Raw genomic sequence first — 56,602 nt, forward strand, 5'->3', positions numbered from 1 at the left:
GGCGACCGGGACGGGCGCGGCACGGAGCCGGAGCCCGGCCACACGGACGACACGAGCGGCAAGGCCGAGGACGCCTCCGAACGGACGGCCGACGCCGGGGACCGGAAGGACACCCCCGAGACCGGTGCGACCGTGAGCGCCACCGGCGACCGGGACGGGCGCGGCACGGAGCCGGAGCCCGGCCACACGGACGACACGAGCGGCAAGGCCGAGGACGCCTCCGAACGGACGGCCGACGCCACGGAGTCGAAGAGTGGGGCCGCGGACGCGGCGGACGTCTCCCACGACCAGGACGGGCCCGAGGCGCCCCGCGCCGAGGACGAGCCCGAGAACGCCACGCACGCCACCGCCGGGGCCGGCACGGGCGCGGACGCGCCCGAGCCCACGGCCGACGCCTCCCGCGACCAGGACGACTCCGGGAGCGCCGGGACGGACGCCGGCGCGCCCCGCGCCGAGGAGGAGCCCGAGGACGTCGGGACGAACACGGACGCTCCCGAGGCCGCCGCCTCCGCGGGCGACGAGGACGAGTCCGAGGGCGCCGGGAAGGGCGCGGGTGACGCGTCCCGCGGTCAGGACGGGTCCGGGGAGACCGCGCAGGACGGGCCGGGTGCCGGTACGGCGGAGGCCGCCGCCCTCGCGGGCTCGGACGAGGGGGACTCCGAGGCGGGTTCGTCCGGGGGTGGTGACGAGAAGCCGGTCGCCGGGGCCCCGGAGGCGGTCGACGACGCCTCCGCCGAGGACGGCGAGGACGACCGGCACGGCGAGGACGAGCCCGGGGACGGGTCTGCGGCGGCCGACGCCGCCGGGACCGGGGCCGCAGGCGGGGACGGACGGCCGAAGGCCACGGGCCCCGTCGATCAGCCCACCGCCGTGTTCCGGACCGGGCGGCCCTCCGCGCCCGCCGTCGATCAGCCCACCACCATGCTCAAGCTGGGCGACGTGGGCCGCGAGGCCGCTGCCGAGTCCGAGCGGACCAGCAAGTTCGTCGCGCTCAAGCGGGACGACGACCTCGGCGGACGCAAGCCGCCCGCCGCGCCCGCCGCCCCCGCCGCCCCCGCCGGGGTCACCTCCTCCCTCCCGCAGGTCGGCCCCGAGCGGACCACCCAGCAACCGCTGCCGCCCAGACCGCCGCTGGACCTGCTGGCCGAGCTGACCAACACCCCGCCGCCCCCGCAGACCCCGCTGCGGACGGCCGTGCGGCGGGTCAAGATCTGGACGCCGCTGGTCCTGCTGCTGGTGATCGTCTTCGCGGTCGTGCAGAACATGCGCCCGCTCCCGGCGCCCACCCTGGAGCTCACCGCCGAGGACGGCTACACCTTCGAGGGTGCCAAGCCCGAGATCCCGTGGCCGGCCGACGGGCAGGCCGCGCTGGACGTGGACGGCATCGGCACCTTCGGTTCCTCCGGTGAGCAGAAGCCCGTACCGATCGCCAGTGTCGCCAAGGTCATGACCGCGTACCTGGTCCTGCGCGACCACCCGCTCAAGAGCGGCGCCGAGGGCCCGATGATCAAGATCGACGACCTCGCGGAGAAGCAGTCCGACGCCGGGCAGGAGTCGACCGTCGACGTCACCGCGGGCGACGAGATCTCCCAGCGGGAGGCGGTCGAGGCCATCCTGATCGCGTCCGCGAACAACGTGGCGCGGCTCCTCGCCCGCTGGGACGCCGGTTCGGAGGAGGCGTTCGTCGAGAAGATGAACGCCGCCGCGAAGGACCTCGGCATGACCGACACGACGTACACGGACCCCTCGGGTCTGAACGACACCACCGTGAGCACCGCCGTGGACCAGGTGAAGCTCGCCAGGGCCGCGATGGAGCAGCCCGCGTTCCGCGAGGTCGCCGCGATGATGTCGTACGACGACTACAAGGGCGTCAACCACCCCAACTGGAACCAGCTGGTCGGCCACAACGACGTCGTCGGCATCAAGACCGGCACCACCACCTCCGCGCTCGGCAACCTCGTGTTCGCCGCGAAGAAGGACGTCGACGGTGAGACCCACCGGATCATCGGCGCGGTGGTGCGCCAGCCCGCGGGCGGCAAGGACAACACCATCCTGTCCGCCGCCCTCACCTCGGGCGACGAGCTGATCCGGGCCGCGCAGGACGTGCTGGAGTCGGCGACGATCCTGAAGAAGGGCGAGGTCGTCGGATATGTGGACGACGGTCTCGGCGGCCGTACGCCCGTCGCCGTCACCGAGGACGTCAAGGCCGTCGGCTGGGCGGGGCTGTCGGTGAAGCTGACGTTCGCCGCGGACGAGCTGCCGCACACGGCGAAGGCCGGCACGAAGGTGGGCGCGCTCACCGTCGGCGACGGCACGAGCGGCGCCGTCGAGGTGCCGGTCGCCCTGCGGGAGGACCTCGTGGAGCCCGGCTTCACGGACAAGCTGACGCGTCTCTCCTGACCCGGGGACGTACGAGCCAGGCGGCCGGCGCCCACCCGGGCGACGGCCGCCTGGCTGCGTGCTAGCGTCACGAAACGGGCAGGGAACGGGCAGGGAACGGGACACGGGGAGTGCCTTCAGGTGGCCACAGCGGAGCCGACACGCGCCGACGACGCCGATCCGGACCCGGGATCCGGCCCGCGAATACCGCCGACCGGGACACAGCAGCCGTCCGAGGGCACTGACGACACCCCCGGCACCCCCGGTGCCCCCGGCTCGCTCATGACCGCCGTCCTCGCCGTGCGCGCCCGCATGCTGCGGCACCCGGTGCTCTCCGTCACCGCGCTCGCCGGCCTGCTGCACATCGTCTGGTTCTTCACGTCCGCCAACAGCGGCGGCGATCTCGCCGCGCAGGACGCGTGGGCCGAGTTCGTCGGCCGGCACCCGGACTCCGCGTACAACCTCGCCTGGTACGGCGGTATGCACCCGGTGTCGTACAGCGTGGTGTCGCCGTACCTGATGTCGGTCCTCGGGGTGCGGACCACGATGATGATCGCGGGCACGGTGTCGGCGGGGCTGCTGACGCTCGTGCTGATGCGCAGCCGGGCGGTGCGCAACCCCTTGTGGGCCGCGCTCGCGGGTGTGTTCGCGCTGCTGTGCAACGCGGCCTCGGGACGGGTGACGTACGGGCTCGGCACGATGTTCGCGCTCGGCGCGGTCGCCGTCGTCTTCTGCTGGCCCCACCGGTGGCGCTACAAGCGCTGGGCGAAGGCCCTGTGCGCGGCCCCGCTGGCGGCGCTGGCGACGATGGCCTCGCCGGTCGCGGGACTGTTCGTGGGTCTGGTGGCGGTGGCGCTGTTCCTGCAGAAGCGCCGGCCGGGGGCGTGGGCGCTGGGTCTCGCGCCCGCCGCGGTGGTGGCGGTGTCGGCGTGGCTGTTCCCGTTCTCGGGGACCCAGCCGATGGGCATCGGCTCGGTGATCCTGCCGCTGCTGTACTCGGTCCTGGTGTACGTCCTGGTCCCCGTGGAGTGGAGGACCGTACGGATCACGTCCGCGGTGTACGGGCTGGGGATCGTGCTGGTCTGGCTGATCAGTTCGCAGATCGGGTCGAACATGACCCGGCTGGCGATGCTGTTCGGCGGGGTGGCGCTGGTGGCGGCGCTGCCGTTCGCGGTGCCGAAGTCCCTGAAGTGGTACGCGATCGTCGTCGCCTTCGTCGGCTTCACCGGCTGGATCGGCTTCAAGTCGGTCGACGACGTCGTGCACACCACGCCGCGGGCGTCCTGGGCGCGCGAGCTGGCGCCGCTGGTGAACGAGCTCCAGGAGGTCGGGGCCTGGCGGGGCCGGGTGGAGGTCGTCCCGGCCCGCTCGCACCGTGAGGCGTCCGCCCTCGCCCCGTACGTCAATCTGGCCCGGGGCTGGAACCGGCAGGCCGACATGGAGCGCAACCCGCTCTTCTACGACGACACCCTCAACTCGGCGAACTACCGCGAGTGGCTGAAGCGCTGGGGCGTGCGCTTCGTGGTGCTGCCGAAGGACGAGCCGGACGGTGACGGCGGTCAGCGGGAGCGGGAGCTGGTGCAGCGCGGGCTGCCGTATCTGAAGCAGGTCTGGGGCGACGCGAACTGGCAGCTGTTCGCGGTGGACGAGCCGACGCCGCTGGCGGAGCCGAACACGGTCGTGGAGCGGGCCGAGCAGGGTGAGTGGACGCTGCGGGTGGAGCAGGCGGGCCGGGTCCTGATCCGTGTCCCGTACTCGCCGTGGCTGGGCCTCGTCGACTCCGGGGGCAAGGCGCTGGACCCCCCGCAGGAGACGGAGGAGTCCGAGGACCGCCCGGAGGGCGAGCCGAAGACGTACGAGAACGTCCACGGCTGTCTGATGGAGACGGAGGAGGACGAGAACGGCGACAGGTGGACGACGCTGCTCGCGCCCCGGCCGGGGACGTACCGCCTGGCGGCTCCGTACAAGTGGGGGGAGCGGGGCACGCCCTGCCCGGACGAGCTGCGCTGATCCCGGAGGTCCCGCCCCTCCGGCCTCGTTCACGGTGATGAACACAGGTCAGCTAGTCGAACATTTTTACTTGCTCTTGACCTGACGGTTTCTTGTCGTGCCCGCGCCACCCCGCCCACGATGAGCGGGCACTTCGCGGCCTTCCTCGTCCCTACCCCGCTCAGGCGAAGTGCCAACCAGCTGAGTGGAGTTCACAAGGCGGACCCTGGAAGGGGGGACATGAACAGTCTCGACTGGGCGGTGCTCATCGGCTACTTCGCCGTGATGGTCGGCATCGGCGTCTGGTCCCACAAGCGCGTGGACAACGTCAGCGACTTCTTCACGGCCGGCGGCAAGATGCCCTGGTGGCTCTCCGGCATCTCCCACCACATGTCCGGATACAGCGCGGTGATGTTCACCGGCTACGCCGGCATCGCCTACACCTACGGCGTGACGTCCTTCGTCACCTGGTCGTTCCCCATCGCCTTCGGCATCGCCATCGGGTCGAAGCTGTTCGCCCCGCGGATCAACCGGCTGCGCTCCCGGCTCCACGTGGCCTCACCGCTGGAGTACCTGAAGAACCGCTACGACCTGAAGACGCAGCAGGCGCTGGCCTGGTCCGGCATGCTGCTGAAGATCGTGGACGTGGGCGCGAAGTGGGCGGCCATCGCCACCCTGCTGTCGGTGTTCACCGGTGTCTCGCTCAACCAGGGCATCCTCATCACCGGCGTCGTCACGGCGATCTACTGCACCATCGGCGGCCTGTGGGCGGACGCGCTGACCGAACTCGGCCAGTTCGTCATCCAGCTCCTCGCCGGCATCGCGATGTTCGTCGCGGTGGTGGCCGAACTCGGCGACCACGGCGGCTTCTTCGGGGCGTGGGACGAGCCGGAGCTCCAGGGCCACGGGGAGCCGCTGGTCGGACCGTACGGCACGATCTTCCTGCTGGCGTTCCTGTTCATCAAGCTGTTCGAGTACAACGGCGGCATGCTCAACCAGGCCCAGCGCTACATGGCCACCCCCAACGCCCGCGAGGCGGAGCGCTCGGCGCGGCTGTCGGCGGTGCTGTGGCTGGTCTGGCCGGTGATCCTGTTCTTCCCGATGTGGATGTCGCCGCTGCTGGTGGAGTCCCAGAAGGCGGACGGCTCCGACTCCTACGCCCTGATGACCGAGCAGCTGCTGCCGCACGGCCTGCTGGGCCTGGTCATCGTCGGCTTCTTCTCCCACACGATGGCCATGTGCTCCTCGGACGCCAACGCCATCGCGGCCGTCTTCACCCGTGACGTGGCGCCGGTGCTGTCGGAGCGGGCGCGGCTGTGGGGCGACCGGTCGGGTCTGATCGCGGCCCGCGTCACGACGGTGGTCTTCCTCGGCCTGTCCATGGCGGTCGCGACGCAGGTCAACTCGCCGGCCTTCAAGGACATCATCACGGTCGTCATCAAGTGGGTGGCCGGACTGATGGGCCCGATCGCCATCCCGATGATGCTGGGCCTGCTGCGGCCGTTCCGCCGCTCCGGACCGACGGCGGCGCTCGCCAGCTGGGCCCTGGGCCTGCTGGCCTTCTGGCTGGTGAACTACCCGATCCACTGGGCCGTCGACGGCGGGGTGCCGCTGGAGTACCAGGTCTCCATCCCGCTGGCGGTCTCGCTGGTGCTGTACGTCCTGATCGGCTTCGTGAAGCCGGAGGACACCCCGGAGCGGATGGCGATCATCGAGCGCGTCAACACCGACGGTGACGACGACTCGGCCGCGGCGGCCGCGGTGCCTTCGCCGGCGCCGGTGCGGGATCAGGCGTAGTTTTTCCGCCCCCGCCGCCCCGTCCCGTCCCGTCCCATCCCTGGGGGCTTCGCCCCCAGACCCCCGTGCGCGGTTCCCCGCGCCCCTGCAGGGGCGCGGGGAACCGCGCGAGCGACCACCCACCCACCCGCACGTCGGGGAAGGGGCGGCGGGGGCGAGATCCCCCGAGCTCAGGCCCCCCGCGGGTACCGCGCCAGCCAGGCCGCCGAAGCCCCCGCGGGGCCGTGCAGCGCGGGTCCCTGGGTCATCTCCATCGCGAAGTCGTCGGCGAGTTCCAGGATCGTGGGACGGCCCTCCAGCTCGGCCAGCCAGGCCGGCGGGAGGGCCGTCTCGCCGTGCAGCGCCCCGAGCAGCCCACCGGTCAGCGCCCCGGCGGCGGCGCTGGGCCCGTCGTGGTTCACGGCCAGGCACAGCCCCTGCCGTACGTCCTCCCCCACCAGCGCGCAGTACACGGCGGCGGCCAGCAGCCCCTCGGCGGTGGCGTTCCCGACCAGCTCCGTGACCCGCTGCGGGGTGGGCATCCCCTGCCGTACGGCGCCCAGCGCTTGCTGGAGCGCGTCCGACACCGGCTGATGGCCCGGCCGTGCGGCCAGCAGCGCGAGCGCCCGCTGCACCGCCGTGTCCAGGCTCTCGCCGCGGGCCAGCGCGTGCACGATCGCGGCGTACGCGCCCGCCGCGAGGCAGGCGACCGGGTGGCCGTGGGTCTGTGCCGCGCACTCCACGGCGAGCTGCGCGACGAGCTGCGGATCCCAGCCGACGAGCAGCCCGAACGGCGCGGACCGGGCCGCCGCCTCGGGCCCCGCCTCGCCTGGGTTCTTGGGCGCCGCCGGCGTCCCCATGGTCTCGTCCCCGAGCCCGAGCAGCAGCGTACGGACCGGCTCCCGGCGGGCGTACAGCCACTCCTCGCGCGCCAGCCAGCCGTCGTCCTTGCGCCGCTCGTCCGGGCCCCAGTCCCGCTGGGTGGTGGCCCAGCGCAGATACGCCCGGTGCAGATCGGTCGGCGGGTGCCAGGCGCCGGTGTCGCGCCGTACCTGGGCGCGGATCAGGCCGTCCACGGAGAAGAGGGTGAGCTGGGTGTGGTGGGTGACGGCACCGCGCCGGCCGTGGGCGGGGGCGAGCTCGGTGAGGCCCTCCGCGCCGTGCGCCTGCCGTATCCCGTCGGCCGTCATTCCGTCCACGGGCGCGCCCAGCGCGTCCCCCAGGGCGACCCCGAGCAGCGTCCCGCGCACCCGGCTGCGGAAGTCCTGCTGCTCGCGCCGCCCCCACACGGGCCCGGCAGTACCGCCCACCCCGACCTCCCGGGACCTCGTCCGTATGTGCGGTGCCAGCACTGTAATCGAACGGGGACGGTCGGTTCAGGGGTCGGATCGGTACGCGGGGTGTGAGGCGTGTGAAGTGAGTGATCGGAAGTGGTCGGACAGGGGGATTTCAGCCGTCGCGGTGTCGTACGACCGCGTCGCGCTGGGCGCGCGCCCATGCGTAGGAGGGGTCGAGCTCCAGGGCGCGGTCCAGATCGGCCAGGGCCTCCGTGCGGCGGCCGAGGTTGAAGCGGCTCACGCCCCGGCTCGCGTACGCCGACGCGTACCCGGGGTCGAGGGCCAGGGCGAGGTCGTACGCGGTGAGGGCCTCCTCGTCGCGGCCGGCGCTCCGCAGCGCGTCCCCGCGTTCGCAGTGGGCCCACGGGGAGTCGGGCTGCAGGACGACGGCCCGGTCGAGGTCGGCGAGCCGGCGTCCGGCCTCACCCAGTTCCCGCCAGACGCGGGCGCGGCGGATCAGCGCCCAGCCGTAGTCGGGGTCGAGTTCGAGGGCGCGGTCGAGGGCGATGAGCGCGGCGGCCGGGGCGCCCAGGGCGAGGCGGGTGGCGCCGAGGGAGGCCCAGGCGTAGGCGTGCCCGGGGTCCAGGGCGAGGGCCGCGCGCAGATCCCGTACCGCCGCCGAGTGCAGCCCGAGGACACGGCGGTACTCGCCCTTCAGGGCGAGGAGGACGGCGTTCCGGGGGGTGAGGCGGACCGCCTGCCGCAGGTGGGTGACGGCGGCGGGGTAGTCACCGCGGGCGGCGGCGAGGACGCCTCGGTCCCGGTGCAGCCGGGCCGCGAGGGAGGCGGAGAGCACGGCGCCGAGGCCGACCTCGCCGCCCGCGCCCGGGACCGCCGCTTCGTCGTGGGCGGCGCGCTCGTCCGCCCTCGGCCGTTCAAACACCGATTCGTCATGGGCGGGGCGCTGGAGCATCCCGGTCGGGTAGGCGCCCTGGTCCACGCCCGTGCCGGGATCCGGCCACGGGCTGCCCAGCAGATCGGCGTCGTCGTGGCTCACCGGCCGCGGCGCGGGACGCCCCCGGGGAACGAAGACGCCAGGTGGCCGGTGGTCGGCGGGCGGCACGGGCACCTGGCTCAGCATCCGGTCCAGTACGGCTCCGGGGCCGCCCTCCGCGAGCGCCTCGGACAGCTCCCGCCACCAGCCTGTCAGCATCGCCAGGTCCGCGTCCCGGCCCGCGTCCCCCAGCAGCCGCACCCACCGCCCGGCCACCGGCCCGCCCTGCTCGCAGGCCTCGACCAGATCGCCGATCACCCCGCGGGGCGCCCGCGGGTCCCGGGCGCACAGCCGGTGGTACGACTCCGCCAGCCGCAGTTCCCGCCACTCCTCGTCCGCCCACAGCTCACCGGCGGCCCGCCCGGCCCCGCTCTCCTCACGCCGGCGGCGGAACGTCTCCGCCAGCCGCAGGTGGCGTTCCGCCCAGTCGCGCGGGGAGCGGGTGCGCTGCCAGCGCAGCATGGGGGCGCGTACGACATCGTGGTAGCGCAGCCGGGCCGCGCGGGCGTCGGTGAACGCGAGGCCGGCCAGCCAGTCGTACAGTTCGTCGCGCTGTTCCTCCGGGCAGTCTGCGGCGGTTCGGAACACGTCCGCGTCCAGCCAGCGCGGCAGCGCGCCCCAGACGGCGGCGGCCCGGCGGGCGGGGTCCCGCTCCCACTTCAGGAACCGGTCCAGCGCCGTCGCGCTCGGGTCGGGGATGTCGTCGGGTGCGGTGGGGCGGGCGCCGGCGAGGGTGGAGAGCAGGACGGGCAGGCCGCCGGTGAGCCGTAGCACCTCGGTGACGACCGGCTCGGCGGTGACGCCCCGGTCGGCGAGCAGGCCGCGCGCCTCCGCGTCGGTGAAGGGGGCGAGCGGCAGGACGGTCACGAGGTCGGTTAGGCCGCCCCACAGCTCGGCGTCGACGGGGTGCTGGCCGGCGGTCACGACCACCACGGTGGCGGGCAGGGCGCCGTAGCGGTCGGTCGTCATGAGGTCGTGCAGCCAGCGGTCGAGGACGGGGCTGGTGCGCTCGTAGGTGTCGAAGAACAGGACGATCCACGGCACGGCGGAGGCTGCGCCCGTGAGTTCCTCCGTCAGCACCGGGGTGAGGACGCTCTCCGGGGAAACGACGAGCTGCACGTCCTCGTGACGGCGGAAGCGCGCGCCCAGGCCGGCCCGCAACCGGTCGGTTCCTTGGGCGAGTTGGGCGGGGTCGACGGCGGCGGTGAACGCGCCGACGCCCGGTATGAGCCCGAGCCCGGCCAGTCCGGCCCGCGCGAGGGCAAGCCCTCCGGCCGACGGCCCGCCCGTACCGCCCTCCGGTTCCGGGTCCAGCGCGGCGAGCGCGGCCAGTTCCGCCTCGTGCCGCCGCTCGCGGTGGGCGAGCAGCAGCTTCTCCAACTCCTTGAAGCGCAGCCCCTGGCCGGCGACCTGCCGGCAGATCGCGGCCAGCGCCTCCGGCACGCCGCCCGCGCTCTCGTCGACGTACGCCGTCAACGCGCCGCGCTCGCGGGCCATGTGCTCGAACTCCCGGACCAGGAAGGTCTTCCCCACGCCCGCGTTGCCGTGCACATGGAACAGGAACCGGTGCCGTCCGTCCTCGGGCGGGAGGTCGAAGTTCCCCCGGAACGCCTCGCGTTCGGCGCTTCGGGCCACGAGCCCGGCACGCCGGCGCGCCTGGACGATCTGCTGCATCGACAGCCGTGCCCGCACCACGCGTACATCCCCCCGCCCGAGTCCCGACGCCCTCATTCTGGCCCAACTCCCCTGGGTGAGGGCGTTCGTACGGGGAATGGAACCGCCATGCCCACCACAACCTCACACGGCGCCCTGCGTCTCACCACCACGCTGCTCACCGCCTCCGTCGCCCTCTACATGGCGCTGGTCGCCCTCGGGAACATCACGGACTTCGGGACGAACCAGGACTTCGTGCGGCACGTCCTCGCGATGGACACCACGTTCGAGGACGACGACCTGATGTGGCGCGCGGTCACGAACGAGGGCGCGCAGGACGCCGCGTACGTCGCGATCATCGTCTGGGAGACGGCCGCCGCACTGGTCCTGACGTACGGCACCTGGCTCTGGACCCGCCCCGACCACGCGCACGCCCGCCGCGTCTCCACCTACGGCCTGCTGATGGTCATGCTCCTGTTCGGCGCCGGCTTCATGGCGATCGGCGGCGAGTGGTTCGCGATGTGGCAGTCGGAGGACTGGAACGGCCTGGACGCGGCCCTGCGCGTCTTCGTCCTCAGCGGCGTGGTCCTGCTGGTCAACCACCTGCCGGTTCAGCAGGGCGGGCGATCCGGTCACCACCCCGATTGACTTCGGAATACATTCCGAAGTACCGTCGATTCGTGTCCACTCCCACGGTTGCCTTTTCCGAGCTCTCGAAGAATTCGAAGCGGGTCGCCGAGACACTCGACCGGACGCAGCGCGTGCACGTCACGCGCCGGGACGGCGAGGATCTCTACCTGACCACCGCCCGCCATGACCAGCAGCGCGAGGAGACGGCGGACATCACCGCCCGCCTCCTGGCCGCCCTGGTGCGCAGTGACGACGGCGAGCGGGCCGTACTGCGTGCGCTGCCGTCGGTCTTCCCCTGGGTCCGCCACTTGAATGCCGAGGAGTCGCGGGAGTTCGTGGCCGAACTCATCGACGCCACGCACGACGCGGCCCAGCTGGACGTCCATGGCAATCTTCATCGCCTCGTCGTCGAATGGCGCGCGACGGCCCGCATCCTCGCCGATCCCGAACTCACGGCACAGCTCACCCGTCGACGGCCGGACGAGGACCACGGCGAGGTGACGGTGCCGTGAGTCCGAAGCGCGGTGACGACGTCGCTCCGCCGCCGGTGGACGGTGAGTGGCGCCTGCGGTTCGCGACCAACGAGGCAGCCAAGGGGTGGGGCGAGCTGAGCGCGGAGGCTCCGGGGAACGCACGTCGGTGCTTCGAGGCCCTGCGCCGCGATCCACTGTCCCGAGCTGACCCCGACCGTCAGCACAGGCTCCGCGGCCGACTGGCCACCGGTGGCCTCGGTGGTCGGGAACATCCCCAGTGGGAGTACGAGGTGACAGCGGGCGGCCGAGTCCGCTACCTCGTCGACGAGGCGCGCCACACGGTCCATTTCGTGTACGCGTCCACTCGCCACCCGAAGGACACCGAGTAGCCACGCACGTCGTCGCGACCCGTGTTTCGTGGCCGCCCCGGCTACTCGACGACCCGGACCGTCGTGCCCGCCGCGCCGAAGGTCCACAGGGCCTTGCCGTCGGGCTTGGTGATGCGGATGCCGCCCGTCTGCGCGCCCGGTTCGGCGGGCGGGGGCGAGGAGCCGTCGACCGCGTTGGAGAAGGCGATGAAGACACCGGACTTCTGGGCGAAGTACATGATGTGCTCGACCGGGACGCCGTCGCTGCCGGTGGTGGCCGGGGTGCGCTCGCCGATCGTGTACGTGCCGGGGTCCGGGGCGACCGTGCCCGGCCAGACCGCGAAGGAGCGGCGGGGGGTGTCGCTGGCGTCGACCAGCCAGACCCGCTTCTCGCCGAGGGAGTAGACGATCCTGCGGCCCGTGCCCGAGTCGGCCGGCACCGCCGCCGGTTCCTCCTTCTCCGGCCCGGCGGACGGTTTCGCGTCCGCCGTCGCCGACGCGCTGGGCCGGGTCGTGGCGGCGACGGGCTTCGTCCCCTGGTCCGCCTGGACGGCCAGGACCACCACCGCGGCGATCGCCCCCGTGGTCAGCCCGGTCACCCAGGCCCACGAGGGAAGACGGGCAGGCACCGGTACGCATCTCCTCAGCTACGGGTCCCGATCGAAGGCCGCGGGTTCCGGCCGGAAGGCCGCGGGTCCCGATCGAACGCGGGTCGGATCATCCTACTGCCAGCGCCCGCGCTTCCCCGGCCCGTCTCAGTCCAGTACCGGCAGCAGCTCCGGAAGGTGCCCGTCCGACGCCTCCGCCGCACGACGGCGCTCCTCCGGCACCTCGCCGTACAGGGTCGTACGGGGCTTCGCCGGGCGGCCGGCGGCCTCCGCGACCGCGATCAGGTCCTTGACCGACTTGTAGGAACCGTAGGAGGAGCCCGCCATCCGCGAGATCGTCTCCTCCATCAGCGTGCCGCCGAGGTCGTTCGCGCCGGAGCGCAGCATCTCCGCCGCCCCCTCCGTGCCCAGTTTCACCCAGCTCGTCTGGATGTTGGGGATGTACGGGTGGAGCAGCAGGCGGGCCATCGCCGTGACCGCGCGGTTGTCGCGGACCGTCGGCCCCGGGCGGGCGATGCCGGCCAGGTAGACGGGGGCGTTGGTGTGCACGAAGGGAAGGGTCACGAACTCCGTGAAACCGCCGGTCCGCTGCTGGATGCCGGCGAGGGTGCGCAGGTGGCCCAGCCAGTGGCGGGGCTGGTCGACATGGCCGTACATCATCGTCGAGGAGGAGCGGATGCCCAGCTCGTGGGCGGTGGTGACCACCTCGGTCCAGGTCGCCGCCGGGAGTTTGCCCTTGGTCAGGATCCAGCGGACCTCGTCGTCGAGGATCTCGGCGGCCGTGCCGGGGATGGTGTCCAGACCGGCTTCCCTCGCCGCCGTCAGCCACTCGCGGATCGACATGCCGGTGCGGGTCGCGCCGTTGACGACCTCCATGGGTGAGAAGGCGTGCACGTGCATGCCGGGGACGCGTTCCTTCACCGCCTTCGCGATGTCGAAGTACGCCGTGCCCGGCAGGTCGGGGTGGATGCCGCCCTGCATGCAGACCTCCACCGCACCCACGTCCCACGCCTGTTGGGCACGGTCGGCGACCTGGTCCAGCGAGAGCGTGTACGCGTCGGCGTCCGTACGGCGCTGCGCGAAGGCGCAGAAGCGGCAGCCGGTGTAGCAGACGTTGGTGAAGTTGATGTTGCGGGTGACGATGTACGTCACGTCGTCGCCCACCGCCGACCTGCGGACGTCGTCCGCGACCCGGCACAGCGCGTCCAGGGCGGAACCGTCGGCGTGCAGCAGCGCCAGCGCCTCCGCGTCGGTCAGCTTCGTCGGGTCGTCGGCCGCCGTGCGCAGGGCCCCGCGTACGTCGGTGTCGATGCGCTCGGGGACCATGCCGGGGGCGGCGGCCTCGCGCAGGGCGTCCCAGTCGCCGTACACCTCGTCGAAGTCGTCGCGGCGGTCGCCCGTACGGCCCTCGGTGTCGATGGTGCGGTGCAGATCGGTGCGGCCCCTCGCGGTGAACGCCTCGTCCGGCTCCTGCCAGGGCAGCCCCCGCGGGAGCGCGTCGGGGCGTGCCAGGCCCGTCTCCGGGTCGGCGAGCGCGGCCACGTGCGGACGCAGCCGCGGGTCCAGCCACGGCTCACCGCGCCGCACGAACTCCGGGTAGACGCAGAGCCGTTCACGCAGCTCGAAGCCGACGGCCGCGGAGTGCGCGGCCAGCTCCTCGATCCGCGGCCACGGCCGCTCGGGGTTGACGTGGTCGATGGTCAGCGGGGAGACCCCGCCCCAGTCGTCGATCCCGGCCGCGATCAGCCGCCCGTACTCGGAGTCGACCAGGTTCGGCGGCGCCTGGAGACAGGCGGACGGACCCAGGACGAGCCGGGCGACGGCGACCGTGGCGACCAGCTCGTCCAGTTCCGCGTCCGGCATGCCGCGCATCGCGGTGTCCGGCTTGGCGCGGAAGTTCTGGATGATCAGTTCCTGGATGCCGTGGTGGGCGCGGGAGATCTTCCGCAGCGCGAACAGCGACTGGGCGCGCTCCTCGTACGTCTCGCCGATGCCGATGAGGATCCCGGACGTGAAGGGGACCGAGGAGCGGCCCGCGTCCTCGAGCACCCGCAGCCGTACGGCCGGCTCCTTGTCCGGGGAGCCGTGGTGCGGGCCGCCCGGCTCGGACCACAGACGGGTCGCCGTGGTCTCCAGCATCATGCCCATCGACGGCGCGACCGGCTTGAGCCGCTGGAAGTCCGTCCAGCTCATGACGCCCGGGTTGAGGTGCGGGAGGAGCCCCGTCTCCTCCAGGATCCGGATCGAGATCGCGCGGACGTACGCGATCGTGTCGTCGTAGCCGTGCGCGTCGAGCCACTCGCGCGCCTCCGGCCAGCGGTCCTCGGGCTTGTCGCCGAGGGTGATGAGGGCTTCCTTGCAGCCGAGCGCGGCGCCCTTGCGGGCGATGTCCAGCACCTCGTCCGGCGACATGAACATCCCGTGCCCGGCCCGGCGCAGCTTGCCGGGCACGGTGACGAACGTGCAGTAGTGGCACTTGTCCCGGCACAGCCGGGTCAGCGGGACGAAGACGCTCTTCGAGTACGTGATGACACCGGGCCGCCCCGCCGCCTCCAGCCCCGCGTCCCGCACCCGGGCGGCCGAAGCGGACAGGTCCCGCAGGTGCTCACCGCGCGCCTGGAGCAGGACCGCCGCCTCCGAGACGTCCAGGGAGACACCGTCCCGGGCGCGTCTGAGGGCGCGCCGCAGGGAGCTCTCGGTGGGGCCGCCGGTTCCGGTGGTCGCGGAAGTCGTCATCCTTTGAGCATACGTTCGGCGTGATCAGGACCCTTGCCCGTCCGCATCAGGCCCCTTCCCCTCCCCCGTCCACGAACGGCTGGAACGCGTCCAGCGCCCGCAGCACCCCCGCCTCCCCCTCCGGCGGCAGCTGCACCACGACCTCCTCGATGCCCAGCTCCGCGAAGTGGGCCAGCTTGCCCGCGCTGGGACGCACGGCGTACGGCACGACCTGGAGGGCGCCGGGATCGCGGCCCGCGTCGGCCCAGGCGGTACGGAGCGCGGGCAGCGCCTCCGTCAGGCCCCGCCCGCCGATCGGCAGCCAGCCGTCGGCGTACTCGCAGATGTTCCCGAACAGCTTCGGCCCCGCCGCCCCGCCGACCAGCGTGCGCGGCCCGACCACCGGACCGCGCGGCTTCCGCACCGGCTTGGGGTGCGCGAAGCTCGCCCGCACGCTCCCGAACTCCCCCTCGTAAGCCGTCGGTTCCTCCGCCCACAGCGCCCGCATCAGCCCCATCCGGTCCCGGACCAGCTCACGCCGGGTGCGCCACTCCACGCCGTGGTCGGCGGCCTCCTCCACGTTCCAGCCGAAGCCGAGCCCGAGCGTGAACCGGCCCCCGGAGAGGTGGTCGAGGGTCGCGACCTGCTTGGCCAGGTCGATCGGGTCGTGCTGCGCGGCGAGCGTGATGCCGGTGCCGAGCCCCAGCCGCTCGGTGACGGCGGCGGCCTGACCGAGCGCGACGAAGGGGTCGAGGGTGCGGCCGTACTCCCTCGGCAGCTCCCCGCCCGCCGGGTACGGGCTGGTCCGCTCGACGGGGATGTGCGTGTGCTCCGGCAGGTACAGCCCGGCGAACCCGCGCTGCTCCAGCTCACGGGCGAGCCGGACCGGGGTGATCGTCTCGTCGGTGAGGAAGATCGTGACGGCGATGCGCATGAGCGGCCTTTCGTACGCGGACGACGACCCCATCAATACCCGTGCACGCCCCGCCTGTCCATACCGACCGGTCGGGATTTCCTGGCGGTCCTCCCCCGGACCCCCGCCCGGTGAAAGGCCGGCCGACGGCGGTGCGGCGCGGACACCGCTCACTTCGAAGGCGGTACAGCACCGGTCGAAGGCGGTACAGCACCGGCCCCGTCTCCCCCGGCCGCCGGTAGGCTCGCCGCACGATGACTTCTGGGACCTCGCACGCCGAACGCAAGTACCGGACCGCCACCGCCTTCCAGCGCCGGATCAACCCCCTGCTGCGCCGGCTGCCGCTCCAGACCCTGCTGGAGACCACGGGCCGCGTCTCCGGCCTGCCCCGCCGGACCCCGGTGGGCGGGCGCCGGGCCGGCGGCTCGTTCTGGCTGGTGTCGGAGTTCGGCGAACGGTCGCAGTACGTCCGCAACATCCAGGCGGACCCCCGGGTGCGGGTGCGCGTCCGGGGCCGCTGGCACACCGGCACCGCCCGTCTCCTGCCCGACGACGACCCCGTGGCCCGGCTGCGCACCCTGCCCCGCTTCAACAGCGCCGCCGTACGGGCCTTCGGGGCGGGGCTGCTGACGGTGCGGGTGGACCTGGACGACTGAGGACGGAGTGTGCGGGCCTTGTGACGGCCCGCCGCTCCCCGTGTGATCGCCGTCTCGCACGACTGCCGTATCCGCCATGAACAAGGCAAACTGGCGTAGTTGCTCAGGATGCATAGGGGGACTGCATGGACAGTGTGCCGCGAGGACCGGAGCAGCGGCGTCCCGGCTCCTCGACGGAGCCCGATTCGCTGCGCTTCGGCGTGCTCGGCCCGGTGCGCGCCTGGCGCGACGACGAACCCGTCGCCACCGGCAGCCCCCAGCAACGCGCCCTGCTCGCCGCCCTGTTGCTGCGCGAGGGCCGTACGGCCACGGCGGCCGAACTGATCGACGCCCTGTGGGGCGAGGGACCCCCCTCCCAGGCGCTGGCGGCGGTGCGTACGTACGCCTCCCGGCTGCGGAAGGTACTGGACCCCGGAGTGCTGGTCAGCGAGTCCGGCGGCTACGCGGTGCGCGGGCTCGGCGAGGGGGCGCTGGACCTCGCGGCGGCGCAGGAGCTGGCGGCGGAGGCGGAGAAGGCACGGAACACCGGGGACCTGTGCCACGCGCGGGACGTACTGGGCCGGGCCCTGTCCCTGTGGGACGGCGAGACGCTGGCCGGGGTGCCGGGCCCGTACGCGGAGGCCCAGCGGGTCCGCCTGGAGGAGTGGCGGCTCCAACTCCTGGAGTCCCGACTGGACATGGACCTGGAGCAGGGCTGCCACGCGGAGGCGGTCTCGGAGCTGACGGCCCTGACGGCGGCGCACCCGCTGCGGGAGCGGCTGCGGGAACTGCTGATGCTGGCGCTCTACCGCAGCGGCCGCCAGGCGGAGGCCCTCGCGGTGTACGCGGACACCCGCCGCCTCCTCGCCGACGAACTCGGCGTCGACCCGCGCCCGGACCTGCAGGACCTCCAGCAACGCATCCTCCAGGCCGACCCGGGCCTCGCGGAACCCTCCGCCCCCATGGCGGAACCGGTGACGGTCCCCGTCCGCCCGGCCCAGCTCCCGGCGACGGTGCCGGACTTCACGGGCCGCGCGTCCTTCGTACGGGAGCTGAGCGACGTACTGGCGTCGGCGTCCGGCGCGGAGGGCCGGGTGATGGCGGTGTCGGCGCTGGCCGGCATCGGCGGCGTCGGCAAGACGACACTGGCGGTGCACGTGGCACACGGCGCGCGGTCGGCCTTCCCCGACGGCCAGCTCTACGTCAACCTCCAGGGCGCCGGCGCGCGGTCGGCGGAACCGGAGACGGTCCTGGGCTCCTTCCTGCGCGCCCTCGGCACGGCGGACTCGGCGATCCCGGACTCGCTGGAGGAACGGGCGGCGCTGTACCGCTCCGTCCTGGACGGCCGCAAGGTGCTGGTGCTGCTGGACAACGCGCGTGACGCGGCGCAGGTCAGACCCCTGCTCCCCGGGACGGCGGGCTGCGCGGCGCTGGTGACGTCGCGGGTGCGGATGACGGGCCTGGCCGGGGCGCACCTGATCGACCTGGACGTGATGTCACCGGACGAGGCGCTGTCCCTCTTCACGAAGATCGTGGGTGAGGAGCGGGTGAGGTCGGAGCGGGAAGCGGCCCTGGACGTGGTGGCGGCGTGCGGCTTCCTCCCGCTGGCGATCCGCATCGCGGCGTCCCGCCTGGCGGCGAGGCGCACCTGGACGGTCTCGGTCCTGGCGGCGAAGCTCGCCGACGAACGCCGCCGCCTGGACGAACTCCAGGCGGGCGACCTGGCGGTGAAGGCGACCTTCGAACTGGGCTACGGGCAACTGGAACCGGCCCAGGCACGGGCGTTCCGGCTGCTGGGACTGGCGGACGGCCCGGACATCTCCCTCGCGGCGGCAGCGGCGGTACTGGACCTGCCGACGGAGGACACGGAGGACCTGCTGGAGTCCCTGGTGGACACGTCCCTGCTGGAGTCGGCGGCACCGGGCCGGTACCGGTTCCACGATCTGGTGCGGCTCTACGCGCGTGCCTGTGCGGAGAGGGACGAGCAGCCGCCCGGCGAGCGGGGGGCGGCGTTGTCGCGGTTGCTGGACTTCTACCTGGCGACGGCGGCGGGGGTGTACGCGATCGAACGGCCGGGTGACAGACTCATCGATCACCTCGAACCGACCCAGTACGACGGGCTGCGGTTCAGCGAGAGGCAGGACGCTCTCGACTGGCTGTACTCGGAGGCCAATTCACTTCTTTCCAGCGCCCGGCAGGCATTCCAGGGCGACCGGCTCCGTCGGGGCGTCGACTTGTTGTGGGCCGCCAAGGACCTGGGCGAATCGGGGGCGAACTCCAGACAGTATGAATGGGCCGCAGTCGCCGCCAAGGAAGCGGCACGGGCTGCGGGAGACCGCCAAGCCGAAGGAAGGGCACGCACGGCGCTGATCAACGTACATCTGGTCGCGGGCCGGTACGACGAGGCCGAAGAAGAGGCGAGCCAAGCCGTGCGGCTCGCGCAGGCGGTGGGGGATTTCATCCCGCTCTACTGGGCCAGCAACGACCGAGGGATCATCGCGTTGATCCAGGGGCGCAACAGCGACGCGGAGGAACACCTCCTGACGGCCATCGACGGATCGAGGGAAGACGGCAACGCTCCTCTCGAGGCGAGCGCCCTGTGCAACCTCTCCCGCGTTCGCCTGGCCATGGGCAACACCACGCACGCCATCAGGCTCGCGCAGGAGGGCATCCGCATATACGACCGACTGGGCCTCACGATCCGCCTCGCCAACGCCCGCTACGCGCTGGGGCTGGCATACACCTCGGCCGGGCGCACCACCGAAGCACTCGCTGAGCTGACCGATGCGTTGAGAATGTTCCAGGCGAACCGGCAGCGGCTCTGGGAGGGAACGACCCACTTCCGCATCGCACAGGCGTACTTTGCCGCGCAGTCGCCCGCCAGTACGGCACAACACGCCGAGCAGGCACTCGCTGTCGGCTGTATCGGCGGTGATCGCATGCGAGCCAACGTCCTCACGACACTTGGTGAATCCCTCGACGCACTGGGGCAGTTGGACCGCGCACGAGCTTGCTGGCGAGAAGCTCTGTCCCTGTACGAGCAGGCCGGTGCCGCGGAGGCCGAAGGGGTACGGGCACGGCTCAGCCCGGCGTCGGCAGCCTGAGCGGCCCGTCCTCAGGTCGTTCATCGAACGTTTATGGCTCGCTGCGAGGCTGAGCGCACTGATCCGTCGCGTCGGGGGGCAAGCGGATCGGCGGGGCTCACCGCCTAAGGTGAGAGCCCGAATCGTCCTTGTCCGGCGGCTCACGGGGGAACCGCCGGACAAGGACGACCAGAACGTCCACTCGCACACGGGGAGAGGCCGCAGCATGAGCGACGCCAAGAAGAACCAGGACGAAGAAATCACCACGCTGGACAACCACGCGCCCGCTCCGCCGGCGGGCGGCGAGTTCACCACGATGGACAACCACGCCCCGGTCCCGCCGGCGGACGGCTCCATCGTCACCCTCGACAACCACGCCCCGGCTCCGCCTGCTCTGGACCTCGACGGCGGCAAGTAGCCGTCCTTCCCGCACGGGGAATCGGCCGCGGCGGCGCGGAGGGGGAGCCGTCGCGGCCGACGTGTGTCCGCAGGACAGCGTCGTGGTGCCGCTCGACCGGCACGCGCCCTGACGCATCGCCCGACCACCGACGGGGCCGAGGGAAACCTCGGCCCCGTCGTCGTACGCCCCGCCCTGATCTACGTACCGTCCAGCTCGCACCACACCGTCTTGTTTTCGCCCGCGTGGTCCACTCCCCACCGGCACACCACCGCGTCGAGCAGTGACAGCCCGCGCCCCTGCTCGGCCTCCGCGTCGGCGTCGGCTCGGCGGAGTACGGGCAGCGTGTGCGGGTCGGGATCGGTGACCTCGACGCGGATGCGCGCACCCGTGCGGGCCACGCGGACGCGTACCGGAGTCCCCTCCCCCACGTGACGGATCACATTGCTCACCAGTTCCGTGACGCAGAGCTGGACATCGGCGCACGGCTCGTCCAGCCACTCGCGCGCGGCTCGCCGCAGTCCGGGAACCGCCTCGGGGACGGCGGGCAGGTCGAGCCGGAGGGCAGGAAGGACCCGTTCCAGCGCGGTCACCCCTCCGCCGCCTTCCGAAGCACCTCAGCCAGCCGGCGCGCCGTGGTCGTGTTGCAGTCGCCGAGGGCGATCAGACCGGCTGCCGGGCGGTACGACCCGGCGAAGCTCGGCAGGTCCGCACGGAGGGACGGCAGGGTGATGCCGTGGGCGGCGAGGGCCGTGCGCAGCTCTTCCGCACAGAGGGTCATGTCAGGGGCCGTGGGGCGCGGGCCGGGCCGGGCCGGGCCGGGCCGGGCCGGGCCCCAGGGATGGTCCCAGGGATGGTTCCTGGGACGGGGCGGTGACTGCATGGACGTACGCCTTTCGCGCGCTCTGTGATGGAACGGTCACAGAGTGACGTCACCGTGCGTACCGTGAAAAGGGCCTGCCCTTCCGGCCGCGAACGGCGGAACCGGCCACGGTGTTGGTGGAGTTGTGGAGCCACGGGATCGGCGGGTGGTGGTCGGCATGCCGCGCAAGGACAAGGTCGCCGCTCGCATCGCGCGAGCCCGTCTCTTCGACGACGACCACAGAAAACCCTCGTACTGGGTGATCCTCTCCGAAGTGCTGTTGCGCCAACCGGCCCTTTCTCCCGAGCAATCGGCCGAACAGTTCACACACATTGCGGCGTTGGCGCGGCGAAGGCGCATCGTTCCACAAGTCCTTCCGTGGAATTGCGGGCCGCATCCCCTGATGATGGGCATGGCCAAGATCATGGCCTTCCCCGACGCACCCCCACTGGTCTACTTGGAGTCACAACACAGCGGCGACACCGTCGACGATCCGGCCCTCGTGGAGGAGTACCGCAGGTCGTACGATCTGCTCAGGGCCGCCGCACTGCCGCCCGAGGCGTCCCTTGCCCTGATCGAGAGAGCGGCAGAGGATAACCGACATGGCAAGCAAAGGGATTGACCTGTCCGCCGCCACTTGGCGCAAGAGCAGCTTCAGCAACGGCACGGGCGGTGACTGCGTCGAGGTCGCCGTCGGCCTCCCGGACGTGGTTCCCGTACGCGACTCGAAGCAGTCCGGAGCCGGGGCCGGACCCGTGCTGCTCTTCCGGGCGGCCGCGTGGGGCGCGTTCGTGGACGAGATGCGGCACTGAGGTCGGGTCCGGGCCGGCCTGGACGACTGGGTTGTCCACAGGCGCGGGAGGTTCCTGTCCCGTATCGGCGAGACTGCCGTCGTGGAACATGTGGGGCCCAGGGCCGATCTGCGGGCGCTGGCGCAGGGAGGCGTGCTGCTCACCGCGCGGGCGCTGAACTCCGGGTGGCCGCAGAGTTCGCTCACCGCGCGACTGCACGCGGAGGGATGGACCCGCGTGCAGAACGGGGCGTGGGTCGTGCCGGGGAAGGTGATCGACTCCGGCGTACGGCTGAGGGTGACCCAACTCCTCACTCCCCGGCTCGTCGTGAGTCACCACTCGGCCGCTCGGCTCTGGCAGATCGAGACGCTGGGTGCGGGCTCGGCGGAGCGGGTCGAGTTCACCGACCCCGGCCTCAGCTTCCGGGGAAGGCTCACGGGAGTCCGCGTGCACCGTCTGCCCCTCGCCGAGGCGGATGTCCAGTACCGAGGTGGGCTGCGCGTCACCGACGTCCCTCGGACCCTCGCCGATCTGCTTCGAAACGGAGGTCGGGATGACGCCTTGGTGGCCGTGGAGTCCGCACTCGGCTACCGCAGGGTCGGCGGAGTGCGTCGGCCGCCCCTCATCGCCCCGGCCGCACTCTCCGTCGCGCTGGAGGCATCACTCCTGGGCAGCAACCGGGCGCGGGAGTGGCTGAGGCTCGTCGACCGTGAGTCCGGATCGCCCGCGGAGACGGTCGCGCGCCTCCGCATGCTCGACGCCGGCCTACGGCCGGAAACCCAGGTCGAGGTCCGCACGCCGAGCGGTCGACGCCGCTACCTGGACTTCCCGTTCCGGGCCGAGGGACTCGCCGTGGAGATCGAGGGCTACGCCTACCACGGCACCCGCGAGGCCCACCGCCGGGACATGGCCCGCTTCAACGAGATCGCCCGCTGCCCGGAAGTCCGGCACGTCCTGCGCTTCGGAGCGGCGGAGGTGTTCGAGGGGGCCGGGGCCATGATCGATGAGATCCGTGCCTCGTTGGTCTGGCTGAGGGCGGGGGAGGTGGTCCTCCCGTTGGTTCCGAGTGACCGTTGGGCCACCTGTGATCCCCGGTCGGGTCAGCCGGCCGGCTCGGCGATCATGTCGGGTTCGCATGCGGCGATCCGGGTCACGTCCTCGTCGCCGATCTCCACCCGGATCGGCACCGTCTCGGACCCGGGTACGGCGACGTCCTGGGAGCGGGTGCGGACCTCCGCGCCGGTCTCGTCCTCGAACCTCACGGTGACGGTGAAGACGCCGTCCGTGGTGTTCTGGTTGGCGACCTCGACCGTGGCGTACGGGGTCTCCTTCGAGGCGCAGTCCACCAGGGACACCAGGGCGCCCTGCTCGGACGAGGAAGCGCTTCCGCCGCCGTCCCCCGTGTCGCCGTAGTCGTCGGAACCGTAGTCACCGCCGGAGCCGTAGTCGTCATCGTCGTAGTCGTGGTGCGAGCCGCCCCCCGAGCTCGACGACGAGTCGTGGTTCTGGCTGGAGCTGCTGCAGCCGCCGCCCCCGTCGCCGTGGCCGCGGCCGGTCGAGAAACCGGTGAGGGTGAGGACGACGAGTGCCGAGACCGCTGTGAGCTTGAGTGCGTTCCCCCGAGAATCCATGACCCTCAGGCTATCGATCTTCGTGTCACGAACATGTCACTGCCTGGCGACCGTCGCGTACCCGGCGTAGCGTCTGCGGTGGGAGCGGCGGGCCGCCGCTCCCCGCAGCGACGGCCGCCGTCCGACAACCCTTCCGTGCACCCGGTACGACGGCCGTCCGCGGAACGAGGGTTCCCGCCGTCCGCGGAACCAAGGTTCCCGCCGTCCGCGGAACGAGGGTTCCCGCCGTCCGCGGAACCGGGGTTCACGCCGTCCGCGCCGTCCCCGTCCCCTTCTCCGCGTCCAGCGCGTACACGCAGCGGTCCTTGCTGCACGCGTACACCACGCCGTCCCGGACCACCGGGGAGCCGGTGATCTCGCCGCCGGTCGCCAGCTTCCATCTCAGGCGGCCGTCGTCGGCCTTCAGGGTGTAGAGCAGGTGGTCGCTGGAGCCGAAGTGGATGCGGCCCTCCGCGACCGCGGGCGCGCCCACGATCTCGCCGCCGGACTGGAAGCGCCACTTGGGCGTGCCGGTGACCGCGTCCAGCGTGTACAGGCCCTTGCCGCTGCCCACGTGGACGTGGGCAGCGGCGACCAGGACCGGGTCGACGGAGGCGCGGGACTCGGTGGCGATGCGCCAGCGGTCACGGCCGTCGGTGGCGTCGAGGGCGTAGACCGTGCCGAGGTAGTCGGCGAGGTAGAGGCCGCCGCCGGTGACCGCCGGGCCGGGCACGAAGGCGGGCGGGGCGAGGAAGACCGCCGGGGCCTCGAAGTGCCAGCGGACGTGGCCGGAGGTGACCTCCAGGGCGAGGACGCGGGTGCCGGCGCAGACGTAGACGTAGCCGTCGGGGGCCTGCGTCACACGGACCGGGACGCCGCCGCAGGAGGCCGCGTCGCCGATGGGGTACGACCAGCGCTCGTCGCCGGTGCGGGCGTCGAGGGCGCGCAGCCGGGCGTCCTGCCAGACGTAGACCGTGCCCTCGTGGACGGCGGGGCCGGCCTCGGGGGACTCGAAGTCGGTCTGGCAGCCGCTGATCTCCCACAGCTTCTGGCCGGTGGACGCCTCCCAGGCCTGGACGCCGCCGCCGCGCGTGCCGGTGACGACGGTGCCGCGGTCGGCCTTGAGGGAGTACACCCAGGCGTCCGTGGACAGCCGCCACAGGTCGCCGCCCTCGCGGGCGTCGAGGGCGAACAGGGTGGGTCCGTCGGAGGCGTGGATACGGCCGTCGGCGACCGCCATCGACCAGGCGACGTCGCGGGTCTTGAAGCGGCGCCGGCCGGTGGCGACGTCGAGGGCGTGCACCTCGAAGGAGGTGACGTAGACGAGGTCGCCGTCGACGGCGGGGGTGCCCCAGACGTCGTTGGACATGCGGAAGCGCCACGGGCGCCAGCCGCCGCCGGGCTGGTCCGGCGGCGCGGTGGGCGCGGTGGGTGCCGGTACGGCGGGGTCGGCGCCGTTGACGCCGGGGCGGGGCTTGGACCAGGTGGCGGCCAGGGCGGCGGCCGGCGGAGGTGCCTTGACGGCGGCCGCGCGCGTGTCGGCGACGCGCGGGCCGGGTCCGATGGGCACCATCGCGCCCGCCAGCCGTACGGGGCCGGTGTCGGGGGCGCCCGCGGGGGCGCCCACCGGTGCACCGACCGGCGCGGGCATCGACGGGGGCGGCGGGACGACCGGGTCGTGCCGGGGCGGAGGAGGGACGTGGGGGCGGGCCCCGCCGCCGGCGCTGCGGCCGGTTCCGGGCGCGGGCCGGATGGCCGTCCGGCCGCCCCGCCGCGTCTCGATCAGGCTCACCGCCCGCTCGGGCAGCCACGCCGACGCCGTACCGCTGTCGTCGGAGCCGGAGCCGAACAGGTGCGGGGCGAGCTGGGCCTGGAGGTCGGCGGGGTTGGGCCGGCCCGTGGCCTCCATCTGCATGCAGGCTTCGATGAGCGGGCGCAGCTCGTCCGGGAGGCCTTCGAGGTCCGGGCCCTCGCGCAGCAGCATGAAGACGGTCTCGACGGGGTTGGCGCCGTGGAACGGCGGATGCCCCGTGGCGGCGAAGACCAGCATCGAGCCGAGCGAGAAGACGTCGCTCGCGCCGGTGACGCTGCGGGAGTCCTTGGCCTGCTCCGGGGACATGTAGGCGGGGGTGCCGACGGCGACGTTCGTCATCGTCAGCCGGGTGTTGGAGACGCCGGACGCGATACCGAAGTCGATCACCCGGGGGCCGTCCTCGACGACGAGGACGTTGGAGGGTTTCAGGTCGCGGTGGACCAGTCCGGCGCCGTGGATCGACTGGAGCGCCTCCGCGACGCCCGCCGCGAGCCAGCGCACCGCCTGCGCCGGGAGCGGCCCGCACTCGTTCACTATCTCCTCGAGGGAGGGCGCGGGCACGTACGCGGTGGCCAGCCACGGCACGGCGGCGCGCGGATCGGCGTCCACGACGGCCGCCGTGTAGAAACCGGAGACCGCGCGGGCCGCCTCGACCTCGCGCGTGAAGCGGACCCGGAACAGCTGGTCCTCGGCCAGTTCGGTCCGGACCGTCTTGATCGCCACCCGGCGCCCGGACGCCGAGCGCGCGAGATAGACCAGCCCCATGCCGCCGGCTCCCAGCCGTCCCAGCACCTCGAACGGCCCGATACGCCGCGGATCGTCCTGCCTCAGCTGATCCACCACTTGCCTGCCACCTCCCCGTACGAATCGCGCCACCACCTGTGCCCGCGATCGAAGTGCAGCGTCTCACCACCGCACCGCCGTGGCGGCACGCACCCCGATTCTTCCTGTCCGCGCCCCCGGTTGCGAACCGGCCGACAAATAGGGTGTCCAGGTTTTCATACGACACAGAGGGCGGAAACGGCTCGGCGGTTCACCGGTCCGGTGACTCAGCGGTGCAGCAGCGCGAAGGACGCCCCCTGATTGTCGGTGACCACGGCCGCCGTGCCGTAGGACGTCTCGAAGGGCGGAACCTGGACCCGGCCGCCGAGCCGGACCACCTCCTCCAGACCGGCCCCGGGGTCCTCGACGGCGAAGTGGACGAGGAAGTGCGGCGGCATCTCGGCGGGGAAGACGTCGGAGACCGGCGCGCGGCCGAAGTCGGGATCGGCGTCCGGGCCGAACAGGGCGTCGTGGAAGAGACCGCCGTAGAAGGTGTTGGCCGCCTGGGTGTCCCGCGTGTACAGCTGCACCCAGGCGAAGGTGCCCGGCTCGTGACGGCGCCCGAAGCCGGGGGTCTCCGCGCCCTGCCAGAGGGAGAACACCGCCCCCTCGGAGTCGGTGACGAGCGCGGTGACGCCCAGGTCGCCGAAGGGCCCCGGCGGGGAGACGACCTGCCCGCCGGCCGCGCGGATCCGCCGGCACAGCGCCCCGGCGTCCGGGGTGGCGAAGGACACCGTCCATACGGTGGGCAGCCGGCCGTCCGTCTTGTGCGCGAGGGAGGCGACGGGGGCGCCGTCCTTCAACGCCCGCACGGTTCCCTGGGGCTGGTCCTCGAAGGTCCAGCCGAAGAGGTCGCCGTAGAACCGCTTGCCCGCCTCCACGTCGGGCAGCTGCGCGTCCACCCAGCAGGGGGTGCCCTCCGGGTACTCCGACGCCCTGTGCCCCGATGCCCTGTTTTCGGCCATGCCGCCAAAGTAACCGCGTCGCCCGCAGGCCGCAGACCAGGCACACCGGCCTCCGGGGACCCGCACACCCCATTTGCAGTCGGCCGAATCGCGCCGGGATCGCCCGTCGGTAAGCTGACGGCATGACAGGACAAGTGCGTACCGTCGACGGCCGTGTGGCCGGCCGGCGTGGGCAGGCGACCCGGCAGAAACTGCTCGACTGCCTCAGCGAGATGCTCAGCTCCTCCCCCTACCGGGACGTCAAAGTCATCGATGTCGCACGGAAGGCGGGCACCTCGCCCGCGACCTTCTACCAGTACTTCCCGGACGTCGAGGGCGCCGTCCTGGAGATCGCCGAGCGCATGGCCGCCGAGAGCGCCGGGCTGAGCGAGCTGCTGGAGGGCCGCTCCTGGACGGGGAAGGCCGGCTGGCAGACGGCGCAGGAACTCGTCGACGGTTTCCTGGAGTTCTGGCGGGACAACGAGGCGATCCTGCGGGTCGTGGACCTCGGTGCGGCCGAGGGGGATAAACGTTTCTACAAGATCCGTATGAAGATCCTGAACTCCGTGAACAACTCGTTGGCGGACTCCGTCGCCGAGCTGCAGGCCAAGGGGCGGATCGACAAGGACGTGAACCCCGCGGCGGTCGCCGGCGCGCTGGTGGCCATGCTCGCGGCCGTCGCCTCCCACCAGAAAGGTTTCTCCTCCTGGGGCGTGAAGCAGGCGGAACTCAAACCGAACCTGGCCCTGTTGGTGCACCTGGGGGTCACCGGCAAGAAGCCGGCGAAGTAGGTGGAACAGGTGAAATAGGCGCCCGGCGGTCCCTACCGGTGCGCGGTTCTGCAAGTCCTGTCAGACGGGCGGTGGTCCACTCCGGTGGGCCGCCGCCTGCCGCTTTCCACACGGTGGGGGGAACGGGGAACACGGCAGCGCCCGCCCGGCGTTGTGTTCCATCGAGCCGAACGCAGGCCCGAGCGACCCCGAACGCCCCCGAGTGAACGTCCGACGCACACGCCGCAGGAGGAACCCGGAATGGCCCTGACCCGCGAAGAGCGCGAACAGTTCCTGGCCGAGCCGCACATCGCGGCGCTGGCGGTCGACGCGGGGGACGGCCGCGCCCCGCTCACCGTGCCGATCTGGTACCAGTACGCGCCCGGCGGCGACGTATGGATCATGACCGGCCTGGACTCGCGCAAGAACCGGCTGATCAGCGCGGCGGGGCGGTTCTCGCTCATGGTCGACCGCCTCGAACCCACCATCCGCTACGTCTCGGTCGAGGGACCGGTGCTCGACACCACCCCGGCCACGGTCGAGCTGCTGCGGGAGATCTCCGCGCGCTATCTGCCGGCCGACAAGGTCGAGGGGTACGTCGACTTCTCCTGGAAGAACCACGGCGAGCAGGTCGTCGTACGGATGCGGCCCGAGCGGTGGGTGTCGTCGGACCTCGGGTCGGTGTGAACCCGCCGGAGGCCCGACAATCGGTGCATGGAACCCGATCTCCACGAGCTGCTGAGGTCGCTGCGGGTGTGGGACCCGCAGGTCACCGACCTGCCGGCGTTCGACCCGGCCGCCGCGCCCGCCGAACCGCTGCCGCTGTTCACGCGGTGGTTCGCCGAGGCCGTGGCGGCCGGCCAGACCGAGCCGCACACCATGTCCCTGGCCACGGCGGACGCGCGCGGGCTGCCGGACGTACGGATCGTGGTGCTGCACGGCGCGGACGACGACGGCTGGTCCTTCGCCACCCACGCGCACAGCCGCAAGGGCGGCCACCTCGCCGCACGTCCGTACGCCGCGCTGGCCCTCTACTGGCCGGTGCTGGGCCGCCAGGTGCGGGTGCGCGGCCCCGTCGGGGCGGCCCCGGCCGAGGAGGCGCAGGCGGACCTGCACGTCCGCTCCACCGGGGCGCTGGCGGCAGCGCTGACCGGCAGGCAGAGCGAGGTCCTCGGATCGCCGGAGGAGCTCGCACGGGCCTCGGAGGCGGCATGGCGACAAGCACAGCACGCACCGGACACCCCGGCCCCGTCCTGGACCCTGTACCGGCTGCGGGCCGACGAGGTGGAGTTCTTCCAGGGCGAGCCCCGACGACGGCACGTACGGCTCCGCTACCGGCGCGGGACGGAGGGCTGGGTCAGGGAATCGCTGTGGCCGTAAGAACAGGCTCCGGGTCGGGGGCGAGACGGGCGGGCGTCGCGGAACGCCCCACGGCTCCGCACCGGCGGTGAGCCCAGAGCCGGGTCAGACGGTCCCTGTCGCCGTGAGGACAGGCTCCGGGTCGGGGGCGAGACGGGCGTGCAGGTGGGCGTCGCGGAAGGTGTCGTGGCGGCCCGCCTCGAAGATCGCGCCGCGCATCGTCCCCTCGTGGCGGAACCCGCAGCGCTCGGCGACCCGGCAGGACGCCTCGTGTCCGATGGCGTGGTTCAGCTCCAGCCGGTGCAGGGCGAGTTCGGTGAGCGCCCAGCGGGCGGTGAGCAGCAGCGCCCGGGTGGCGACGCCCCGGCCGCGGGCCTCGGGGAGCACCCAGTAGCCGACCGTGCCGCGCCGCATGACGGGGTGGATCTCGTTGACGCCGATGTGCCCCAGTGCCGTACCGCTGCGGGCGTCGGCTATCCGGAAGGACGCCCCCGTGCCGTCCGCGTCGTGCCGCGCGCCCCGGCGCAGTGACTCCCGGGCGCTGTCCGCGTCCGTGATCGGCCGGAGCGGGGTGTTCCAGCGCCGGAACTCCGGGTCCGTGAGGCCGCGCAGCCAGGTGTCCACGTCCGCCCGGGACTCGGGATCCCAGGGGCGGAGGCGCAGGCCGTGGCCGTGAAGCTCGGGGAGGGGCCCGGTGGGCCCGGGTGAGGAGGACATGAGGACATTCAAACCCGCGATCCCCGCACACGTGACCAATCCGCAACCAATTCCGGTCTTGACCGATACCCATCAACCAGGGGCGTGATTACGCTCGCGCTCATGGCCGACTCCTCCGACTCCTCCACGTCCGCGCAGCCCACCGCGCCGAACCGGGCGGACCGCCCCGTCTACGTCATCGGCGGCGGCCCGGGCGGACTCGCCGTCGCGTACGCCCTGCGCGCCCGGGGGGTGCGGGCCGTCGTCCTGGAGCGCTCCGGCCGCGTGGGGGACTCCTGGCGGCGCCACTACGACCGGCTGCGCCTGCACACCACCCGGCGCCTGTCCGCGCTGCCCGGGCTGCCGATGCCGCGCCGGTTCGGGCGGTGGCCGGCCCGCGACGACGTGGTCCGGTACCTGGAGAAGTACGCCGAGCACCACCGCCTGGAGATCGTCACCGGTGTCGAGGTCTCCCGGGTCGAGCGCACCCCCGACGGCACCGGCTGGCTGCTGCACGCCACCGGGGGCCGCGAACTGACCGGCGCGGCGGTCGTCGTCGCCACGGGCTTCAACCACACGCCCCGCGTCCCCGACTGGCCCGGCCTGGACACGTACACCGGCGAGTTCCTGCACGCGTCCGAGTACCGCGACGCGGAGCCCTTCGCCGGCCGGGACGTGCTGGTCGTGGGCGTCGGCGACACGGGTGCCGAGATAGCCGTGGACCTGGTGGAGGGGGGCGCCTCCCGGGTGCGCCTCGCGGTGCGCACCCCTCCGCACATCGTGCGCCGCTCGACCGCCGGCTGGCCCGCGCAGTACTCGGGGGTCCTGGTACGCCGGCTGCCGGTCGGCCTCGTCGACCGGCTGTGCCGGGTCCAGGCGAGGTTGGCGCTGCCGGACCTGTCGGACCGGGGGCTTCCGCGTCCCGGATCCGGGCTCTACAGCCGGGTGCGGGAGGGGGCCATCCCCGTGCAGGACGTCGGTCTGATCGACGCCGTGCGCAAGGGGGCGGTGGAGGTCGTGGCCGCGGTGGAGGGTTTCGAGGAGGGCGAGGTCGTCCTGGCGGACGGTGATCGCGTCGGCCCGGACGCGGTCGTGGCGGCCACGGGGTACGAGCGCGGTCTGGAGGGGCTGGTCGGCGGGCTCGGTGTCCTCGACGGCCGTGGCAGGCCGGTCGTCCACGGCGCCCGCACCCCGGCCGGCGCGCCCGGCCTCTACTTCACGGGGTTCACCAATCCGATCAGCGGCAATCTCCGTGAACTGGCGCTGGACGCGCAGCGGATCGCGAGGGCGGTGGCCCGCGCGGGGGGAGCCTCCCGACTGCCCGCGTGACTGCGGGCAGTCGTGCCTCCCCCAGTGCCTAAACGGGCCTGGGAGGTACCCCCAGGGCGGCACGGGTGGGCGCGGCGGCACCCCGCAAACGCCGGGCCGCGCAACGACCCCCGCCCCGTCCCGGCCCCGACCCCTCAGGCGACCGCCGTCGCAAGGGGAGCCGCCCGCCGCCGGATCACCAGCGCCATCAGCGCCGCCGCCGCGCACAACGCCCCCGACGCGATCCAGACCACGTCGTACGACCCGAACACGTCCCGCGCGACACCCCCGAGGAAGGCGACGACGGCCGCGCCCACCTGGTGCGAGGCCAGCACCCACCCGAACACGATCGGGCTGTCCTCCCCGTAGTGCTCACGGCACAGCGCGAGCGTCGGCGGCACGGTGGCGACCCAGTCCAGCCCGTAGAAGACGATGAAGAACAGCATCGGCGGATGCACGCTCGGCGCCAGCAGGATCGGCAGGAACAGCAGCGAGATCCCCCGCAGCGCGTAGTACACCGCGAGCAGCCGGCGCGCGTCGAAGCGGTCCGTGAACCATCCGGACGCCACCGTCCCGACGACGTCGAAGACGCCGATGACGGCCAGCAGGGACGCCGCGGTCGTGATCGGCATGCCGTGGTCGTGGGACGCGGGCACGAAGTGGGTCTGGATCAGCCCGTTGGTCGAGGCGCCGCAGATCGCGAAGGTCCCGGCGAGCAGCCAGAACGGCCTCGTCCGCACCGCCGAGAACAGCACGGTCAGCGCACGCCGGGCAGCCCCCGGAACAGGTTCCGGCTTCGGCACGAACTCCTCGGCCCCGTAGGGCTTCTCCCCCACGTCGGCCGGGTGGTCGTGCAGCAGCAGCCAGACGAACGGGACGACGGCCAGCGCGGCGAGCGCCACGGTGACCGCCGCCGGCCGCCATTCGTACCGCGAGACGATCCAGGACAGCAGCGGCAGGAAGATCAGCTGCCCGGAGGCGGACGCCGCGGTGAGGATGCCGGTGACCAGGCCCCGGCGCTCGGTGAACCAGCGGTTGGTCACGGTCGCGGCGAAGGCCAGCGCCATGGAACCGGAGCCGAGTCCCACCAGCAGGCCCCAGCACAGCAGCAGCTGCCAGGCCGCCGTCATCCACACCGTCAGGCCCGAGCCGAGCGCGATCACGCCGAGGGCGACCGCGACCACCTTCCGGATGCCGTAGCGGTCCATCAGCGCCGCCGCGAACGGCGCGGTGAGGCCGTACAGCGCGAGGTTCACGGAGACCGCCGCGCCGATGGTCCCGTGCGACCAGCCGAACTCCGTGTGCAGCGGGTCGATGAACAGGCCCGGTACGGAGCGGAAGGCGGCGGCACCGATGATCGTCACGAAGGTGACGGCGGCGACGAACCACGCGCGGTGCACACGGGTGCGGGTCGGCTTCGGGCCGCTCGCGGGCGGCTCCACGACGGCGGCTGTCTCGCTTGTCCGGGTCACGCCATAGAGCCTCCGGGATCGGGCCCGCCGCAACGAGTGGCCGGGAGGACAGCATTCGCTAGGATCGGGCCATGGATCCGGTCGAGCCCTCCCGAGCGTCCGCCGGCTTCCGGCCCCACCGCGTCGTCGTCCTCGCCCTCGACGGGCTGCTCCCCTTCGAGCTGGGCATCCCGCACCGCATCTTCGGCCGCCCGAAGGACGCGCGGGGGCGGCGCCTGTACGAGGTGATCACCTGCTCCGTCCGGCCGCCCGGGCCGGTGGAGACCGACGCCGACTTCGCCGTCCACGTCGCCCACGGCCCCGAGGCCCTCGCCACCGCCGACACGGTGATCGTCCCGGCGTCCTACGAGCTCGGCCCGGTGTTCGAGCGGGGCGAGCTGACCGGTGAACTGGCCGCCGCCCTCGCCCGCATCCGCCCCGGCACCCGGCTCGCCTCCATCTGCACCGGCGTGTACGTCCTCGCCGCCGCCGGATATCTCGACGGCCGGCCCGCCACCACCCACTGGGCCGACTCCGAGCGCCTCCAGCGGCTGTTCCCGCGGATCGAGGTCGATCCGGACGTGCTGTTCGTCGACGACGGGGACATCCTCACCTCGGCGGGCGTCGCGGCCGGGATCGACCTGTGCCTGCACATCGTGCGCCGCGACCACGGCGCCGTCGTCGCCAACGAGGTGGCCCGCCGTACGGTCGTACCGCCGCACCGGGACGGCGGGCAGGCGCAGTACATCGAGCGGCCGGTGCCCGATCCGCAGCAGGCCTCCACGAGCGCCGCCCGTGCGTGGGCGCTGGGCCGGCTGCACGAGCCGATCCAGTTGCGCGACATGGCCGCGCGGGAGGCGATGTCGGTACGCACCTTCACGCGCCGCTTCCGGGAGGAGTCCGGCGTCAGTCCGGGGCAGTGGCTGACCCGGCAGCGGGTGGAACGGGCCCGGCATCTGCTGGAGTCCACCGACCTGTCCGTGGACCAGGTGGCCCGCGACGCCGGTTTCGGCACGGCCCAGTCGATGCGGCAGCACCTCCAGACCGCGCTGGGGGTGACGCCGACGGCGTACCGGCGGACCTTCCGGGCGGGGACGGCCGCGTCGGCCCGGGGGTGAGCGGGAGACCGCCCACAAGCTGTGGAGATACCCGGGCGCCTGCCGACGGTGGCGGTGCGGCGCCGTCCACCCCGAGCACGGCGGCGCCGCACCGCTCTTCGGCTTCGGCGCTCCCGCCCGGGTTCCCCTCGGCCCTGAGGGGACCGACGCCGAATCACGACCCACACTCGTCGAGGGCTCCCGTCGTCGAGCCCTCGCCGTCCCCTCGCGGCGAATCGTTGACGAACAGCGTGATCAAACGGTCACGGCACGTCAATACCGATTCGGGTGGCAATGATCTGCTTGGGGCATATGCCCTGTTCGCCGACACCGCGCACAGAAGCACACCCGGCGCACCACATCACACCCCCGCCCACCGACCCGGCCTCCCGTGCACCCGTGCACCCGTGCACCTGCGAAGACGTGGGCGACCGGACGACAAGGGACGCGGACAACTCCCCCAAGGCGCGCGGGAAACTGCGCAAGGAAGGGCGCGGACAACCCCTGAAGGGGCGCGGGGCCGTACCGATATGCGGCTCCGCCGCGTGGGCGCGACCAGCCCCAACCGGCCCGCACCCGCCGACGAACCGGATGAACCGAGCCCTCCCACGCCCGCACGACACACGCCCCGCGCGTACTCACACCGCTTCGTAAGCCAACCCGCCACAAGCCGAAGCCCCGTCGGAGACCTGCCCGCAGCGATCCAGCTCGCACCAGATCCGCTTGCCGGCCCCCTCCGCGCTCCACCCCCACCGATCCGCCAGTCCGTCCACGAGCGCGAGCCCGCGCCCGCCCGTCGCCTCGCCGTTCACACAGCGCGGCACCGGCGCCCGCTCGCTGCGGTCGGTCACCTCCAGGCGGACGGTGGCCCCCTCGGCGTCCTCCTCCGGCAGGGAGAGCCGCAGTACGGCCGGACGGCCGGTGTGCACCACGGCGTTGGTGACGAGCTCCGAGACGAGCAGGATCAGGGTCTCGGCGAGCGGTTCATCGGCCCCTATGCCCGAACCGGCCAGCCGCGAACGGGCCCACCGCCGGGCCCGTCCCACCTCAGCGGGGTCGGGCCGGATCTCCAGCTGCACTTGAAGCACCTGCACCGCTCACACCATCCGAACCGGCGGACACTTGGACTCGCGCCTCACGAGGGCCACGATCGTAGCCATCTTCTGCATGGCCGGAACAACGGCCGGGACAGGGGTCACGGAACGTGAATCCCCTGTGGAACAGCATGGTTGACGTACAGTCACCCCAACAAGCGCTTCGGGCATATTCCAGCGCGAAGGAGTACACGTACGGCATACTGTGCGACGCCCGCCGCGGGAAGTCGAACGGGCGCCGGCGTTTCGCCTGGCCACCCGGCGGGAAGTCGCAGGCACCGGCCGGTACGGAGTCGCCTCGGGGGCGACTCCGGTGCGGTGCGTACGCGGGACCACTCGCATCCCACACAAGGTACCGGAGCGGACGTCCGACTCCGGGCCGTGACGAGTACCGCACAGGACACAAGCCGGCATCAACCCTCCGTGATCATGAAAATGCCACGATCCGTGACATCCGCGCGGAGGCGTTCCACCCGGGCCGCCAGGGCCACCAGGGCCACCGGAGCTACGCGGGGACGGTGAAGTAGCGGGCGAAGGAGCGGACGATCTCCTCCTCGCCGATCCTGCCGTCGCCGTCCGAGTCCAGCGCGGCGGCGGCCGTACGGGCGAGGTCCTCGGGGACGCCGAGCACCTTGAGGACCCGCGCGGTGTCCTCGACGCCGGCCGTACCGTCCCCGTCGGGGTCGGCGACGGCGAGCGCCGCGTGCAGGAAGGGGCGGGCGATCTCGGCGAACCGGTCCGGGTTGTCCCGCAGCCGCTTGACCGCGCCGTTCACGAACTCCTCGCGCGTGATGCGCTGGTCGCCGTCGCGGTCCGCGATCCCCGCCATGCCCTGCCAGAACGCCTCCGCACCGATGTACAGGGCCTGGCCCCGGTCGGAGCGGGCCGCGGTGCCGAACTCGGCGAGCAGCGCCTTGGCCGCTCCGCTGAAGTCCTCGCGGTCGATGCAGCCGTTGCCGTCCTGGTCGAAGCCCGCGAAGCGGGCCGCGATCCTGCGCTCGTACTCGCTGGTGACCATGTCTCTCAGGCCGCCTTAGGTCAGTGGGTCGTCTCGCTGGGAGCGTACGTGGTGGAGGGCCGCCGGGGAGCCGGAAAACGACGCCTGGACCAAGACCGGGGGAATAACGGGACAAGCGTGTGACACGTGTGAGCGCCCGCACACGGCGTCACGCCGACAGCGGGCGGGAGTCCTCGTCGACCGCGGAGGGGACGTCCGGGTGGATCTCGAAGAGCCGGCGGACCCCGAGGGCGCCGAGCACCTTGTTGACGTGACTGCCGTCGGCGGCCCCCCGCGCGGGGAGGATCAGCCGCAGGCTGCCCCGGCAGGAGCGGAGCAGCCGGCGGGAGGCTATGAGCACGCCGACCCCGCTGGAGTCGCAGAACCACACCTCGGAGAGGTCGAGGACGAGGCTGTGCCTGCCCTCGGCCACCACGTCGTGCACCCGCTGGCGCAGCACCGGGGACGTCACCAGGTCCAGCTCGCCCGAGACCCGGAGCACGGCCCACTCGCCGTGCTCCTTGTCGGTCACTTTGAAGGTCACCACCACGTCCCTCGCTCGCCGAAACGGAAGCAGTCCCTACGCTTCCTTGCAGCGCGGCTGCCCACCGGCCGTTCCCCGAAACACGGGCCGAGAAACAAGTACCGAACAGAAAGGGCTTATTTTAGTCGTCTTCGATCTGATTCGATCGATTCCGATCGGTGCGGAGGTGGGTGGATGCGGCCCGAACGGCGCCCGACGTGGGCGGGCGGCCCCTTACCACCTGCGGCTCCTCCAGGGGCGCACATTGTCATAAAGGGGCGTGCGCCCTCCTGCGCGCCGACTACATTCCTGGGGTCGCAGGCCACACCGGACCCGGGTACCGACCGACCCGGGAGCGGGAAGGAACAGGGGGTGAGGGGCCGCATGCCGAAAACGGACGTACCGCCCCGCTGGGACCGCAGGATGCAGCAGCGGCTCTCGCGCGGGGAGGCGGCGGCCCTCGGCGAGCTCTACGACCGGTTCGCCTCGCTCGTGCACGGCCTCGCCCACCGCGTCGTCGGCGACGAGCACGCCGCCGACGCCGTCACCCGTGCCGTCTTCGCCCACGTCTGGGAACACCCGGACTCCTACGACCCCGCGCAGGAACCCCTGCGCACCTGGCTCGCCACGCTGACCAGCCTGCTGGCCGTACGACGGCTGCGCACCACGGAGACCGCGGCGCTCGCCCGCGGCGGCCCCGGCACCGCGGAGGACCTGGAGCGCACGGTGCGGCACGCCTCGGTGGCGGCCCGCGCCGACTACATCGTCCAGTCCATGCCGACGCCCCTGCGGGCCGCCCTGGAGCTGGCGTACTTCCAGCGCCGGGACTACCGCCAGACCGCCGCCGACCTGGGCGTCACCGACGACGAGGCCCGCCGCCGGCTCCGCCTCGGCCTGCAGTTGCTGGCCACCGCGCACGACACCGGTGCCCCGGGCAACCCGCCCGGGATCGGGGGCGCCGCGTGAGCGAGCACCGTGCCGAGCCGCTCGTGCTGGAGCACCACGTGCTGAAGTCGCTGCTGGGTGCCTGGGCGCTGGCCGCCTGCGCGCAGGCGGAGGCGGACGCCGTCGAGGAGCACCTCGGCGCCTGCGGTCCCTGCGCGGACGAGGCGCTGCGGCTGCGCGAGGCGGTCGGCCTGCTCCAGCGGCCCGAGAGCCTGGACCTGGACCCCGGCCTGCGCACCCGCGTCCTGGAAGCCTGCCTGGAGCGGCGCCCGCCCCGCGTCCCCGTGCCGGAGTGGGCCGCCGCGTACGACGCCGAGACCGCGCGGCTGGACGCGCTGCTCCAGGACTTCGGCGACTCCGAGTGGCACGCGCCGGTGCGGCTGCGCTGGTACGAGTCCGACGAGGCGAGCAGCCGCCGTACCACCGTCGCCGGGGTCATCGCGCACCTGCTGACGGTCGACGGGCTGGTCGCGGTCGCCCTCGGCCTCGACGACCCGCTCGGCGACGCCACGGCCGCCCGGCCCACCCCGTCGGAGCGCACCGAGGCGTACTGGCGGGCCGCCCGCTTCCCGCCCACCCGCTCGGTGCGGACGCCCTGGCGGGAGCAGAGCCACGGCCTCGTACGGACGGTGTCCTTCACGGGCGGCGGCACCGGACGGCTGCCGGTGTCGTACGGCGACTACGAACTGCCGCTGCACGACGCGATGCTGGACCGGGCCTTCGAGTGCTGGGTGCACGCGGAGGACATCGCCGAGGCGGTGGACTACCCGTACGACCCGCCCTCCGGGCGGCATCTGCACCGCATCGTCGACCTGGCCGCACGGATGCTGCCGGCCGTCCTCGAACACCGTCGGCTGCACGGGCTGGCCTCCCCCGTGGAGCGGCACCTGGTCGCCGCCGGGGAGCCGGGGCGCAGCCTGCGGCTGGAGATCGAGGGGTCCGGCGGAGGCGAGTGGCTGATCCCGCTGGACTCGCCGGCGGCGAAGGGGTCGGCCGAGCACGAGGTGGCGCATGTCGCGCTGGACGGGGCGGAGTTCTGCAGGCTCGCGGCGGGACACGTCCCGCCGCGGGAGGCCGCGGTGGGGCAGGTCGGCGACCGCGAGGCGATCAAGGACGTACTGTTCGCGGCGGCGAGCATGAGCCGGATGTAGGGGCGGGTTCCGTCCCGTCGGCGGCTGCGGGTGGTTCGTGGTTGCTCGCGCCCGCAGCCGCCACCGAGCCGGAGCCCCCGAGCTCTCAGGCGAAAACGACCGTCCTCCGACCGTTCAGGAGAATCCTCCGCTCCGCATGCCACTTCACCGCCCGCGCCAGCGCCTGGCACTCCACGTCCCGTCCGATCGCGACGAGCCCCTCGGGCGTGACGTCGTGCCCCACCCGCTCGACCTCCTGCTCGATGATCGGCCCCTCGTCGAGATCGGCGGTGACATAGTGCGCGGTCGCGCCGATCAGCTTCACACCCCGCGCGTGCGCCTGGTGGTACGGCTTCGCGCCCTTGAAGCTCGGCAGGAAGGAGTGGTGGATGTTGATGATCCGCCCGGAGAGCCGCTTGCACAGGTCGTCCGAGAGGACCTGCATGTAGCGGGCGAGGACGACGAGTTCGACGTCGTTCTCGCGCACGATCTCCAGCAGCCGGGCCTCGGCCTCCGGCTTGCCGTCCTTCGGCACCGGGATGTGGTGGAAGGGGATGTTGTACGAAGCCACCAGTTCGGCGAAGTCGGTGTGATTGGACACCACCCCGGCGATCTCCACCGGCAGCGCGCCGGTCTGCGCGCGGAACAGCAGGTCGTTCAGGCAGTGCCCGAACCGGCTGACCATGAGCAGGATGCGCATCTTCTCGTCGGCCCGGTTGATCTGCCAGTCCATGTGGAAGGAGTCACCGATCGCCGCGAAGCTCGCCCGCAGCTTCTCCACGGTCACCGGGGCGTCCGCCGAGAAGTGGACGCGCATGAAGAACAGTCCCGTGTCGTGGTCGCCGAACTGCTGGCTGTCCTCGATGTTGCAGCCGGTCATGAAGAGGTAGCTCGACACGGCGTGCACGATGCCCTGCTTGTCGGGGCAGAACAGGGTGAGGACGTACTGGTCGGCGGGGGCCGCGGCTCGGGTGGACTGCTCGCTCATACAGAAAAGGGTCCCACACGCGCGGTCACGGCCGGCCGACCGTTCCGCTACGCGGACCGCGTCACGATCCGCAGCACCTCGAGGCTGCTCGGCGGGGCGTCGGGGTCGTCACCGTCGCTCGCCGCCATCCGCACGTGCGCGTCCCGCGCGGCCCGTACCGCCTCCGGCCACCCCTCGTGCTCGAGATAGGCGGCCACCGGCGCGTCCGGGCCGACCTGGTGCATGATCCGCAGCACGCGCAGCACCGCGGTGTCGACGAGCGCCGCCTCCTGGGAGTCGCGGAAGATCGTGCCGACGTACTTCTCGGCGGACCAGTTGTCCAGCCAGGTGTCCTCGACCAGCCGGTAGACGGCGTCGGTGACGTCGCCGTAGCCGTCGGCCCCGGCCAGCCAGACGCCCCGCTGGAAGGCGGGGTCGGAGAGCATGTGCAGCGCGGAGCGCACATTGCTGCGCCAGCGCCACCACGGCATGTCGTTGAGTGGCATGCCGCCCATGGTGGAGGAGCGACGGCCGCGACGGGAAGAGTTCTCCGAACCTTGCACGGTCGTCGATCGTACGTTTCCGCGCCACATGAGTCATACGGGACCCCGTAATTCACCTCGGCGTCACCGTCCGTTGACCGACGGTCACTCCGGGGTTGGCCATGTGGCGGAATCGTGCGGGGGCATGACCGGCAGGCGACGCATCCGCAGCATTCTCCTCCACCGGCCCGTCAGGGCCCGCGTCCTGACCACGGGCGCGCTGGTGGCGTGCGCGTCGCTCGCCGCCGGGTGCGGTGTCGTCCCCGGTGCCACGGGGGGTTCCGGGGACGACGGCCCCATCACCGTGATGACGTGGGCGCCCCAGGACACCGAGGCCACCAACAAGCCCGGGATGCCCGCGCTCGCCGAAGCGTACGCCCGCTGGATCAACTCCCAGGGCGGTATCAACGGCCGCCGGCTCACCGTACTGACCTGCAACGACAAGAACGACACCGTGGCCGCCGCGCGGTGCGCCCGGCGCGCGGTGCAGGAGAACGCCGTCGCGGTCGTCGGCTCCTACAGCCAGTACGCCGACTCCTTCATGCCCGCCCTGGAGGGCTCCGGGATCCCGTACATCGGCGGTTACGGCGTCACCAACGACGAGTTCACCAGCCCGCTGTCCTATCCCGTCAACGGCGGCCAGCCGGCGCTGCTGGCCGGTCTCGGCCGCACCCTGGCCGACGGTTGCGGGCCGGTCACCCTGATCCGGCCCGACACCATCGTGGGCGACCAGCTGCCCCCGCTGCTCGACTCGGGCCTTGCGGCGGGCGGGCACGCGCGCTCCGGTGACCAGCGGGCCGCGGAGGACGCCACCTCGTACGAGAGCCAGGCGCGGCAGGCCCTGGAGCGCTCCACCGCGGACGTGGCCGAGCGGGGCTGTGTGGTGCCCGCCCTCGGCGACCGCACGGGCACCTTCATGGACTCCTTCCGGCGGGCCCGCGCCGACTATCCCGAGGTGCGCACCGCGACCGTGCTGGGCAGCGTCGACCAGAGCACGATCGACGCGTCCGGCGGGGCGTCGGGGCCGTACGAGGGGTCGTACGTCACCGGCTGGTACCCGGCGGCGAGTGACGCGAGCTGGGACCCGATGAAGAAGGTGATCAAGGAGGAGGCGTTCGGCGACAACCGGATCGACGCCGCGGACGCCGGGGTGCAGACCACCTGGATCGCCTACACCGTGTTCAAGCAGGTCGTCGAGTCCCTGGGCGACGGCGAGGTGAGCGCCGACACGGTGAGCGGGGCTCTGGACGACGGACTGAAGGTCACCACGGGCGGGCTCACCCCCGCCCTGCGGTGGAACTTCCAGGACGAGCTCGCCGCCGTCGGCTTCCCCCGGCTGGTCAACGCGAACGTGACGCTGCAGGTGGTCGAGGACGGCCGACTGGTCGCGGCCCGCAAGGGCTTCACCGACGTGACGAAGACGCTGCGGGACGCGGATCTGGGCTGACCCGCGGTTCCGCCCGGCCGGGCGGGACGCGGGTCAGCGGCGTCCGGTCACAGCTGGGTCGGCTGGCGCTCGGTCAGGCCGTACTGCTTGGCGATCACGTTCCACAGCTGGGCGGCCTTCTTCTTCTCGGTGGTCGCCGTGCCGCTGGCCTGGTTGCCCGCCTGGGTCTGACCGGTGGAACGGGCCTGGCCCTTCTTGCAGCCCTTCTTGCCGGCGGTCTGGTCGGCCCAGGCGGCGTAGTGGTTGTCGGCCGACGCCGACGCCTGCCACGCCTTGGTGAGCGCGGTGGTCAGCGCCTGGTGGTCGGGCAGCTTGTCCACGGACAGGCCGGAGAGGTCGGTCACGAGCTGGGTGCGCTGCCCGGCCGCTTCCCGCAGGTCCTCGGCCGCCTGGCCGAGGTCGCGGCAGGCCTTCACATCGGCGACCGCGTTGATCACGGTGGTGCGGCTGTTGCCGCTGTCGGCCAGCAGCTTGTCCAGCTCGACGGCCTGCTCACGGGCCGGGTCGGCGGCCGGCGAGGCGGAGGCCTCCACGCTGGCGGGCGCGGTCGCGGACACGTTCTGGTTGTCGCCGTCGTCGTCGCCGCCCGGGCTGCCGAGCAGCGCGCCCGCGCCGACCCCGAGGACGGCGATACCGACGCCGACCGCCGCGATGAGCGGCACGCGTGAGCCGGTACGGCCACCGCCGCGTCCGCCCCGGCCCCCGGTCGGGGCGGTGGGACCGGCCGGGCCGCCGGGCGGGCCGGACGGGGTGTGGGCGGCCCGGGCGGGCTGCCCGTACTCGACGCGCGGGAGCTGCTGGGTTCCGGCCGGGCCGCCGGCGTCGTCGCGGAAGAGGTTGTCGAACTCGGCGGGCGGCTGCCGGTTGCCGTCACCGGGCGGGGTGCCGTAGGGCTGCCCGGGGGGCTGGTCGGCGACGGGGGCGATGTACTGGGTGGCCTCGGCGTCGGGGCCACCGGCGGGCGGCAGGTGTCCCGCGCCGGGTACGTGCTGCGGGGGCACGCCCGGGTATCCGCCCGCCCCGGAGCCGTGGGTGGGCATCTCGGGGGGCAGCGCGCCCGGGCTCACCGGGGGTATGAACTGCGTCGCCCCCTCGTCGGCGGCTGATACCGGGGGTATGTACTGCGTCGCCCCCTCGTCGGCGGCGGGCACCGGCGGCATGTACTGGGTGACCCCTTCCACCCCGTCCGGCGCGGCGGCCGGCGGGTACTGGGGGGCGCCGTAGCCGTTCTGGGCGGGGGCGCCGTAGGGGTCCGCGCCCGCGGGCGGCAGCGGGGCTCCGGCGGCGTACGGACCGGCACCGCCGTGCGGAACGTCTCCGTGCGGGCCGGACGGGGTGTTCCCGCCGTATCCGGCGCCCGGCTGCGGGCCGTTCGCGCCGTACGGGGAATGGCCGCCGTGGGTCTGCGCGCCCTCGGGCGGGAGCGGGCCGGGGCCGCCGCCGTGGGCCGGGGCGGGCGGGTTCTGCGCGCCCCACGGGGACGGCTCCGGGGTGCCCCATCGGCCGTCGGACGGGGACTGCCAGTCCTGGCCGGGCGGTGAAGCCGGGTTCTGCTGCCCGGGGCCCCACGGCGTGCCCCAGGTCTGGCCGCCGGGCGGGGCCGCGGCGGGGAACTCTCCGCCGGAGGTCCGGCCGTCCGCGCTGCCGCCGGGGGCGACCGGTCCGGCCGTCATGCCCGGCAGCAGGGGTTCACCACCGTCGGAGGGCAGCACGATGCCTTCGCGCGCGGGGCGCGCCGAGGGCTCCTCGCCCTGTCCACTCTGCGTCACCGGGACTCCTACCAATGGGGGACCTTGTGAATCGTCGGCTCACGCTACCGGGTCCCCTGAGCCCGGTGCCACGCAGCACAGGACCTGACCTCCTGCCCTGTGAGCGCGGTAACAAAACCGGGACACCGTAAGCCGCTTGCGTCACCCCCTTCACCCCTACGTCATGGACGTCACGCCGCCGTCTGGAGCTCCATCCGCGCCCCGAACTCCCGTACCACCGACTCCTCCCGGTACGGCTCGAGGCGCTGCTGGAGGTCCTCCAGGTACTCGGCGCCCCGGTTGGAGCGGAGCCCGCCCAGCAGCTCCACCGCCTTCAGGCCCGTACTGCAGGCCTGTTCGATCTCGCGCTGCTGCACCTGCGCGGTGGCCAGCAGCACGAAGCCGATCGCGCGCCGCCGCGCCCGCGACGCCGGATGCCCGTCCAGCGCCTGGCGGGCGCACCGCGCGGCGGCCTCCGCCTGGCCGAGGTCCCGGTGGCAGTGCGCCAACTCGTCGGCCAGGTAGGCCTCGTCGAAGTGCGCGATCCACACCGGGTCGTCGCCCGAGGCCGGATCGACGGCCTCCATGGCGCTCACCGCGCGCCCCGCCGCCGTCTGCGCGGCGTGCACGTCGCCCATCAGCGCGTGCCCGCGCGCCTCCGCCGCGTGGAACATCGCCTCCGCGCGGGGTGTCACGCGCCCCCGCGCGCCCTCCTGCGCCGCGCGCGCCAACTGCGCGATCTCACGCGGGTTTCCGAGCTGCGCGGCCAGGTGGCTCATGGAGGCGGCGAGCACGTATCCGCCGTATCCGCGGTCCCCGGCCGCCTGCGCCAGCCGCAGCGCCTGGATGTAGTAGCGCTGGGCGAGGCCCGGCTGCCCGGTGTCGACGGCCATGTACCCGGCGAGTTCGGTCAGCCGCGCGACCGCCGCGAACAGGTCGCGTCCCACGGCCTCGCGGTACGACCCCGCCAGCAGCCCCGAGACGACGCTGTTGAGGTAGTGGACCACGACCGGGCGCACGTGCCCGCTGCCGTACTGGTGGTCCAGGTCCACCAGCGCCTGCGTCATGGACCGTACGGCCGCCACGTCGGACTGTCCCACGCGGGGCCCGGCGGAGCGCGCCACCTGCCCGTCGGGCGCGGAGATCAGCCAGTCGCGGCTGGGCTCCACCAGCGCGGAGGCGGCGACGGAGGACCCGGACAGGAAGTCCCGCCGGCCCACGTCGCTGCGCCACAGCTCGCAGACCTGCTCGATGGCTCCCAGTACCGTCGGCGAGAACTGGAGGCCGACACCCGAGGCGAGGTTCTTGCCGTTGGCCATGCCGATCTCGTCGATCGTGACCGTACGGCCCAGTTTGCGGCCCAGTGCCTCCGCGATGATCGCCGGTGCCCGGCCCCGCGGCTGCTGCCCGCGCAGCCAGCGCGCCACCGACGTCTTGTCGTAGCGCAGGTCGAGGCCGTGCTCGGCGCCGCACATGTTGACCCTGCGGGCCAGCCCGGCGTTGGAGCATCCGGCTTCCTGGATGAGCGCCTGCAGCCGTTCGTTCGGCTGCCGCGCGACGAGAGGCCTTGCGGCCATGGCGTACCCCCTGAGGCTGCGGTGCCCTGCCCACGCACCGAGTTGACGTGTCTTCCGCGGCCGTACGTCTCGCGTCCCGGCGAGAAAAGCGGCCGGGAAGATCAATGCCCCACCGAAGTAACGACAATGCGGGACATGTGAGGATTGCCGGGGTAACGGCGGATGCCGGCCCCCCTCCTGGTTACCCACCGGGGACGCGGATCCTCCCGCGCGCCCCCATGGATGCACCCATGCGCCCCGAACCCGGAACCGGTGCTCCTCCCCCGCGCATCCGCGCGGGCGTAACCCCTGGTGACGGCCGTAGTTGTGTTCATCGTGGAAGAGACGATCGCGGGCACCGACGCCGTACAGATCCCGACGCAGCGCGGGGAATCGCTGCTGGACACCGCAGTCCGCTACGCCGAGGAGCGGCACTGGGACGTGTTCCCGGGCACCTGGCTGGAGGCCGTCGAGGGGGTGCGGCGCTGCTCGTGCGGTGACGCCGCGTGCCCCTCGCCCGGCGCGCACCCGGCCCGCCCGGACTGGGCGGCCCAGGCGACCGGCAGCGCGACCGTCGCCCGCCGGATGTGGCAGAAGCAGCCGGACGCGTCGATCCTGCTGCCCACCGGGCGGACGTTCGACGCGGTCTCCGTGCCGGAGACGGCGGGGTTCCTGGCACTCGCGCGGATGGAGCGGATGGGGCTGACGCTGGGGCCGGTCACGGTGACGCCGGACCGGCGGACGGAGTTCTTCGTGCTGCCGGGGGCCTCGGCGAAGGTGCCGGAGTCGCTGCGCAGGCTGGGGTGGTCGTTGTCGTCGCTCGACCTGACGGTCCTCGGGGAGGGGGCGTATGTGGCCGCGCCGCCCACACGGGTCGGGTGCCGGGGGGCCGTGCAGTGGGCCTGCCGGCCTACGGCTGCGAACCGGTGGTTGCCGGATGTGGAGGAGTTGGTCTCGCCGTTGGCTTATGCGTGCGGCAGGGATCGGTAGGGCGCCTGTTGATGTGCGTGGTTTCTGTTCGTAGGCGACCGCGGCCGCGTCGTGGCTGATCGCGCCCGCGCGGCGGAGCCGCATATCGACACAGTCCCGCGCCCCTTGAGGGTGTTGCGCTCCCCGTAGCCTTCATCGCTGACGGAGGGAGACATGGTGGATGGCAGTGCCGTAAGTGTGCGGGGGCTCTGGAAGCGGTTCGGGGAGCAGGTCGCGGTCGGGGGGATCGATCTGGAGCTGCCCGCGGGGCGGTTCATCGGGCTGGTCGGGCCCAACGGGGCCGGGAAGACCACCACCCTGTCCATGATGACCGGGCTGCTGCGGCCCGATCAGGGCACCGTCGAGGTCGTCGGGCACGACGTGTGGCGGGATCCGGCGGAGGTGAAGGCCCGGATCGGGGTGCTGCCGGAGGGGCTGCGGCTGTTCGAGCGGCTGTCGGGGCGTGAACTGCTCGCGTACACGGGGCGGTTGCGGGGGCTGCCCGGTGACGAGGTCGACAAGCGGGCCACGCAGCTGCTCGACGTCCTCGATCTGGCCGGCGCCCAGCACAAGCTCGTCGTCGACTACTCGACCGGCATGCGCAAGAAGACCGGGCTCGCCGCCGCCCTGCTGCACAATCCCGAAGTCCTCTTCCTGGACGAGCCGTTCGAGGGCGTCGACCCGGTCTCCGCACAGACCATCCGGGGTGTTCTGGAGCGGTACACGGCGTCCGGTGCCACGGTCGTGTTCTCTTCCCACGTCATGGAGCTCGTCGAGTCACTGTGCGACTGGGTGGCCGTGATGGCCGCCGGCCGGATCCGCGCCCACGGCCCGCTCGCCGAGGTGCGCGGTGACGCGCCCTCGCTCCAGCGGGCGTTCCTGGAGCTGGTCGGGGCGGGCAGCCGCGACGCCGGTTCGGACCTGGACTGGCTGGGCGGGGGTTCCCGGTGAGCGCCGTGAGCACTCCCGCCGCTCTCACCTCCGTCTTCGTCCGGCTGAAACTGTCCCTGCTGCGCAACGGGCTGCGGCAGTCCGGCGGGCGGAAGGCTGCGTACATCGCCTCCGCCGTCGTCGTCCTGCTGTTCGCCGCGCTGCAACTGCTCGGGCTGATCGCGCTGCGCGGCTCCGGCCATGTCGAGTCGCTGGTGGTGCTGCTCGTGGCGGTGCTGGGCCTCGGCTGGGCGGTGATGCCGCTGCTCTTCCCCGGGGGCGACGAGACCCTCGACCCGACCCGGCTGGTGATGCTGCCGCTGCGGCCGCGGCCGCTGGTGCGGGCCCTGCTCGTGTCCTCGCTGGTCGGTGTCGGGCCGCTGTTCACGCTGTGCCTGCTCGCCGGTTCCGTGATCGCCGTCGCGCACGGCGGGGCGGCGTTCGCCGTGGGTGTCCTCGCCGTGCCGCTGGCGCTGCTGGTGTGCGTGGCGCTCGCGCGGGCGGTGGCCGCCGCCAACGTACGGCTGCTCACCAGCCGCAAGGGCCGGGACCTCGCGGTGCTCAGCGGGCTGGTGATCGCCGTCGGGGCGCAGGTGGTCAACTTCGGGGCGCAGCGGCTGGGTTCCTCCGGTCTGGAGCAGCTCGACCCGGCGGCGGACGTGCTGCGGTGGTTCCCGCCGGCGTCGGCGGTCGCCGCGGTGCACACGGCGGGCGAGGGGGCGTACGGGGTCGCGCTGGCGCAACTTGCTCTGAGCGCGGCGGCGTTGGCGGGGCTGCTCACGCTGTGGTCGCGGTCCCTGACGCGGCTGATGACCTCGCCGGACGGTTCCACCCTCCAGGCTGCCGGGGACACGGCGGTCCGCGACCGCGCGTCGACGGGCCTGTCCCGGCTGCTGCCGCCGGGCCGCACGGGTACGGCCATGGAGCGCAGCCTGCGCTACGTCCGGCGCGATCCGAAGACGAAGGCCGCGTGGGTGACCTCGCTGGCGATCGGGCTGATCGTGCCGGTGTTCAACGCCTGGCAGGGCACCGGCTCGGCCTACTTCGCCTGTTTCGCCGCCGGGATGCTCGGCATCCAGATGTACAACCAGTTCGGGCAGGACACCTCGGCGTTCTGGATGGTCGCGATGACGATCTCGTCGACCCGGGAGGCGTACGTCGAGCTGCGCGCCCGCGCGCTGGCGCTGCTGCTGGTCACCCTGCCGTACGCCGCGCTCGTCACCGTGCTGACGACGGCGGTGCTGGGCGACTGGGCGCGGCTGCCGGAGGCGCTGGGCCTGTCCTTCGCGCTGCTCGGCGCGATGCTCTCGACGGGCGCGTGGACCTCGGCCCGCTTCCCGTACTCCATCCCGCAGGAGGGCCACAGGAACGTCGCCCCGGGGCAGGTCGGGCTGGCCTGGATCTCCATCTTCGGCGGCATGGTCGCGGCGGCGGTGCTGTGCGTCCCGGTCATCGCCCTCACCATCTGGCTGAACATCGCCGAGGGCGGCGACGACTGGCTGTGGCTGCTGCTGCCGGTGGGCACGGCGTACGGCGCGGCCCTGACGTTCCTCGGCCTGCGGCTGGCGGCCCCGCAGACGGCCCGCCGGCTGCCGGAGATCCTGACGGCGGTGAGCAAGGGGTGAGGAGCGGGAGGTCGGGTCCCGCGACGTGGTGGAGGGGATCAGGCACGCGGCGTTCCGGTGCGCGGCCCACGGTGGTCGCCGTGAGGGAAGCGGCCCACAGGGCCCACCGCTGAGGTGAGGCGGCCCTCCGTCCCGGCGTGGCCACCACTCCTGGCCTGTGGGTCCCGACGCGTTGATCCCCGCACCGCCCGGCGGGACGCCTGGGCGGACCTCCGCGCCGGTGAGCGGTGTCGCCGGGTTCCCGTCACGGGGTGGGGTCAGCGGGCGTCCAGTGAGTCCAGGAAGGGTTCGATCGCCGTGAGCCAGGTCTCCGGCTGGTCGTAGTGGACCAGGTGGCCGGCGTCGGCGACCTCCGCGTACCGGCCGTGGGGCATGACGCGGACCATTTCCTGGGCCTCCGCGCGGCCGAGTTCACCGTCGAGGCCGCGGACCACCAGGGCGGGGCAGCGCACCTGGGCCAGTTCCTCCCAGTGCGCGTCGAAGACCCAGGTCTCGCGGGAGCGGAGCATCTGGTCCGGGTCGAACACCGGACGCCAGCCGTCCGGGGACTCGGCCATCACCTCGGCGTAGAACGCGCCGCGGGCCGGGTTGGGCCGCTCCACCCAGGGGTCGTCCTCGCCGAACCACTTGCGTACGTCGGCGAGCGTGGCGAACGGGACCGGCCAGGCCTTGAACCACTCCGCCCACTCGCGCTGCGAGGCGGCTCCGAGGGCGGAGGCCCGCATGTCGCAGATGACCAGCCCGCGCACCAGGTCGGGGCGTTTGGCGGCGAGCTGCCAGGCGGTGAGCGCGCCCATCGCGTGGCCGATGAGGACGGTGGGGCCGAGGCCGAGCTGTTCCAGGGCGGCCTCGGCGTCGTCGACGTAGGCGTCACGGGTGAAGGACGCCTGCGGGGGCTTGTCGCTGCGGCCGTGGCCGCGCTGGTCGAGGGCGACCGCGCGGTACCGCCCGGAGAGCCGGCGGGCGGTGGACGCCCAGTGCGAGGCGCGGCCCATCAGGCCATGCAGTAACAGCACGCTGGGGGCGTTCTGCGCGGCGCTCTCCGCCGGGTCGGTCCCGTTCTTGGGCGGGTCGCCGAACTCCCAGGCGGCGAGCCGTACGCCGTCCGCCCCGGTCACGTCGATGCGTCGCGCCATGGTCCTGGCACCCCCCAAGCTCGCTACCTGCCCGCTGCCTGTCCGCTGCCCGTGTACTGGCCCTGCCTGTTGCTCCTGCCCGCAGGCTATCGAATGAGCATTCGAGAATGGCTTCTTGCCCGGCAACACCCCTCGTTCGAGTGACACCCCGCGGGGATTGATCGCCGTGGCCCGGGGGAGATCTTCATCGGGAGGCGGACCGCTCGGGGAAAACGGTCCGAGGGGAATGACCCTGAGAGCTCGGGGCTCCGGGTCAGCACAGGGGAGGACAGGCCCCGGCGCCGTGCGGCGCCGGGGCTCCTCACGTGGTCACGGCACATCGTCCCGCCCCTCCCCTGCCGGGGCGACACCGCTGCCGGCCCGGCCAGAGCCACTCAGGTCATATGCCTCACGCGACAGCCTCGCACGCGAATCCGGTGAGCGCTGCGATTCGCCGCAGTGGATCTCGGATTCGGCTCGTTCACACCTCACACCGGGCGGGCGCGAACCGCCCGCCCGATGTCCTGCCCCGCCCCGTCCCGTCGGCCGGTCGGCCGGTCAGGGCTTGGCGACGAACACGTGCGAGGCCACCTCCGACTCCAGCTCGGCCGCCTCTCCGCTGCTGCCCACCAGCACCCCGCCCGCCGACTCCGTCACGCTGACCACCGAACCGGGCTGCACGCCCGCCCGGCGCAGCGTGTACATGAGCTGCGCGTCCGTCTGGATCGGCTCGCCGATCCGGCGCACCACGACCGTCTTGCCCCCGGCGCCCGGGTCGAGGTCGGCCAGGGACACCATGCCCTCGTCCAGGAACGGGTGGGCCCCGTCCTTCTCGCCCAGCTCCTCCAGGCCCGGGATCGGGTTGCCGTACGGCGACTCGGTGGGGTGCCTCAGCAGTTCCAGCACGCGGCGCTCGACGGCCTCGCTCATCACGTGCTCCCAGCGACAGGCCTCGGCATGGACCTGCTCCCACTCCAGGCCGATCACGTCGACCAGGAGACACTCGGCGAGGCGGTGCTTGCGCATCACGCGCGTGGCCAGCCGGCGGCCCTCGTCGGTGAGCTCCAGGTGCCGGTCGGGGGCGACGGACACCAGGCCGTCGCGCTCCATCCGCGCCACCGTCTGGCTGACCGTCGGCCCGCTCTGGTCGAGCCGCTCGGCGATCCGGGCGCGCATGGGGACCACACCTTCCTCCTCCAGCTCGAGGATGGTGCGGAGATACATCTCCGTGGTGTCGATCAGTCCGGACATATATGCCCCTCGATGAGATCTGCGGATGGCTCTGCCGGAGGCTGGACGGCTCACCGGCGCGTGCGCTGGCCCAGGACCCAATTCTGACGCATAGGACCGACAACCGGGCCGCGCAGTGGAAACGAAGGGCCGCACGGAGGGGAAACCCCGCCGTCGGGCGCCGTATTGACACGGCACTGGTCCAGACCGCACGGTGATCCGCGACACTCCTGCCCGAAGTGCCCGAAGGGATGCCGCATGAGCGACCGCACGCCGGCCGATCGGTTCCTCGACGCCGCGATCGACCTGCTGCAGCGGATCCGCGACGAGGAGGCCGGGTCCGTCACGGCGGCGGGCACGCTGCTCGCCGACACGGTCGCGGGCGGCGGCCGGCTCTTCGCCTTCGGCGCCGGGCACTCCTCGCTGGCCGCGCAGGACCTCGTCTACCGGGCCGGCGGACTCGCCCTGATGAACCTGCTCGCCGTGCCGGGGGTCGTCGGCGTCGACGTGATGCCGGCCACGCTGGGCTCCGCCCTGGAGCGGGTCGACGGGCTCGCGGGCGTCGTGCTCGACTCCTCGCCGCTCCGCGCGGACGACGCGCTGATCATCATCTCGCTGTCCGGGCGCAACGCGCTGCCCGTGGAGATGGCCGTGAAGGCCCGGGAACGGGGCGTGCGGGTGATCGGCGTGACGTCGGTGGCGTACGCGGCGCAGACGACGTCCCGGCACTCCTCCGGGACGTTCCTGAAGGACCACTGCGATCTCGTACTGGACTCCCGGATCGCGGTCGGTGACGCGGAGCTCACCCTCGACAACGTGCCCGCGCCCTTCGCTCCCGCGTCCACGGTGGTCACCACGGCGCTTCTGCAGTCCGTCATGGCCACGGCGGCGGCGGTTCTCGCCGACCGCGGCATCGAGCCCCCGCTCCTGCGCTCCGGCAACGTGGACGGCGGCCACGAGTGGAACGCCCGCATCATGGACGAGTACGGCGACCGGATCTTCTACCGCCACTGACCCGGGACGACGGTTTTCTCGCCCCCGCCGCCCTTACCCGTCCCATCCCGGGGACGCTGCCCCCGGAACCCTTGTTCCTCAAACGCCGGAGGGGCTGATGTCAGCCCCTCCGGCGTTTGAGGAGCGGGGTCCGGGGCGGAGCCCCGGGTTCGGGACGGGAAGGGGCGGCGGGGGCGGAAGACGAACGTCAGCGATCGTCGCCGAGAAGCCCCGCCAGATCCAGGGCAGTGGCGATGTGACCCGCCACATCCTCGGCATACATCGCGTCGGAGCGCTCGAACGCATGACGCCCCACCCCCCGCAGAAACGTCACAGCACCAAGCGTCCGCCCCCGGCTGCGCAACACCGCGCACAAGGCGTGCACCGCATCCCCCGGCCACTGCCGCGCCAGCGCCCACGCCCGCGCCTCCTCGGCTCCCATGGAGCCGGCATCCGCCCGCACCGTCCCGACCCGCTCCACACACTGCACCGCCGGATGCCCCTCGCCGTACCGCACCGGCAGCCCCGCCCGCCCGGCAAGCCTGCTCGGCCCCGGCGCACCGGACGGCGTGGCGGCGATCCGCACCAGCCGCACCCGGTCGACGCCCTCCGCGCCGTCGGCCACCCGGTCGATCAGCGCGTGATCGGCGAACCCGGCCAGCGCGAAGTCCAGATGGACCGTCGCCGCCTCCGCCGGGTCCTCGCACTCCGCCGCCGCGCGCGCCGCGCGGTGCAGCTGCTGCGCGCGGAACCGCAGCAGCGACGCCTCCTGCTCACCTTGCCGGGACTCGGTCACGTCCTGGAACAGCCAGCCGACCCCGAGCGGCACCGGCTCCTCCGCCAGCGGTGACGCCAGCCGCACGAACCCGCTCCGCCAGCACCGCCGCCGCTCGCCCTCCGGCGTGCGCACACTCACCCACAGCTCGGCCGGCGCGGGCGGCGCGCCCTCCGCGAGCACATGGGTGAGCGCGCTCTCCAGCTCCTCCACACCCTGCGCCAGCAGCTCCCCCAGCGGCCGGCCCAGTACCGACGCACGCCCCGCCCCCAGCGCCCGCGCGGCGTGCGTGTTCACCACCGCGGGCCGCAGATCCGCGTCGACCAGGACGACACCCCAGCTCGCGTCCTCCAGCAGCGCCTCGCTCAGCGCGATCGACCGCTCCAGGTCGATCTGCGCGTGCACCTCGCTGAACGCGCAGTACACCCCCGCCGGTTTCCCGTCCGGTCCGCGCACCGCCGCGGACTGCGTCCGCACCAGCACCCGGCCGCCGTCCTTCGTCAGCAGCGCGAACTCGTTGACCTGCCGGCCCGGCGCGTCCATGGCCGACATCAGCCGCGCCTCGACCTCCTCGGCGTCCGCGCTGCGCACGGCCCACCCGGCGAACCCGGCCCGGCCCACCGCCTCCTCCGCGCTCCAGCCGAGGATCCGCTCCGCCTCACGGTTCCAGTGCGTGACCGTCCCGTCCGCGTCGAAGGCGCACAGGGCGGCGTCCATGCCGTCGAGCAGCGCGGCGAGGAGGTCGGAGCCGTCCGACCCCTCCCGCGCGGGCTCGGGCTCGTCCGGCCCCAGCTCGTCGGTGGTCCCACTACGCCGGGAAGCACTCACCTGGACCCCCTGCAGGCCGCGTCCGCACGTACGGCACGACGGTTCGCTCACTTGCAATCATTCAACTTGAACGTGACTCAGCGCACATCGGGTTCCCGCAAGATTGAGAGAATCGTTGTGCTCGGTCGTCTTCCCGCGATCCGGCCGCTCCCCCTACGCGGGGGAGGACACCAGCCGCAGGTCGACCCACTCGTCGCGCTCGCCGTCCAGCACGTACCGCTCCCGCTCGGCGAAGCCCCGCGCCACGGCGAACCGCAGCCCCTCCGCGTTGGCCGCCGGCACCACGGTCCCGACCTCCTCGGCCCCGAGCCCGCGCGCGTGCGCCAGCCCCTTCTCGTAGAGCGCCGTGCCGATCCCCCTGCCCCGGGACCCGGGCAGCACCCCCGCGATGACGGTCGCCACGGCCTCCTCGCCCTGCGGGGGCCGTACCGTCGAGCAGCCGACGAGTACGTCACCGTCGTACGCGTTCTCCAGCCGGTACCCGCGCGTGAGCCGCTCCCGCGCCTCGTCGGGTGTCATCGCGGCGGGCGGCACGATCACGTTGTGGACGTGCCGCCACCGCTCCAGCATGGCGTCGCCGTCCACGACCTCGATACGCGGATCACTCATCCGGCAAGCCAATCGCGCCCCCGCGCGGGGGCCAACGAAAAAAGTGGTTGATACGGCGCCGATCGCTTCCTAGGGTGGCAGTACTTCGGAAAGGAGGTGGTTCGGCAGATGTATGACAACCGGACGGAAGAGGTGGCTGCGGGCTAGTGGCCCGCCGTCGTACTCGGTTCGGCGCCGGGCCAGCGTGTGCGAGATACACGCAGCCGGCCTAACCCAACGCAGTCACCCGACCCGCGAGTCGCCGGTAACGTCCGGCCGGCTCCTCCCCAGGGAGGAACCAGACTCGCGGGTCGCCTGCGTTTTCGGTGCCCTTCGGTTTCTCCCGGTCCCGGTGCCTTTTCTCAGCGGGCGATGTCCGCGTACCCCTCGATCTCGCGCGGGTCGCGCGTGCCCGGGCCGACGTAGCGGGCCGAGGGGCGGACCAGGCGGCCCGTGCGCTTCTGCTCCAGGATGTGCGCCGACCAGCCCGCCGTACGGGCGCAGGTGAACATCGAGGTGAACATGTGCGCCGGGACCTCGGCGAAGTCCAGCACGATGGCCGCCCAGAACTCCACGTTGGTGGCGAGCACCCGGTCGGGGCGGCGGGCGTGGAGCTCGGCCAGGGCGGCCTTCTCCAGGGCCTCGGCGACCTCGAAGCGCGGGGCGCCGAGTTCGCGGGCGGTGCGGCGCAGGACGCGGGCGCGGGGGTCCTCCGCGCGGTAGACGCGGTGGCCGAAGCCCATGAGGCGCTCGCCCTTGTCGAGGGCCTGCCTGACGTACGCCTCGGCGTCCCCGGTGCGCTCGATCTCCTCGATCATGCCCAGCACGCGCGAGGGGGCGCCGCCGTGCAGCGGTCCCGACATGGCGCCGACGGCTCCCGAGAGGGCCGCCGCGACGTCCGCGCCGGTCGAGGCGATGACCCGCGCGGTGAACGTGGAGGCGTTCATGCCGTGCTCGGCGGCCGACGTCCAGTACGCGTCGACGGCCGCGACGTGCTTGGGGTCGGGCTCACCGCGCCAGCGGATCATGAAGCGTTCGACGATGGACTCGGCCCTGTCTATCTCGCGCTGCGGCACCATGGGCAGGCCCTGGCCGCGCGCGGACTGGGCGACGTAGGACAGGGCCATGACGGCGGCGCGGGCGAGGTCGTCGCGGGCCTGCTCGGCATCGATGTCGAGGAGCGGTTTCAGGCCCCACACGGGCGCCAGCATGGCCAGCGCGGACTGCACGTCGACGCGGATGTCGCCGGAGTGCACGGGGATCGGGAACGGCTCGGCGGGCGGCAGTCCGGGGTTGAACGCCCCGTCGACGAGCAGCCCCCAGACGTTGCCGAAGGAGACGTGCCCGACCAGGTCCTCGATGTCGACGCCCCGGTACCGCAGGGCGCCGCCCTCCTTGTCGGGTTCGGCGATCTCCGTCTCGAACGCGACGACTCCTTCGAGCCCGGGTACGAAGTCGGACATCTGGCGGCTCCTTGTGAGGTGGGTGACAGATGGTGTTGTGGGGTGGGACGACCATGTGTCGGCGTCGGCGGAAGCGTGGCGCGCGTCCGGTGGATCCGCGGTCCGTATCGAACGGACTCGCGGTCCGGGACGTCACCCCTGTGATGCCCGGCTGGCGGTCACCCAACCGGATCAGTGGCAGCACGATATCCCCGAGTGCCATCTTTGGGGAGGGTTCGCGGCACTCAGTGCCACCACGTGACGTAGGACACCCCGCTCTCGGGGGCTCCGCGCATACGGCAGGATGACGGCGTGACCGACCGAGACGCCGTCCCCTTCGATCTCGCCTCGATGCGCAAGCAGTACCGGACCGAGGGGCTCTCCGAGACCGACCTGGCCGCCACCCCCGTCGAACAGTTCGCGCGCTGGTTCGGACAGGCCGCGACGGACGGCGGGCTGTTCGAACCGAACGCCATGATCGTCTCGACGGCGGACGCGGCGGGACGGCCCGGCTCACGCACGGTGCTGCTGAAGCACTTCGACGACGACGGGTTCGTCTTCTACACGAACTACGACTCCCGCAAGGGCCGCGACCTGGCGGAGAACCCCCACGTCTCGCTCCTCTTCCCCTGGCACCCGATGGCCCGGCAGGTCATCGTCACCGGCACCGCGCGCCGCACCGGCCGCGACGAGACGGCCGCCTACTTCCGCACCCGCCCGCACGGCTCCCAGCTCGGCGCGTGGGCCAGCGGCCAGTCGTCGGTGATCGCCGACCGCGCGGCCCTCGACGCGACCTACGCCGACCTGGCGGCCCGCTACCCGGAGCACGAGCAGGTCCCGGTGCCACCCCACTGGGGCGGCTACCGGGTGGTCCCGGAGGCGGTGGAGTTCTGGCAGGGCAGGGAGAACCGCCTGCACGACCGCCTGCGGTACGTGGCGGAGGCGGGCGGCACCTGGCGGGTGGAGAGGCTGAGCCCGTGAAGGGGCGGGAGTCCCGCGCGGGGGACGAGGAGGCGGAGCTGTCGCCGGCCGAGGCGGCGGTCGAGGCCCGCGCCCTCGCCCTGCGCGGAGATGTCACGGCGGAGTACGTCGTCGACGTACTCCGCGCGATGCGCGAGGCCCGCGAGCGGGCGTGATCGCGCGTGTTCTCACAGCTTGCCCCACACGTGCGCGGTCCGGTGGCCGCCGAGGATCCGGGAGAAGCGGGTCAGGAACTCCGGCGTGAACTCGGGCCAGTTCCAGAACTCGAAGCCGAGGTGGGCGAAGGCGAAGTAGTCGTCGGCCCACCGCCACTCCGGCAGCGGGACGGACTCGGCGCAGGCGGGGCAGACCACCTGCGCCTCCCCGGTCTCGTCCCAGGTCTCCATGGCCGCGCGGAAGGGCGCCCACACGTCGTCGATCGTGTCCCAGGTGTCCGTGACCAGCCGCGTGGTGGCCGCGCACCGCGGGCAGGTCACCGCCTCGGGATCGCCCTGGCCGCCGTCGAAGACGGTGCGCCCCACCTCCACGGCCAGTCCGTCCCACGGCTCCAGGTCGGCGTCGTCCTCCGCCACGGCGCGGTGCCAGTTCGGGCCTGGCGGATACCCGAGCGGCTGCCCGAGGACGCAGTCGGTCCGCTCGGCGAGGACGATGCCCTCCTCCACCAGCCACGCCACCACGCGGTCCGCGAGTTCCGCCGCCTCGTC

At 72.9% G+C, this 56,602-nt stretch carries 49 protein-coding genes and 1 pseudogene (1 of these 50 only partly in view); 26 read left to right on the plus strand and 24 right to left on the minus strand.

The features are described 5' to 3' along the window. The 3 genes from ACIA6T_RS13810 to ACIA6T_RS13820 form a co-directional block, all read left to right on the plus strand. Window positions 1-2,400, plus strand: a 2,400-nt coding sequence (locus ACIA6T_RS13810; RefSeq protein WP_399446712.1) for a D-alanyl-D-alanine carboxypeptidase, incomplete at its 5' end; no start/stop codon positions are given. Window positions 2,401-2,520: 120 nt separating this feature from the next. Continuing rightward, window positions 2,521-4,389: an MFS transporter gene (locus tag ACIA6T_RS13815; RefSeq protein ID WP_399446713.1), complete on the plus strand. Its 1,869-nt coding sequence runs from the start codon at window positions 2,521-2,523 to the stop codon at window positions 4,387-4,389. Window positions 4,390-4,608: 219 nt separating this feature from the next. Continuing rightward, a complete protein-coding gene (locus tag ACIA6T_RS13820) occupies window positions 4,609-6,165 on the plus strand; it encodes a sodium:solute symporter family protein (RefSeq protein WP_399446714.1) in 1,557 nt (518 codons plus the stop codon). A gap of 170 nt (window positions 6,166-6,335) precedes the next feature. Here the strand turns inward: ACIA6T_RS13820 and ACIA6T_RS13825 are convergent, their stop codons facing one another. Continuing rightward, entirely contained in the window at window positions 6,336-7,454 is a 1,119-nt protein-coding gene (locus ACIA6T_RS13825) for an ADP-ribosylglycohydrolase family protein (protein ID WP_399446715.1), read from the minus strand. 139 nt (window positions 7,455-7,593) lie between these two features. Further along, window positions 7,594-10,170 carry a tetratricopeptide repeat protein gene (locus tag ACIA6T_RS13830; protein ID WP_399446716.1) on the minus strand — a complete coding sequence of 859 codons (2,577 nt, stop codon included), beginning with the start codon at window positions 10,168-10,170 and terminating at the stop codon, window positions 7,594-7,596. Window positions 10,171-10,257: 87 nt separating this feature from the next. Here ACIA6T_RS13830 and ACIA6T_RS13835 point away from each other — a divergent pair, with 87 nt between their 5' ends. The 3 genes from ACIA6T_RS13835 to ACIA6T_RS13845 are packed head-to-tail and all read left to right on the plus strand — an operon-like array spanning window position 10,258 to window position 11,620. After that, window positions 10,258-10,776, plus strand: coding sequence for a DUF2165 domain-containing protein (locus ACIA6T_RS13835; protein ID WP_399446717.1), 519 nt, complete (start codon window positions 10,258-10,260; stop codon window positions 10,774-10,776). 32 nt (window positions 10,777-10,808) lie between these two features. Continuing rightward, entirely contained in the window at window positions 10,809-11,270 is a 462-nt protein-coding gene (locus ACIA6T_RS13840; protein WP_399446718.1) for a prevent-host-death family protein, read from the plus strand. Continuing rightward, the gene (locus ACIA6T_RS13845; protein WP_399446719.1) at window positions 11,267-11,620 is read left to right on the plus strand and encodes a hypothetical protein; all 354 of its coding nucleotides are present in this window, start codon (window positions 11,267-11,269) and stop codon (window positions 11,618-11,620) included. The genes ACIA6T_RS13840 and ACIA6T_RS13845 overlap by 4 nt, the downstream gene beginning before the upstream one ends. Window positions 11,621-11,661: 41 nt before the next feature. Here the strand turns inward: ACIA6T_RS13845 and ACIA6T_RS13850 are convergent, their stop codons facing one another. The 3 genes from ACIA6T_RS13850 to ACIA6T_RS13860 form a co-directional block, all read right to left on the minus strand. Next, window positions 11,662-12,228 (minus strand): L,D-transpeptidase, encoded by a 567-nt coding sequence (locus ACIA6T_RS13850; protein WP_399446720.1) that lies wholly within the window; start codon window positions 12,226-12,228, stop codon window positions 11,662-11,664. A gap of 126 nt (window positions 12,229-12,354) precedes the next feature. Continuing rightward, window positions 12,355-14,943, minus strand: coding sequence for a bifunctional FO biosynthesis protein CofGH (locus ACIA6T_RS13855; RefSeq protein WP_399446721.1), 2,589 nt, complete (start codon window positions 14,941-14,943; stop codon window positions 12,355-12,357). 46 nt (window positions 14,944-14,989) lie between these two features. Continuing rightward, complete coding sequence (locus ACIA6T_RS13860) at window positions 14,990-15,856, minus strand: LLM class F420-dependent oxidoreductase (RefSeq protein ID WP_399446722.1); 867 nt, start codon at window positions 15,854-15,856, stop codon at window positions 14,990-14,992. A 233-nt stretch (window positions 15,857-16,089) separates the two neighbouring features. Here ACIA6T_RS13860 and ACIA6T_RS13865 point away from each other — a divergent pair, with 233 nt between their 5' ends. The 3 genes from ACIA6T_RS13865 to ACIA6T_RS13875 all read left to right on the plus strand — a co-directional run bounded on the left by ACIA6T_RS13865 (window position 16,090) and on the right by ACIA6T_RS13875 (window position 19,971). Continuing rightward, window positions 16,090-16,491, plus strand: coding sequence for a nitroreductase/quinone reductase family protein (locus ACIA6T_RS13865; RefSeq protein WP_399446723.1), 402 nt, complete (start codon window positions 16,090-16,092; stop codon window positions 16,489-16,491). Between the two features lie 125 nt (window positions 16,492-16,616). Then, a complete protein-coding gene (locus ACIA6T_RS13870; protein ID WP_399446724.1) occupies window positions 16,617-19,574 on the plus strand; it encodes an AfsR/SARP family transcriptional regulator in 2,958 nt (985 codons plus the stop codon). Window positions 19,575-19,779: 205 nt separating this feature from the next. Then, window positions 19,780-19,971, plus strand: coding sequence for a sigma-like protein (locus ACIA6T_RS13875; RefSeq protein WP_399446725.1), 192 nt, complete (start codon window positions 19,780-19,782; stop codon window positions 19,969-19,971). 179 nt (window positions 19,972-20,150) lie between these two features. Here the strand turns inward: ACIA6T_RS13875 and ACIA6T_RS13880 are convergent, their stop codons facing one another. Together ACIA6T_RS13880 and ACIA6T_RS13885 are read right to left on the minus strand one after the other, a co-directional pair. Continuing rightward, a complete protein-coding gene (locus ACIA6T_RS13880; RefSeq protein WP_399446726.1) occupies window positions 20,151-20,543 on the minus strand; it encodes an ATP-binding protein in 393 nt (130 codons plus the stop codon). After that, window positions 20,540-20,731 carry a hypothetical protein gene (locus ACIA6T_RS13885; protein WP_399446727.1) on the minus strand — a complete coding sequence of 64 codons (192 nt, stop codon included), beginning with the start codon at window positions 20,729-20,731 and terminating at the stop codon, window positions 20,540-20,542. Before ACIA6T_RS13885 ends, ACIA6T_RS13880 begins: the two co-directional genes overlap by 4 nt. A 268-nt stretch (window positions 20,732-20,999) precedes the next feature. Between ACIA6T_RS13885 and ACIA6T_RS13890 the strand changes: the two are divergent. The 3 genes and pseudogenes from ACIA6T_RS13890 to ACIA6T_RS13900 all read left to right on the plus strand — a co-directional run. Further along, a pseudogene (locus ACIA6T_RS13890) lies at window positions 21,000-21,434 on the plus strand (DUF5753 domain-containing protein); the annotation flags it as partial. Beyond that, window positions 21,415-21,624 carry a DUF397 domain-containing protein gene (locus ACIA6T_RS13895; protein WP_399446728.1) on the plus strand — a complete coding sequence of 70 codons (210 nt, stop codon included), beginning with the start codon at window positions 21,415-21,417 and terminating at the stop codon, window positions 21,622-21,624. The pseudogene ACIA6T_RS13890 and the gene ACIA6T_RS13895, both read left to right, overlap by 20 nt. Window positions 21,625-21,705: 81 nt before the next feature. Then, entirely contained in the window at window positions 21,706-23,016 is a 1,311-nt protein-coding gene (locus tag ACIA6T_RS13900; RefSeq protein ID WP_399446729.1) for a hypothetical protein, read from the plus strand. A 462-nt stretch (window positions 23,017-23,478) separates the two neighbouring features. Here ACIA6T_RS13900 and ACIA6T_RS13905 read toward each other — a convergent pair whose 3' ends face one another. Together ACIA6T_RS13905 and ACIA6T_RS13910 are read right to left on the minus strand one after the other, a co-directional pair. Beyond that, window positions 23,479-25,869, minus strand: a complete 2,391-nt coding sequence (locus ACIA6T_RS13905) for a PQQ-binding-like beta-propeller repeat protein (RefSeq protein ID WP_399446730.1) — start codon at window positions 25,867-25,869, stop codon at window positions 23,479-23,481. 206 nt (window positions 25,870-26,075) lie between these two features. Further along, window positions 26,076-26,813, minus strand: a complete 738-nt coding sequence (locus ACIA6T_RS13910; protein WP_399446731.1) for a VOC family protein — start codon at window positions 26,811-26,813, stop codon at window positions 26,076-26,078. 134 nt (window positions 26,814-26,947) lie between these two features. Here ACIA6T_RS13910 and ACIA6T_RS13915 point away from each other — a divergent pair, with 134 nt between their 5' ends. The 3 genes from ACIA6T_RS13915 (at window position 26,948) to ACIA6T_RS13925 (ending at window position 28,942) form a co-directional block, all read left to right on the plus strand. Then, window positions 26,948-27,583 (plus strand): TetR family transcriptional regulator, encoded by a 636-nt coding sequence (locus ACIA6T_RS13915; protein ID WP_399446959.1) that lies wholly within the window; start codon window positions 26,948-26,950, stop codon window positions 27,581-27,583. Between the two features lie 240 nt (window positions 27,584-27,823). Beyond that, window positions 27,824-28,249 (plus strand): pyridoxamine 5'-phosphate oxidase family protein, encoded by a 426-nt coding sequence (locus ACIA6T_RS13920; RefSeq protein ID WP_399446732.1) that lies wholly within the window; start codon window positions 27,824-27,826, stop codon window positions 28,247-28,249. Between the two features lie 27 nt (window positions 28,250-28,276). Continuing rightward, a complete protein-coding gene (locus ACIA6T_RS13925) occupies window positions 28,277-28,942 on the plus strand; it encodes a pyridoxal 5'-phosphate synthase (protein WP_399446733.1) in 666 nt (221 codons plus the stop codon). Between the two features lie 84 nt (window positions 28,943-29,026). Here the strand turns inward: ACIA6T_RS13925 and ACIA6T_RS13930 are convergent, their stop codons facing one another. Then, complete coding sequence (locus ACIA6T_RS13930; RefSeq protein ID WP_399446734.1) at window positions 29,027-29,638, minus strand: GNAT family N-acetyltransferase; 612 nt, start codon at window positions 29,636-29,638, stop codon at window positions 29,027-29,029. A gap of 102 nt (window positions 29,639-29,740) precedes the next feature. Between ACIA6T_RS13930 and ACIA6T_RS13935 the strand changes: the two genes are divergently transcribed. Further along, window positions 29,741-30,946: a flavin-containing monooxygenase gene (locus tag ACIA6T_RS13935; protein WP_399446735.1), complete on the plus strand. Its 1,206-nt coding sequence runs from the start codon at window positions 29,741-29,743 to the stop codon at window positions 30,944-30,946. Between the two features lie 134 nt (window positions 30,947-31,080). Here the strand turns inward: ACIA6T_RS13935 and ACIA6T_RS13940 are convergent, their stop codons facing one another. Further along, the gene (locus tag ACIA6T_RS13940) at window positions 31,081-32,397 is read right to left on the minus strand and encodes an MFS transporter (RefSeq protein ID WP_399446736.1); all 1,317 of its coding nucleotides are present in this window, start codon (window positions 32,395-32,397) and stop codon (window positions 31,081-31,083) included. A 71-nt stretch (window positions 32,398-32,468) separates the two neighbouring features. Here ACIA6T_RS13940 and ACIA6T_RS13945 point away from each other — a divergent pair, with 71 nt between their 5' ends. Then, window positions 32,469-33,494, plus strand: coding sequence for a GlxA family transcriptional regulator (locus ACIA6T_RS13945; protein WP_399446737.1), 1,026 nt, complete (start codon window positions 32,469-32,471; stop codon window positions 33,492-33,494). 617 nt (window positions 33,495-34,111) lie between these two features. Here ACIA6T_RS13945 and ACIA6T_RS13950 read toward each other — a convergent pair. The 3 genes from ACIA6T_RS13950 to ACIA6T_RS13960 all read right to left on the minus strand — a co-directional run bounded on the left by ACIA6T_RS13950 (window position 34,112) and on the right by ACIA6T_RS13960 (window position 36,114). Then, the gene (locus ACIA6T_RS13950) at window positions 34,112-34,552 is read right to left on the minus strand and encodes an ATP-binding protein (RefSeq protein WP_399446960.1); all 441 of its coding nucleotides are present in this window, start codon (window positions 34,550-34,552) and stop codon (window positions 34,112-34,114) included. A gap of 520 nt (window positions 34,553-35,072) precedes the next feature. Beyond that, a complete protein-coding gene (locus ACIA6T_RS13955) occupies window positions 35,073-35,585 on the minus strand; it encodes an EF-hand domain-containing protein (RefSeq protein WP_399446738.1) in 513 nt (170 codons plus the stop codon). A gap of 148 nt (window positions 35,586-35,733) precedes the next feature. Further along, window positions 35,734-36,114: an STAS domain-containing protein gene (locus tag ACIA6T_RS13960; protein WP_085571378.1), complete on the minus strand. Its 381-nt coding sequence runs from the start codon at window positions 36,112-36,114 to the stop codon at window positions 35,734-35,736. A 357-nt stretch (window positions 36,115-36,471) separates the two neighbouring features. Here ACIA6T_RS13960 and ACIA6T_RS13965 point away from each other — a divergent pair, with 357 nt between their 5' ends. Both ACIA6T_RS13965 and ACIA6T_RS13970 read left to right on the plus strand, forming a co-directional pair. Beyond that, window positions 36,472-37,053, plus strand: coding sequence for a sigma-70 family RNA polymerase sigma factor (locus ACIA6T_RS13965; RefSeq protein WP_399446739.1), 582 nt, complete (start codon window positions 36,472-36,474; stop codon window positions 37,051-37,053). Beyond that, complete coding sequence (locus tag ACIA6T_RS13970) at window positions 37,050-38,183, plus strand: maleylpyruvate isomerase N-terminal domain-containing protein (protein ID WP_399446740.1); 1,134 nt, start codon at window positions 37,050-37,052, stop codon at window positions 38,181-38,183. Before ACIA6T_RS13965 ends, ACIA6T_RS13970 begins: the two co-directional genes overlap by 4 nt. Before the next feature lie 85 nt (window positions 38,184-38,268). On the opposite strand, the gene purU is transcribed toward ACIA6T_RS13970, so the two are convergent. Both purU and ACIA6T_RS13980 read right to left on the minus strand, forming a co-directional pair. Then, window positions 38,269-39,150, minus strand: a complete 882-nt coding sequence (gene purU, locus ACIA6T_RS13975) for a formyltetrahydrofolate deformylase (protein WP_399446741.1) — start codon at window positions 39,148-39,150, stop codon at window positions 38,269-38,271. 47 nt (window positions 39,151-39,197) lie between these two features. Further along, window positions 39,198-39,722 (minus strand): hypothetical protein, encoded by a 525-nt coding sequence (locus ACIA6T_RS13980; protein ID WP_399446742.1) that lies wholly within the window; start codon window positions 39,720-39,722, stop codon window positions 39,198-39,200. A 94-nt stretch (window positions 39,723-39,816) separates the two neighbouring features. Here ACIA6T_RS13980 and ACIA6T_RS13985 point away from each other — a divergent pair, with 94 nt between their 5' ends. Then, entirely contained in the window at window positions 39,817-41,118 is a 1,302-nt protein-coding gene (locus ACIA6T_RS13985; protein WP_399446743.1) for an ABC transporter substrate-binding protein, read from the plus strand. A 47-nt stretch (window positions 41,119-41,165) separates the two neighbouring features. On the opposite strand, the gene ACIA6T_RS13990 is transcribed toward ACIA6T_RS13985, so the two are convergent. Beyond that, the gene (locus ACIA6T_RS13990) at window positions 41,166-42,887 is read right to left on the minus strand and encodes a hypothetical protein (protein WP_399446744.1); all 1,722 of its coding nucleotides are present in this window, start codon (window positions 42,885-42,887) and stop codon (window positions 41,166-41,168) included. Window positions 42,888-43,057: 170 nt separating this feature from the next. Continuing rightward, window positions 43,058-44,443 (minus strand): transcriptional regulator, encoded by a 1,386-nt coding sequence (locus ACIA6T_RS13995; protein ID WP_399446745.1) that lies wholly within the window; start codon window positions 44,441-44,443, stop codon window positions 43,058-43,060. A gap of 315 nt (window positions 44,444-44,758) precedes the next feature. Between ACIA6T_RS13995 and ACIA6T_RS14000 the strand changes: the two genes are divergently transcribed. From ACIA6T_RS14000 to ACIA6T_RS14010, 3 genes are all read left to right on the plus strand, one after another. Further along, on the plus strand, window positions 44,759-45,412 hold the full coding sequence (locus tag ACIA6T_RS14000) for a bifunctional DNA primase/polymerase (protein ID WP_399446961.1): 654 nt from the start codon (window positions 44,759-44,761) through the stop codon (window positions 45,410-45,412). A gap of 153 nt (window positions 45,413-45,565) precedes the next feature. Further along, complete coding sequence (locus ACIA6T_RS14005) at window positions 45,566-46,342, plus strand: ABC transporter ATP-binding protein (protein ID WP_399446746.1); 777 nt, start codon at window positions 45,566-45,568, stop codon at window positions 46,340-46,342. A gap of 5 nt (window positions 46,343-46,347) precedes the next feature. Next, window positions 46,348-47,946, plus strand: a complete 1,599-nt coding sequence (locus tag ACIA6T_RS14010) for a transporter (RefSeq protein ID WP_399446747.1) — start codon at window positions 46,348-46,350, stop codon at window positions 47,944-47,946. A 257-nt stretch (window positions 47,947-48,203) separates the two neighbouring features. On the opposite strand, the gene ACIA6T_RS14015 is transcribed toward ACIA6T_RS14010, so the two are convergent. Both ACIA6T_RS14015 and ACIA6T_RS14020 read right to left on the minus strand, forming a co-directional pair. Next, window positions 48,204-49,082, minus strand: coding sequence for an alpha/beta fold hydrolase (locus tag ACIA6T_RS14015; protein ID WP_399446748.1), 879 nt, complete (start codon window positions 49,080-49,082; stop codon window positions 48,204-48,206). Window positions 49,083-49,619: 537 nt separating this feature from the next. Next, on the minus strand, window positions 49,620-50,312 hold the full coding sequence (locus tag ACIA6T_RS14020; protein ID WP_121546414.1) for a metal-dependent transcriptional regulator: 693 nt from the start codon (window positions 50,310-50,312) through the stop codon (window positions 49,620-49,622). A 237-nt stretch (window positions 50,313-50,549) separates the two neighbouring features. Here ACIA6T_RS14020 and ACIA6T_RS14025 point away from each other — a divergent pair, with 237 nt between their 5' ends. After that, entirely contained in the window at window positions 50,550-51,305 is a 756-nt protein-coding gene (locus ACIA6T_RS14025; protein WP_399446749.1) for an SIS domain-containing protein, read from the plus strand. A gap of 187 nt (window positions 51,306-51,492) precedes the next feature. Here ACIA6T_RS14025 and ACIA6T_RS14030 read toward each other — a convergent pair whose 3' ends face one another. The 3 genes from ACIA6T_RS14030 to ACIA6T_RS14040 all read right to left on the minus strand — a co-directional run bounded on the left by ACIA6T_RS14030 (window position 51,493) and on the right by ACIA6T_RS14040 (window position 54,938). After that, window positions 51,493-52,887, minus strand: a complete 1,395-nt coding sequence (locus ACIA6T_RS14030) for a PAS domain-containing protein (RefSeq protein WP_399446750.1) — start codon at window positions 52,885-52,887, stop codon at window positions 51,493-51,495. Window positions 52,888-53,040: 153 nt separating this feature from the next. Further along, window positions 53,041-53,496, minus strand: a complete 456-nt coding sequence (locus ACIA6T_RS14035; protein ID WP_399446751.1) for a GNAT family N-acetyltransferase — start codon at window positions 53,494-53,496, stop codon at window positions 53,041-53,043. Between the two features lie 341 nt (window positions 53,497-53,837). Then, complete coding sequence (locus ACIA6T_RS14040) at window positions 53,838-54,938, minus strand: citrate synthase 2 (RefSeq protein ID WP_073934464.1); 1,101 nt, start codon at window positions 54,936-54,938, stop codon at window positions 53,838-53,840. 291 nt (window positions 54,939-55,229) lie between these two features. Between ACIA6T_RS14040 and pdxH the strand changes: the two genes are divergently transcribed. After that, window positions 55,230-55,898, plus strand: coding sequence for a pyridoxamine 5'-phosphate oxidase (gene pdxH / locus ACIA6T_RS14045; RefSeq protein WP_399446752.1), 669 nt, complete (start codon window positions 55,230-55,232; stop codon window positions 55,896-55,898). Then, complete coding sequence (locus tag ACIA6T_RS14050; protein WP_399446754.1) at window positions 55,895-56,053, plus strand: hypothetical protein; 159 nt, start codon at window positions 55,895-55,897, stop codon at window positions 56,051-56,053. The genes pdxH and ACIA6T_RS14050 overlap by 4 nt, the downstream gene beginning before the upstream one ends. Window positions 56,054-56,065: 12 nt before the next feature. Here ACIA6T_RS14050 and ACIA6T_RS14055 read toward each other — a convergent pair whose 3' ends face one another. Continuing rightward, a protein-coding gene (locus tag ACIA6T_RS14055) for a hypothetical protein (protein WP_399446755.1) crosses the window boundary here: on the minus strand, window positions 56,066-56,602 show its 3' portion. The gene runs 45 nt beyond the window's last position; only the last 537 of its 582 coding nucleotides appear in the window; its start codon lies beyond the right edge, outside the window — the gene reads right to left on this strand; the stop codon is at window positions 56,066-56,068.

Source organism: Streptomyces sp. NPDC051740, from assembly GCF_044453165.1.
GTDB classification, from domain to species: Bacteria; Actinomycetota; Actinomycetes; order Streptomycetales; family Streptomycetaceae; genus Streptomyces; species Streptomyces atrovirens.

What these genes read in the sequence shown, in the direction of transcription:
- ACIA6T_RS13820 (WP_399446714.1), top strand. Translation starts at nt 4,609, where the DNA reads ATGAACAGTCTCGACTGGGCGGTGCTCATCGGCTACTTCGCCGTGATG.
- ACIA6T_RS13980 (WP_399446742.1), bottom strand. Translation starts at nt 39,722, where the DNA reads ATGTGGCGCGGAAACGTACGATCGACGACCGTGCAAGGTTCGGAGAAC.
- ACIA6T_RS13920 (WP_399446732.1), top strand. Translation starts at nt 27,824, where the DNA reads ATGGCCCTGACCCGCGAAGAGCGCGAACAGTTCCTGGCCGAGCCGCAC.
- ACIA6T_RS13955 (WP_399446738.1), bottom strand. Translation starts at nt 35,585, where the DNA reads ATGGTCACCAGCGAGTACGAGCGCAGGATCGCGGCCCGCTTCGCGGGC.
- ACIA6T_RS13935 (WP_399446735.1), top strand. Translation starts at nt 29,741, where the DNA reads ATGGCCGACTCCTCCGACTCCTCCACGTCCGCGCAGCCCACCGCGCCG.
- ACIA6T_RS14035 (WP_399446751.1), bottom strand. Translation starts at nt 53,496, where the DNA reads ATGAGTGATCCGCGTATCGAGGTCGTGGACGGCGACGCCATGCTGGAG.
- ACIA6T_RS13925 (WP_399446733.1), top strand. Translation starts at nt 28,277, where the DNA reads ATGGAACCCGATCTCCACGAGCTGCTGAGGTCGCTGCGGGTGTGGGAC.
- ACIA6T_RS13965 (WP_399446739.1), top strand. Translation starts at nt 36,472, where the DNA reads ATGCCGAAAACGGACGTACCGCCCCGCTGGGACCGCAGGATGCAGCAG.
- ACIA6T_RS14025 (WP_399446749.1), top strand. Translation starts at nt 50,550, where the DNA reads ATGAGCGACCGCACGCCGGCCGATCGGTTCCTCGACGCCGCGATCGAC.
- ACIA6T_RS13875 (WP_399446725.1), top strand. Translation starts at nt 19,780, where the DNA reads ATGAGCGACGCCAAGAAGAACCAGGACGAAGAAATCACCACGCTGGAC.
- ACIA6T_RS14020 (WP_121546414.1), bottom strand. Translation starts at nt 50,312, where the DNA reads ATGTCCGGACTGATCGACACCACGGAGATGTATCTCCGCACCATCCTC.
- ACIA6T_RS13985 (WP_399446743.1), top strand. Translation starts at nt 39,817, where the DNA reads ATGACCGGCAGGCGACGCATCCGCAGCATTCTCCTCCACCGGCCCGTC.
- ACIA6T_RS13885 (WP_399446727.1), bottom strand. Translation starts at nt 20,731, where the DNA reads ATGACCCTCTGTGCGGAAGAGCTGCGCACGGCCCTCGCCGCCCACGGC.
- ACIA6T_RS13995 (WP_399446745.1), bottom strand. Translation starts at nt 44,443, where the DNA reads ATGGCCGCAAGGCCTCTCGTCGCGCGGCAGCCGAACGAACGGCTGCAG.
- ACIA6T_RS13930 (WP_399446734.1), bottom strand. Translation starts at nt 29,638, where the DNA reads ATGTCCTCCTCACCCGGGCCCACCGGGCCCCTCCCCGAGCTTCACGGC.
- ACIA6T_RS13860 (WP_399446722.1), bottom strand. Translation starts at nt 15,856, where the DNA reads ATGCGCATCGCCGTCACGATCTTCCTCACCGACGAGACGATCACCCCG.
- ACIA6T_RS13865 (WP_399446723.1), top strand. Translation starts at nt 16,090, where the DNA reads ATGACTTCTGGGACCTCGCACGCCGAACGCAAGTACCGGACCGCCACC.
- ACIA6T_RS13870 (WP_399446724.1), top strand. Translation starts at nt 16,617, where the DNA reads ATGGACAGTGTGCCGCGAGGACCGGAGCAGCGGCGTCCCGGCTCCTCG.
- ACIA6T_RS13895 (WP_399446728.1), top strand. Translation starts at nt 21,415, where the DNA reads ATGGCAAGCAAAGGGATTGACCTGTCCGCCGCCACTTGGCGCAAGAGC.
- purU (WP_399446741.1), bottom strand. Translation starts at nt 39,150, where the DNA reads ATGAGCGAGCAGTCCACCCGAGCCGCGGCCCCCGCCGACCAGTACGTC.
- ACIA6T_RS13945 (WP_399446737.1), top strand. Translation starts at nt 32,469, where the DNA reads ATGGATCCGGTCGAGCCCTCCCGAGCGTCCGCCGGCTTCCGGCCCCAC.
- ACIA6T_RS13835 (WP_399446717.1), top strand. Translation starts at nt 10,258, where the DNA reads ATGCCCACCACAACCTCACACGGCGCCCTGCGTCTCACCACCACGCTG.
- ACIA6T_RS13910 (WP_399446731.1), bottom strand. Translation starts at nt 26,813, where the DNA reads ATGGCCGAAAACAGGGCATCGGGGCACAGGGCGTCGGAGTACCCGGAG.
- ACIA6T_RS14040 (WP_073934464.1), bottom strand. Translation starts at nt 54,938, where the DNA reads ATGTCCGACTTCGTACCCGGGCTCGAAGGAGTCGTCGCGTTCGAGACG.
- ACIA6T_RS13855 (WP_399446721.1), bottom strand. Translation starts at nt 14,943, where the DNA reads ATGACGACTTCCGCGACCACCGGAACCGGCGGCCCCACCGAGAGCTCC.
- ACIA6T_RS14015 (WP_399446748.1), bottom strand. Translation starts at nt 49,082, where the DNA reads ATGGCGCGACGCATCGACGTGACCGGGGCGGACGGCGTACGGCTCGCC.
- ACIA6T_RS14005 (WP_399446746.1), top strand. Translation starts at nt 45,566, where the DNA reads ATGGTGGATGGCAGTGCCGTAAGTGTGCGGGGGCTCTGGAAGCGGTTC.